The sequence below is a fragment of the Streptomonospora alba genome (assembly GCF_000826685.1).
Taxonomy (GTDB): Bacteria; Actinomycetota; Actinomycetes; order Streptosporangiales; family Streptosporangiaceae; genus Streptomonospora; species Streptomonospora alba.
This window is the reverse complement of sequence record NZ_JROO01000005.1, coordinates 1-57,671: the sequence shown is the minus strand read 5'-3', so window position 1 is coordinate 57,671 and position 57,671 is coordinate 1. Positions and strand designations below refer to the sequence as shown.

47 protein-coding genes and 5 tRNA genes (1 of these 52 running past the window's edge) are annotated in these 57,671 nt (G+C 71.7%); 25 read left to right on the top strand and 27 right to left on the bottom strand.

Annotation, left to right across the window (positions count from 1 at the left end):
• The 10 genes from LP52_RS02500 to LP52_RS26985 form a co-directional block, all read right to left on the bottom strand.
• Positions 1–727, bottom strand: the 5' portion of a protein-coding gene (locus LP52_RS02500; RefSeq protein WP_193789933.1) for a transmembrane-type terpene cyclase. Its footprint begins 50 nt before the window's first position; only the first 727 of its 777 coding nucleotides appear in the window; the start codon lies at positions 725–727; its stop codon lies off the left edge, out of view.
• A gap of 84 nt (positions 728–811) precedes the next feature.
• Positions 812–2,005 (bottom strand): acyl-CoA dehydrogenase family protein, encoded by a 1,194-nt coding sequence (locus LP52_RS02495; protein WP_040270402.1) that lies wholly within the window; start codon positions 2,003–2,005, stop codon positions 812–814.
• A gap of 2 nt (positions 2,006–2,007) precedes the next feature.
• Positions 2,008–2,397 carry a limonene-1,2-epoxide hydrolase family protein gene (locus tag LP52_RS02490; RefSeq protein WP_040270401.1) on the bottom strand — a complete coding sequence of 130 codons (390 nt, stop codon included), beginning with the start codon at positions 2,395–2,397 and terminating at the stop codon, positions 2,008–2,010.
• A gap of 2 nt (positions 2,398–2,399) precedes the next feature.
• Positions 2,400–4,190: an FAD-dependent monooxygenase gene (locus LP52_RS02485; protein ID WP_040270399.1), complete on the bottom strand. Its 1,791-nt coding sequence runs from the start codon at positions 4,188–4,190 to the stop codon at positions 2,400–2,402.
• Between the two features lie 40 nt (positions 4,191–4,230).
• Complete coding sequence (locus tag LP52_RS02480) at positions 4,231–4,446, bottom strand: ferredoxin (RefSeq protein ID WP_040270398.1); 216 nt, start codon at positions 4,444–4,446, stop codon at positions 4,231–4,233.
• A gap of 23 nt (positions 4,447–4,469) precedes the next feature.
• Positions 4,470–5,639, bottom strand: coding sequence for a cytochrome P450 (locus LP52_RS02475; protein ID WP_040270518.1), 1,170 nt, complete (start codon positions 5,637–5,639; stop codon positions 4,470–4,472).
• Positions 5,640–5,798: 159 nt separating this feature from the next.
• Positions 5,799–6,824, bottom strand: a complete 1,026-nt coding sequence (locus tag LP52_RS02470; RefSeq protein WP_052809338.1) for a polyprenyl synthetase family protein — start codon at positions 6,822–6,824, stop codon at positions 5,799–5,801.
• A gap of 118 nt (positions 6,825–6,942) precedes the next feature.
• The gene (locus LP52_RS02465; RefSeq protein ID WP_084722814.1) at positions 6,943–8,946 is read right to left on the bottom strand and encodes a tryptophan 2,3-dioxygenase family protein; all 2,004 of its coding nucleotides are present in this window, start codon (positions 8,944–8,946) and stop codon (positions 6,943–6,945) included.
• A gap of 28 nt (positions 8,947–8,974) precedes the next feature.
• Complete coding sequence (locus LP52_RS02460; RefSeq protein ID WP_040270395.1) at positions 8,975–9,964, bottom strand: polyprenyl synthetase family protein; 990 nt, start codon at positions 9,962–9,964, stop codon at positions 8,975–8,977.
• Positions 9,965–10,078: 114 nt separating this feature from the next.
• Entirely contained in the window at positions 10,079–12,778 is a 2,700-nt protein-coding gene (locus LP52_RS26985) for a helix-turn-helix transcriptional regulator (protein WP_169775332.1), read from the bottom strand.
• Positions 12,779–12,946: 168 nt separating this feature from the next.
• Here LP52_RS26985 and LP52_RS26065 point away from each other — a divergent pair, with 168 nt between their 5' ends.
• The gene (locus tag LP52_RS26065) at positions 12,947–15,721 is read left to right on the top strand and encodes an AAA family ATPase (RefSeq protein WP_040270393.1); all 2,775 of its coding nucleotides are present in this window, start codon (positions 12,947–12,949) and stop codon (positions 15,719–15,721) included.
• Positions 15,722–15,893: 172 nt separating this feature from the next.
• On the opposite strand, the gene LP52_RS02445 is transcribed toward LP52_RS26065, so the two are convergent.
• Positions 15,894–17,381, bottom strand: coding sequence for an MFS transporter (locus LP52_RS02445; RefSeq protein WP_202966031.1), 1,488 nt, complete (start codon positions 17,379–17,381; stop codon positions 15,894–15,896).
• Positions 17,382–17,431: 50 nt separating this feature from the next.
• On the bottom strand, positions 17,432–18,547 hold the full coding sequence (locus LP52_RS02440) for an FAD-dependent monooxygenase (RefSeq protein WP_040270392.1): 1,116 nt from the start codon (positions 18,545–18,547) through the stop codon (positions 17,432–17,434).
• Between the two features lie 235 nt (positions 18,548–18,782).
• On the opposite strand from LP52_RS02440, the gene LP52_RS02435 reads away from it, so the two are divergent.
• The 4 genes from LP52_RS02435 (at position 18,783) to LP52_RS02420 (ending at position 24,162) form a co-directional block, all read left to right on the top strand.
• Positions 18,783–19,391, top strand: a complete 609-nt coding sequence (locus LP52_RS02435; protein WP_040270390.1) for a TetR/AcrR family transcriptional regulator — start codon at positions 18,783–18,785, stop codon at positions 19,389–19,391.
• Positions 19,392–19,910: 519 nt separating this feature from the next.
• Positions 19,911–20,492 carry a hypothetical protein gene (locus LP52_RS02430; protein WP_157036167.1) on the top strand — a complete coding sequence of 194 codons (582 nt, stop codon included), beginning with the start codon at positions 19,911–19,913 and terminating at the stop codon, positions 20,490–20,492.
• The gene (locus LP52_RS02425; RefSeq protein WP_052809336.1) at positions 20,489–22,336 is read left to right on the top strand and encodes an ABC transporter ATP-binding protein; all 1,848 of its coding nucleotides are present in this window, start codon (positions 20,489–20,491) and stop codon (positions 22,334–22,336) included. Before LP52_RS02430 ends, LP52_RS02425 begins: the two co-directional genes overlap by 4 nt.
• 26 nt (positions 22,337–22,362) lie before the next feature.
• On the top strand, positions 22,363–24,162 hold the full coding sequence (locus tag LP52_RS02420) for an ATP-binding cassette domain-containing protein (RefSeq protein ID WP_157036166.1): 1,800 nt from the start codon (positions 22,363–22,365) through the stop codon (positions 24,160–24,162).
• Between the two features lie 301 nt (positions 24,163–24,463).
• Here LP52_RS02420 and LP52_RS02415 read toward each other — a convergent pair whose 3' ends face one another.
• Complete coding sequence (locus LP52_RS02415) at positions 24,464–25,831, bottom strand: MFS transporter (RefSeq protein ID WP_157036170.1); 1,368 nt, start codon at positions 25,829–25,831, stop codon at positions 24,464–24,466.
• Positions 25,832–26,051: 220 nt separating this feature from the next.
• Here LP52_RS02415 and LP52_RS02410 point away from each other — a divergent pair, with 220 nt between their 5' ends.
• From LP52_RS02410 to LP52_RS02385, 6 genes are all read left to right on the top strand, one after another.
• Entirely contained in the window at positions 26,052–27,272 is a 1,221-nt protein-coding gene (locus LP52_RS02410; protein ID WP_040270388.1) for a cytochrome P450, read from the top strand.
• A 4-nt stretch (positions 27,273–27,276) separates the two neighbouring features.
• Complete coding sequence (locus LP52_RS02405) at positions 27,277–28,002, top strand: TetR/AcrR family transcriptional regulator (protein ID WP_238580700.1); 726 nt, start codon at positions 27,277–27,279, stop codon at positions 28,000–28,002.
• Complete coding sequence (locus tag LP52_RS02400) at positions 27,999–28,199, top strand: ferredoxin (RefSeq protein WP_040270387.1); 201 nt, start codon at positions 27,999–28,001, stop codon at positions 28,197–28,199. Before LP52_RS02405 ends, LP52_RS02400 begins: the two co-directional genes overlap by 4 nt.
• Complete coding sequence (locus LP52_RS02395; RefSeq protein ID WP_040270386.1) at positions 28,196–29,374, top strand: NAD(P)/FAD-dependent oxidoreductase; 1,179 nt, start codon at positions 28,196–28,198, stop codon at positions 29,372–29,374. Before LP52_RS02400 ends, LP52_RS02395 begins: the two co-directional genes overlap by 4 nt.
• 102 nt (positions 29,375–29,476) lie before the next feature.
• Positions 29,477–30,706: a cytochrome P450 gene (locus tag LP52_RS02390; RefSeq protein WP_040270385.1), complete on the top strand. Its 1,230-nt coding sequence runs from the start codon at positions 29,477–29,479 to the stop codon at positions 30,704–30,706.
• 64 nt (positions 30,707–30,770) lie between these two features.
• Positions 30,771–30,965 carry a ferredoxin gene (locus LP52_RS02385; RefSeq protein ID WP_040270384.1) on the top strand — a complete coding sequence of 65 codons (195 nt, stop codon included), beginning with the start codon at positions 30,771–30,773 and terminating at the stop codon, positions 30,963–30,965.
• A 295-nt stretch (positions 30,966–31,260) separates the two neighbouring features.
• Here LP52_RS02385 and LP52_RS02380 read toward each other — a convergent pair whose 3' ends face one another.
• Complete coding sequence (locus tag LP52_RS02380) at positions 31,261–32,223, bottom strand: LysR family transcriptional regulator (RefSeq protein WP_084722811.1); 963 nt, start codon at positions 32,221–32,223, stop codon at positions 31,261–31,263.
• Positions 32,224–32,315: 92 nt separating this feature from the next.
• Between LP52_RS02380 and LP52_RS02375 the strand changes: the two genes are divergently transcribed.
• The 9 genes from LP52_RS02375 (at position 32,316) to LP52_RS28155 (ending at position 40,239) form a co-directional block, all read left to right on the top strand.
• On the top strand, positions 32,316–32,828 hold the full coding sequence (locus tag LP52_RS02375) for a DoxX family protein (protein WP_052809334.1): 513 nt from the start codon (positions 32,316–32,318) through the stop codon (positions 32,826–32,828).
• A gap of 362 nt (positions 32,829–33,190) precedes the next feature.
• A complete protein-coding gene (locus LP52_RS27900; protein WP_193789932.1) occupies positions 33,191–33,439 on the top strand; it encodes a hypothetical protein in 249 nt (82 codons plus the stop codon).
• Between the two features lie 1,016 nt (positions 33,440–34,455).
• Positions 34,456–34,626, top strand: a complete 171-nt coding sequence (locus LP52_RS26980) for a hypothetical protein (RefSeq protein WP_157036164.1) — start codon at positions 34,456–34,458, stop codon at positions 34,624–34,626.
• A gap of 160 nt (positions 34,627–34,786) precedes the next feature.
• The gene (locus tag LP52_RS02360) at positions 34,787–35,440 is read left to right on the top strand and encodes a HemK2/MTQ2 family protein methyltransferase (protein WP_238580699.1); all 654 of its coding nucleotides are present in this window, start codon (positions 34,787–34,789) and stop codon (positions 35,438–35,440) included.
• Positions 35,433–35,648: a CDGSH iron-sulfur domain-containing protein gene (locus LP52_RS02355; protein ID WP_040270383.1), complete on the top strand. Its 216-nt coding sequence runs from the start codon at positions 35,433–35,435 to the stop codon at positions 35,646–35,648. The genes LP52_RS02360 and LP52_RS02355 overlap by 8 nt, the downstream gene beginning before the upstream one ends.
• Complete coding sequence (locus LP52_RS02350; protein WP_040270382.1) at positions 35,645–36,646, top strand: iron-containing redox enzyme family protein; 1,002 nt, start codon at positions 35,645–35,647, stop codon at positions 36,644–36,646. Before LP52_RS02355 ends, LP52_RS02350 begins: the two co-directional genes overlap by 4 nt.
• Positions 36,643–37,662, top strand: coding sequence for an L-histidine N(alpha)-methyltransferase (locus LP52_RS02345; protein ID WP_040270381.1), 1,020 nt, complete (start codon positions 36,643–36,645; stop codon positions 37,660–37,662). Before LP52_RS02350 ends, LP52_RS02345 begins: the two co-directional genes overlap by 4 nt.
• A 449-nt stretch (positions 37,663–38,111) precedes the next feature.
• Positions 38,112–39,038: a Rieske 2Fe-2S domain-containing protein gene (locus LP52_RS02340; RefSeq protein ID WP_084722809.1), complete on the top strand. Its 927-nt coding sequence runs from the start codon at positions 38,112–38,114 to the stop codon at positions 39,036–39,038.
• 367 nt (positions 39,039–39,405) lie between these two features.
• Complete coding sequence (locus LP52_RS28155) at positions 39,406–40,239, top strand: site-specific integrase (protein ID WP_052809333.1); 834 nt, start codon at positions 39,406–39,408, stop codon at positions 40,237–40,239.
• A 108-nt stretch (positions 40,240–40,347) separates the two neighbouring features.
• Here the strand turns inward: LP52_RS28155 and LP52_RS02330 are convergent.
• The 5 genes from LP52_RS02330 to LP52_RS02310 form a co-directional block, all read right to left on the bottom strand.
• Positions 40,348–40,424: transfer RNA gene (locus LP52_RS02330), tRNA-Val, on the bottom strand.
• 26 nt (positions 40,425–40,450) lie between these two features.
• Positions 40,451–40,522 (bottom strand) — tRNA-Cys (locus tag LP52_RS02325).
• 46 nt (positions 40,523–40,568) lie between these two features.
• Positions 40,569–40,640: transfer RNA gene (locus LP52_RS02320), tRNA-Gly, on the bottom strand.
• Positions 40,641–40,686: 46 nt separating this feature from the next.
• Positions 40,687–40,758: transfer RNA gene (locus LP52_RS02315), tRNA-Gly, on the bottom strand.
• A 160-nt stretch (positions 40,759–40,918) separates the two neighbouring features.
• Positions 40,919–41,350: a roadblock/LC7 domain-containing protein gene (locus LP52_RS02310; RefSeq protein WP_040270380.1), complete on the bottom strand. Its 432-nt coding sequence runs from the start codon at positions 41,348–41,350 to the stop codon at positions 40,919–40,921.
• 484 nt (positions 41,351–41,834) lie between these two features.
• On the opposite strand from LP52_RS02310, the gene LP52_RS02305 reads away from it, so the two are divergent.
• Positions 41,835–42,677 carry an aminotransferase class IV gene (locus LP52_RS02305; protein WP_040270379.1) on the top strand — a complete coding sequence of 281 codons (843 nt, stop codon included), beginning with the start codon at positions 41,835–41,837 and terminating at the stop codon, positions 42,675–42,677.
• Between the two features lie 228 nt (positions 42,678–42,905).
• Here the strand turns inward: LP52_RS02305 and LP52_RS02300 are convergent, their stop codons facing one another.
• Positions 42,906–43,325 carry an SsgA family sporulation/cell division regulator gene (locus LP52_RS02300; protein WP_040270495.1) on the bottom strand — a complete coding sequence of 140 codons (420 nt, stop codon included), beginning with the start codon at positions 43,323–43,325 and terminating at the stop codon, positions 42,906–42,908.
• A gap of 449 nt (positions 43,326–43,774) precedes the next feature.
• Here LP52_RS02300 and LP52_RS02295 point away from each other — a divergent pair.
• Positions 43,775–43,848, top strand: a tRNA-Val gene (locus LP52_RS02295).
• A gap of 458 nt (positions 43,849–44,306) precedes the next feature.
• Here the strand turns inward: LP52_RS02295 and LP52_RS02290 are convergent.
• Positions 44,307–44,720: a PGPGW domain-containing protein gene (locus LP52_RS02290; RefSeq protein ID WP_238580698.1), complete on the bottom strand. Its 414-nt coding sequence runs from the start codon at positions 44,718–44,720 to the stop codon at positions 44,307–44,309.
• Between the two features lie 120 nt (positions 44,721–44,840).
• Positions 44,841–46,025, bottom strand: a complete 1,185-nt coding sequence (locus LP52_RS02285; protein WP_238580697.1) for an FAD-dependent monooxygenase — start codon at positions 46,023–46,025, stop codon at positions 44,841–44,843.
• Positions 46,026–46,492: 467 nt separating this feature from the next.
• On the opposite strand from LP52_RS02285, the gene thrS reads away from it, so the two are divergent.
• A complete protein-coding gene (gene thrS / locus LP52_RS02280) occupies positions 46,493–48,466 on the top strand; it encodes a threonine--tRNA ligase (protein WP_040270375.1) in 1,974 nt (657 codons plus the stop codon).
• Positions 48,467–48,513: 47 nt separating this feature from the next.
• Here thrS and LP52_RS02275 read toward each other — a convergent pair whose 3' ends face one another.
• The 5 genes from LP52_RS02275 to LP52_RS02255 form a co-directional block, all read right to left on the bottom strand.
• Positions 48,514–49,410 (bottom strand): alpha/beta fold hydrolase, encoded by an 897-nt coding sequence (locus LP52_RS02275; RefSeq protein ID WP_238580696.1) that lies wholly within the window; start codon positions 49,408–49,410, stop codon positions 48,514–48,516.
• Between the two features lie 100 nt (positions 49,411–49,510).
• Positions 49,511–49,981 carry a GbsR/MarR family transcriptional regulator gene (locus LP52_RS02270; protein ID WP_040270372.1) on the bottom strand — a complete coding sequence of 157 codons (471 nt, stop codon included), beginning with the start codon at positions 49,979–49,981 and terminating at the stop codon, positions 49,511–49,513.
• 154 nt (positions 49,982–50,135) lie between these two features.
• Positions 50,136–51,290, bottom strand: coding sequence for an acyl-CoA dehydrogenase family protein (locus LP52_RS02265; RefSeq protein WP_040270371.1), 1,155 nt, complete (start codon positions 51,288–51,290; stop codon positions 50,136–50,138).
• Between the two features lie 2 nt (positions 51,291–51,292).
• Positions 51,293–53,701 (bottom strand): acetyl/propionyl/methylcrotonyl-CoA carboxylase subunit alpha, encoded by a 2,409-nt coding sequence (locus LP52_RS02260; RefSeq protein WP_052809332.1) that lies wholly within the window; start codon positions 53,699–53,701, stop codon positions 51,293–51,295.
• 11 nt (positions 53,702–53,712) lie between these two features.
• The gene (locus tag LP52_RS02255; protein WP_040270370.1) at positions 53,713–55,323 is read right to left on the bottom strand and encodes a carboxyl transferase domain-containing protein; all 1,611 of its coding nucleotides are present in this window, start codon (positions 55,321–55,323) and stop codon (positions 53,713–53,715) included.
• A gap of 134 nt (positions 55,324–55,457) precedes the next feature.
• Here LP52_RS02255 and LP52_RS02250 point away from each other — a divergent pair, with 134 nt between their 5' ends.
• Both LP52_RS02250 and LP52_RS02245 read left to right on the top strand, forming a co-directional pair.
• Positions 55,458–56,033, top strand: a complete 576-nt coding sequence (locus LP52_RS02250) for an SACE_7040 family transcriptional regulator (protein WP_040270369.1) — start codon at positions 55,458–55,460, stop codon at positions 56,031–56,033.
• Positions 56,034–56,223: 190 nt separating this feature from the next.
• Complete coding sequence (locus tag LP52_RS02245) at positions 56,224–57,603, top strand: NAD(P)/FAD-dependent oxidoreductase (protein WP_040270367.1); 1,380 nt, start codon at positions 56,224–56,226, stop codon at positions 57,601–57,603.
• Positions 57,604–57,671 lie beyond the last annotated feature (68 nt).

Genomic DNA, 57,671 nt, shown 5'->3' with positions numbered 1-57,671 from the left:
CCGGTTCCCTGCCCCCGGACCCTGCCGGAGCCTCCGGGGCGGCCGCCGACGGGCGCCAAGCCCACGGCGGCCGCCCCTCCTCGCGCATCATCCTGTACAGCATCACCGCATAGGCGATGTCCAGGACGACATAGGTCGGCACCAGCACCTGGAGCAGATGGTGGGACGGATACAGGACGAAGGCGGTCAGTCCGGCGAAGACGGAGCCCACGAGCTTGGCGAGGGCGATGTACATGGACTGCCCCGCGCTGGATCCGCGCCGTTCGAGCATCAGGATGAACGCGGCGCTCAGCGGTACCTGGATGATCATCCCGGTGTACATTCCGTCCCGGTCGTGGAACTCGTTCGCGCCCACGACGACGATGCACGAAGTCCAGAGCATGAGGCCGGCGAACGTCCACCGGAAGAGGCCCGGAGACAGGCGGGGGTGGTCGCGCTGGCCGATCCGCAGCGCCTGGTACAGCAGGACGGCGTTGAACACGAGCCAGACCGCGTTCATCTGCCGCTGCATCGGGGTCTGCTCCAAGACGAAGGTCAGGCTGAACTCCCAGGCGAAGTTCACCGCCACCATGTAGGCGGGGATGCCCACCCGCCCGTCGACGACGGCCTGCCGGATGGCCAGCACGTAGGTCACGGTCCAGCCGAGCACGGTCAGCCCGGCCAGGGGCAGGAAGATCGCGTCCGGGACCTCGGACGGCCCCACCGTGACCGGTGCGACCTCTGACATCGGGAAGAGGGCTGGCGGCAGCCACATCGTGGCGGTCCTCCGTGTGAGGGGGATGCGGGGGAGGGGCTTGGCGATCGGGGCGGGTCAGAGGCTGGGCACGACGATGTCCAGGCCGAAGAACGCTCCGCCGTACAGCTCCTGGCCGATGCGGGGGTTGAGCATCGCGTGGCGGGCCGCCGTGTTGGCGTCCCGCCAGTACTGCTGCAGCATGTTCGATTCGGCGAAGGCGCCCGCCCCGTGGGCCCACATCAGCTCGTCGAGCGCGACGGTGGTCAGGTTGACCGCCTGGCCGACGTCGCCGCGGATACGCCGGAGCTCGGCGTCCGGGAGCTCGGTGGCCGTGTAGGCGGCTTCGTCCAACACCTCGGCGGCCCGGTTCACGTGCAGCTCGGCGGCGTCGATCGTCAGCGCGGTCTTGCCGAGCGCTGACACGAAGGTCTGCGATTCCGGCTGACTCGTGTACCGGCTGGGCGCGATGCCCCGCTTCGGTGCCTCCTCGATGACAAGGGCTTGGGCGGCCTGGCCGACTCCGACCACCACGGAGGCGCAGACGGTGGCCATCGCCGCGATCGCGGCCGTCCGGAACAGCGGCGGCAGCGCTGTGTCGGTGGCGCTCGCCCGGCTCCGCTGCGCCTCGCCCGAGATCACCCGGTGCTCGGGGACGAACGCCTCCCGGAGCACGGCGGAGTTGCTGCCGGTGGCGCGCATGCCGACGGTGTGCCAGGTGTCCTCGACCGTCAGGTCCGCGACGGGCACCAGCAGTGAGAGCCCGCCGACGACCTCCCCGTCGCCGTCGAGCTCCTTGGCGACCAGGATCGCCCAGTCGTTGTGCAGGATGCCGGTGCCGTACGGCCAGGATCCGGTGAGCAGATAGCCGCCCTCGGTACGCACCGCGGTGCCCGCGGCCGCGAAGATCGAGGCCAGCTTGGCGCCGGGGTCGTTCCCGAACACCTCGTCCAGGGCGGCCTTCGGGAACTTCGCGGCGAGCAGGTTCGACCCGTTGATGTTGTTGACCACCCACGATGTGGAGGGGCAGTAGTGGGACAGGGCCTTGGCGACCCCGCTCAGGGCGCGGACGTCGGCCTCCAGCCCGCCGTAGGCGCTCGCGGTCCAGATCATGCCCAGCTGCGCGTCGTCGATCGCCTGCACCGTGGCCTCGGGCAGCCTTCGTTCCCGCTCCCCCTCGGGGACTCCTTCCGCGAATATCGGGCCGAACTTGTGGACTCTGCCCACCAGTTCTTCCCGCAGTGCTTTCGGGTCCGTCCGTTCGTTCGTCATCGTCACCAGTCCGGGCTCTCGGAGATGAGGCGGGTGGGGTCGTAGTAGTCCCGCCAGGCGCTGATCCGGCCGTTGCGCAGTTCGAACGCCGCCATCACCTTCAGGTTCAGCGCGATCGGTGTGCCGTCGGCGAGGTACATGCTCTCGATCCGTTCGGCGAGGACGGCCTCCCCGGCGGTGGCCATGTGCCGGAACCTGAGCTCCAGCCGTGCGAAGCCGGGCGGCAGGAGCGCGAAGATCTCCTGCTTGCCTCGGCAGACCGGGGATCCGGGGTTCTGCCATACGCAGTCGTCGGTCAGGAAGGCGTCCATGGTCCTCCTGACGTCGGCCGGGGTCGGTCCCATCCGCGTCAGGAAGTCGTGGACGATGTGCTCTCCGTCGGTGGAGGGCATGCTCACCTCCCGGCCGTCGCCGCGTCGGAGCGGCCGAAGAGGCGGCGGAGCGCCGCGTCGAGCTCCAGCTCGGCGGAGGGGCCCGCGTGGGGGCTGCGCCAGGCGACGTGCTGGTCCGGCCGAACGAGCACGGCGCCGTCTTCGCCGATCCCGCACACCTCGGCCCAGGTGCCCTCGGCGTCCCAGTGGCCCGATGCGCTGGGTCTGCTCTCCACGGGGATCACGGTGAGCTCCACCCTGTGGGCATCCGCCGCCTTCTTGGCCGCGATCTCCCAGGTCTCGCTCAGCGGGCCGGTGATCAGCACGAAGCCGGTGCCGGCGCCGACCAGGTCGTGCGTCGACACCCGGTCCCCGCCGTGCCGCAGCCACGCGTGCGGCAGCCGGTGCCCCGGCCGGGTGAGCGGATGGTAGGTCGCGCCCATCGGGTCCCGGGGCGGCGGCGGGGTGCCGTCCGGGAGTACCGCGCCGGTCGCATAGTGGAAGCCGAGCTCGATGTCGTGCGCCTGGTACTCGATGCGCTGGGTCTCGAACACCTCGCGGGCCACGGCCCGTCGGGTCTCCCCGATCGGTGTGTCGGAGAGGAGCTCCTGGAAGCCGGCCCGGGTGGCCTCCGGTCGACCGGGCGCCTGGCCGAGGCTCGCGAACAGGGACCCGTAGTTGCGCAGGCAGGCCATCGACCAGCGCACGTTGCGCGCGGCAGCGGGCAGCCGCTCCGACTCGTAGGTGTCCAGCAGCGCGTCGCCGGCCCGGCCGTCGAGCACGGCTGCGAGCTTCCACGCGAGGTTGTGCGCGTCCTGGATCGCCGTGTTCAGGCCGCCTCCGGCGGCGGGCGGCTGCCGGTGCGCGGCATCGCCGGCGAGGAAGACCCGCCCGCCCCGGAACGACTCGGCCACGACCGCCTCCGGCCGGTATTCGCTGACGTGGTGGATCCGTATGTCCAGGTCCTCCGGCAGTTTCAGCAGATCCCGCACCCGCGCGGTGATGGCCTCGGTGCCGAGGTCGACGGCGGCTTCGGAGTGCACGCGGAAGTGCAGCGCCCATTCGTCGGAGGCCAAGCCCCACCGGGGCCCGGACGCGACGACCACGGACACCTCCCCGTCGGGGCTGATGATGTGGGTCATCAGCACCGCGTCGCCGCCCCACCAGCGCGACAGGTCCGCGCTGAAATGGACCGAGATGATGGTGAAACCGCCGCCGGCGCCGTCCATCGGTACACCGAGCGAACTGCCGATGCCTCGTCCTCCGTCGGCTCCCAGCAGGTACCGGGCGCGGACGACGCCCGTCTCTCCGGTGGACCGGTCGGTGATCCGCGCGGTCACGCCGTCCTCGTCCTGGGTGAACTCCTCCATCTCGTGGTGGAAGAGCAGGCTGGAGGGTGCCCGCTGCTCCGCGTGCCGGCGCAGCAGCGGTTCGAGCCGGTGCTGCGGAAGGTTGGTCGAGGGGCCGGTGCTGTCGGCGGCGTAGGGGCCGGCGGTGCTGCCGCCGCCGAAGGCGTCCATGCGGTGCAGTTCCCGCGCGTCCAGAGGGCCGTCGCCGCCCAGCGAGGTGTACCAGGCGATCTCGCTCATGTTGGCCAGCGGGGCGCCGACCTGGTAGACGTCGTCGGCGATCCCGTGCTGGCGGAAGATCTCCATCGTGCGCTGGTTGAGGTAGTGGGCTCGGGGGAGGACCGACGTCGACTCGCGGCGCTCCACCACGAGGTGGCGTACGCCCGCGTCGGAAAGGAAGGCTGACGCGGCGAGCCCGCAGCCGCCACCGCCGACGACGAGAACGGGCACCTCTGTGTCAAGCATGTGTTCCCCTTGGGGTCGGGCGGATGTAGGGCCGAGCGGGTCACCCGTCGTGAGCGGGTGTTTCCCCGTGCAGGGCGATGGCCGAGGAAGGACAGCGCAGGGCCGCCTCTCTGACCTGCTCGTGCCGGTGGTCCGGTGGGGCCGCGTCGAGCACGACCACCGTGCCGTCCTCGTCGCTCTGGTCGAACACCTCAGGTGCGAGCGCGGCGCAGTTGCCGACGGCGATGCACCGGTTCCGGTGGATTGCGATCTTCACGGTCGTCTCCGCCTCTCCTCGGCTCACCAGGTGACCGGCAGGGAGTCGACACCGAAGACCAGTGCGTTGGTCCGGTAGTCGAGCTCCTCGTGCGGGACGGTGAGCCCCAGCGTGGGGAACCTGTTGAACAGCGCCGGCAGCGCGACGCGCAGCTCCACGCGCGCCAGCTGCTGGCCGAGGCACTGGTGCGGGCCGAAGCCGAAGGTGAGGTGGCGCTGCGGGGGACGGCGCACGTCCAGGCGGTCCAGGTTCTCGTCGTGCGAGCCGAGGTCCCGGTTGGCGGCCAGGACGGACGCCACGACCCGTTCACCCTCCTCGATCTCGCGGTCCCGTACGCAGATGTTCCCGGCCGCCTGGCGCGGCAGGATGGTGGCCGGCGCGCAGATCCGCAGCAGCTCCTCGACGGCACCCTCGGTCGCCGAGGGGTCGTCGCGGACCACCGCGAGCTGGTCGGGATGGCGGAGCAGCAAGGCGATGGCGGCCGAAAGGGTGCTGGCGATCGTCTCGTGTCCGGCGATGAGCAGCATGTTGCCGATGCCCGCCAGCTCGGTGTCGGTCAGCTGGTCGCCGAAGTCGCGCACCACGCGGCCCAGCACGTTGTCGCCGGGGGCCTCACGGTGCTGGGCGACGAGCTCGGCCATGTAGGCCTCCATCTCGGCCGCCTGGCGCATCTGCTCCTCGCGACTGATGTCGAAGTCCAGCGCGACCTGGGTGCGGCGCTGGAACTCCTCCCGGTCGGAGTAGGGCACCCCCAGCAGTTCGCAGATGACCTGGGTCGGAATGGGCGCGCAGAAGAGCTGCACCAGGTCCGCGCCGGGGCCGGCCTTCTCCACCGCGTCCAGAGCAGCCTCCACGGCGCCCTCGATCTGCGGCTTGAGCTCCCGTGCGCGCCTGGCCGTGAACGACCCGGTCAGCATGCGCCGCAGGCGGGTGTGCTCAGGGCCGTCGTAGCTCAGCAGGTTGCCCGCCTGGTAGGGCATGGACCCGCCCATGTGCAGCCCGCCGTCGGCGAGTACGGACTTGACGTCGTCGTACCGGGCGAGGACCACCGCGTCGAACTCGCCCAGCATCGGGCTGGGCACCGTGACCCGGCGCAGTTCCTCGTCCTTCTGCGCTTCGTACAGCTCCGGAACGGGATCGAACGGGCATTCGGCGGCCCGTCCTGCGATGGGGATCGCACCGGACTCGGTCATGAGATCGCCTCTCTGCTCGTCAGGGATGAAGGAGAAAAGGGAGAAGGCCACCCGCGGGGCACACCGGCTCCGCCGGAGCCGGAAGGCCCGCAGCGGTACCGTCGGCCCGCGGCCGCGGCCGCGGGCCGGCTCGGCACCCGGCCGCGCGCGTGGGCCGTGTCAAAGCTTGCGGCCCAAGAGGAACCCGGCGATCTCCAGGAACTCGCCGCGTACGCCGTCGGGCATCTCGGCGGCGGCCAGGCTCTGCTCCGCCGCGGCGGTCTGGCGTGCCGCCTCCTCCTGCGCCCAGCGCCGCCCTCCGGCCTGTTCCACGAGGTCGGCGACGCGCCCGACGGCGTGTTCGGGGAGGGGGCCCGACCCCAGGTACAGGGCGCGGAGCTCGTCCGCCCCCGGCGCGTTCAGCGCCGCCACCACGGGCAGCGACTTCTTACGGACTCGCAGGTCGGCCCCGATCTGCTTCCCGGTGCTTCGCGTATCGCCCCAGATGCCCAGCACGTCGTCGACGAGCTGGAAGGCGAGCCCCAGGTGTTCACCGAAGGCCCTGAGCCCGTCGATCAGGGGTTGTTCGGCGCCCACCAGATCGGCACCGAGCGCGCAGGCGCATCCGAGCAGCGCGCCCGTCTTGCCGCGGGCCATGCGCAGGCACTCGGCCAGGCTCACCTGGTCGCGCCGCTCGAACGCGACGTCGCATGTCTGGCCGTCGATCATCCGCTGGGTGGCGGCCATGAGCGACGCGGCGGCGGAGCCGGCCCCCGGGGCCGGTGAGGCCAGCAGCGCGGAGGTGGCCGCGGTGACCATCGCGTCGCCGGCCAGGATGGCGTTCGGCACGCCGAAGACCGCCCAGGCGGTCTCCCGTCCGCGCCGGGTCTCGTCGCCGTCCATGATGTCGTCGTGCAGCAGCGAGAAGTTGTGTACCAGCTCCACGGCCACCGCCGCCGGCAGGCCGTCCGTGTCCGCGGCGCCCGCCGCCCGCGCCGACAGCAGCGCCAGGTTGGGCCGGATCATCTTCCCGCCCCAGGTGCCGGTCGGCCGGCCCTCGGCGTCCGCCCATCCGAGGTGGTACTGGGCGATCCGGCTCATCTCCGGTCCCAGGTGGGAACGGACCGCATCGCGCAGCGCGGGGCGGAGCAGCCTCCGGCCGGGGTCGAGGGTGGGGGAGAGGCGCTGCGTCGGCGCAGTCGTCACGGGAACCACCGCCCACCCGGGCGGCGGGACTGGGAGCAGGGGGACCGGTCGGCACGGGAACGGGAGGGGTACGTGCGGGCATCTCGCATGGTGCACCTTCGCTGTCGGCTCGTGGCAGTCACGGGGCGGGCAGGTCGCCGGGGGTGGTCGGCACGGGGGTGTTCAACAGGACCCGCCGCAGCACGCGGGGAGAGGTGAGCAGGCTGTGGGGCGGGGACAGCAGGAAGAGGACGTCGCGGTTGGCCGCGCACACGACCGGGTCGCTCGGTACGTGGTCGCGCACGCGGCCGAGGTAGCGGTCGAGCAGCCGGGCGACGGGGCCGCTCTGCACCGCGTTGCCGGTAGCCCCCGGCATGGGGCTGTCCGCGCCCGTCGCCACATCCCACGCGGTGCGGGAAGAGCGCAGCGCCGCCCGCTGCAGAGCGTGCACCGAGGGGGTGCGGCCACCGGCCAGCGCTTCCTTGAGGGCGACCGCGTTCAGCGCCGCCGCGGAAACGCCCTGGCCGTAGACGGGGTTGAGCGCGCACAGGGCGTCCCCGACGACGAGCAGGCCGGCGCGGTCCCGGCCCAGGCGGTCGTAGCGGCGGCGCCGGTTGGCGGTGTGCCGGTAGCCCACGGGCCGGGCGACCGGCTGCGCCGTGCTCAGCCACGCTCGGGGAGCGGGGTGCGGCAGCCGGCCGGTGAAGTCGACGAAGCCCTCCGGGTCGGTGGGCGGCGCCTGGCCGCGCGGACCGGACAGGGTGACGAGCCAGCGGTCGCCCTCGACGGGCAGCACGATCGTGCCGAACGGCTGCTCGGCGTCGGGCACGATGTAGAAGCCCTTGAGGTCCTCGGGCGGGGCGTCGGCGCGGAAGGCGCCCGTGGCGTAGGCCCGCCCGGTCTCCACCACCTCTTCGGCCGGGGGCCGGCCGCCCAGCTCGGTCAGCCACTGGGGGGTGCGACTGGCCCGTCCGGTGGCGTCCACCACGAGGTCTGCCGTGAGCTCTTGCCGGGCGTGGTGGTCGCCGTCGCGGTCGCGGAGCGTGACGCCGGTGATGCGGCCGGGACGGCCGAGCAGGCCCGTCGCCTCGGCGCCCGTCCGGACGTGGATACGGGGGTCGGCCACGACCCGTCGGCGGATGCCGTATTCCACGAGGGGACGCGAAGGGGCCATGACCGGCGCGGACGGATTCCGGCGGGATATCCACTGCCCCGCCTGCCACACCCCGAGGTCCCCCGGTACCGCCAGGCGCGGAGCGCCCGCATCCGCCAGTTCGGGCAGCAGCTCGGGCAGCAGCTCGGCCAGGGCGTTCATCCCGCTGGTCAGCAGGACATGGGTGTGCCGTGACTGCGGCACACCCGCACGGGGCGCGGGACCGTCCTCGTAGCGGTCCCGTTCGAGCACCGTCACCCGGTCCGCGTGGTCCGCGAGGACGTGCGCGGTCAGCAGCCCCGCCACGCTGCCGCCCATCACGACCACATGTCCCAGCGGGGAACGCCCGGACGGCGCACGCCGCGCTCGGTCGGCGGAGGCGTTCGCGCGGTCCGGCCGCGGAGGGGGTACGGCCGGCTTCGCGTCTGCCGGCGGGTCGTCCAACCGTCCCGCCAGGAAGCCGACGCCGGCGGTCTCGCCGGTGCCCGGCAGGTCGCCGAGCATGTGCCCGACCAGCTCCAGGTGCGTGTTCCGCCAGCGCCGCACGGCGCCCTTCAGCTCCTCGAGCCGCCGGTGCGTCTCCGTCGAGCCGTCGCCACCGGCCTCCGGCGCCAGGTCCCCGACACGGGAGAACAGCTCCTTGAACTGCTCCGACTCCACTCCGCTCGCCGTGCCCAACCGGTCCCGGAACCGCAGGAAGTCCTCCCGCCCCAGCGTGCCGTGGAGCAGCGTGAGCTGCCCCGTCATGCTGTCCACCAGCCGCGTCGCCCGTTCCGCCCGGTAGGAGATGCGCTGCTGCCCGCACCGGCCGGATCCGATGTGCCGCAGGTCGGCGAGCACCTGGCTGAGTAGAATCTCCGAGGCCTGGTGCACGACGATGAAGAGCCGCTCGCTGTCGTGCAGGTCCGGCTGCTCCGCCGGTGTGAGCGGATGCTGCAACGAGAGCAGTTCGTCCAGGTTCAGGTAGGTCGCATACGTCGGGGTGCTCATCAGGCCAGCTCCTCGGGGTCGATCCGCACTACACGAGGCGGCCGAGCACGGTGAGGTCCTCCAGCGCGTCCCTGTGGACGCCGGCCGGCAGGGCCTCCAGCGCCTTGGCGGCCATCCGCACGTGGCGGTGCGACACCTCGCGCGCCTCGTCCGCCCCGCCATAGGTGTGGACCAGCTCCGCCATGGCCTCGTAGCGCGCCTCTACCGGCGCGGAGGTGTCGGTGAGCAGGTGCTCGATGCGCCGCCGCTGCCGCTCGGGGGCGCGCTCGTGGGCGATCAGCACCGGCAGGGTGGGCCGGCCGTTTCGGACGTCGGAGACGTTCGGCTTGCCCGCCCTGGTCCCGTCATAGGCCATCAGGTCGTCGCGGATCTGGTAAGCGGTGCCCAGCAGGTCGCTGTACTCGCTGAGCGCCTTCAGGGACATCTCGTCGGCGCCGCCGAGAGTGGCGCCGACGCCGCAGGCCATCCACAGCAGGCCGCCGCTCTTGTCCCTGATCATGTCGAGGTAGGCGTCGACCGAGCAGATGCTGCGACCCATCCGGATCTCCCGGACGGCCGCGTCCCCGATGCGCAGTCCCGACTCGGAGAGGACCGCCATGGCCCGCGTGACCCGTGCCGCCGGGGCGCCGGCCTCCTGGCACTCGGCCAGAGCGGAGAAGCCGTGGAAGAACAGCCCGTCCCCACCGACGATCGCGGTGGGCTGGTCGAACACCGTGTGCGCGGCGGGCTTGCTGCGCCGCTCCCCGTCGGCGTCGATGATGTCGTCGTGCATCATCGCGCCGACCTGCACGCACTCCAGAGCCACGGCCGCCGGGAGGACGGCCGCCATGTCGCCCCCCACCGCGAGGCTGGACCGGATCACCAGCCAGGGGCCCATCATCTTCCCGAAGGGAACCAGTCCGTAGCGCACCACTTCGTCGAGACCCGAGACATCGTGCGGCCACCGGGCCTCGACCTCGGCTCGCACGGCCGCCGCCACTTCGGAATCGGCGACCTGAGGAACGTCGCTTTTGGTCATGCGGCTTACGTTAGGGAGGCCGCGGCGGAGCTGTCGTCACCGGCGGCGGACCTCGGCCCGAGTGGGCCCGAGGATGGCATCTTCGGCCCGGAGCCGGAGGGAAGCGCCCTCGGGTCAATCCCGCGTCAGCCGGCCTCCCAGGCTGACCGCGGCCAGCTCGACGCGCGAACGGCAGCCGGTACGAGCGAACAGGCGGGTCAGGTGGTTCTCCACGGTCTTCTCGCTGAGCTGGAGGCGGAGAGCGATCTGCCCGTTGGTCAGGCCCTCGCCGACCAGCTCGACGATGCGCTGCTCGGTGACGGCCTGCGCCCCTCGGCCGCGGACCCGTGGGGCGGGGACCCCGCGTTCGCGGGCCACCGCGCGGATGTGCTCCAGGAGCACCGACGCGCCGCACCGGGTGGCGAGTTCGTGGGCCTCGCGCAGCCAGGGGCGTGGATCCTCGGCGAACCGCGCGATGGCCAGGCATGAGTCCAGCAGGGACGGCAGGTCTTCCCGCTCGCGGGTCAGCTCGGTCGCGGATTCGGCCAGCTCGACGTCGCGGTGTACCAGGCCGCGTGCCAGCAGCAGAGCCTCCTGCGTGTCGGTTCCCGTCTCGCGGCACAGGAGCTCGGTCTCCTCCAGCAGCTCCGCCGCGCCGTGCCGGTCGTCGATGGACACGGCGATCTGCACCGCCCGGATCAACAGGAGGAACAGGCCCACGTGCGGCCCGGACCGGCGCAGCCGCCGACCGGCCCGCAGCGCCAGCCGGACGGCCCGCCGGTGGTCGCCGGCGCGGCTGAACAGGCCGATCCTCACCCAGGCGCGCATCGCGACGGGCTGGGGGGACGGAACCACGCGGCCCAGCCACCAGGCCGCCTGCCGCGACTCGCCCCGGGCGGCGCACATGTCCGCGGCGAGCAGGCGGGCCGCTTGGTGCGCCAACGTGTCCGTGGAGTACGACAGCTCCAGCTCCCGCACCGCCGACATGGCCTGCGACCAGTCGGCGCGGTTGTAGCCGCGCACCACCCGGCGGTGCACTCCGGGCACACCGGTCGTGGGGATTCGGTAGTGGTCGCCGAGCACGAGCCGCATCACCGTGGCAGTGTCGACCATCGCGGCCGCATGGTGCAGCCGGTCCAGCCCTCGCCGGGAGGTCGCCGCCCCGCCGGAGCGGTGCCAGGCCCGCTCGCAGGCGGCGAAGTCACCGGAGAGCGCGGCACTCAGCACCTCCATCCGGTCCGCCGGCACCAGCCGGGACCTGTACGGGGTGACGGGGCCGGGCGTCCGAGGGAGGCCGAACCACCACTGCGCGAACCCGATCGGTTCAGCGCCGGTGGGCCCCGCGTCCAGCAACGACCGCACGGCCTCATCCGCGGGCGGCTCACCGGAGTGCAGCGCGGCCATGATCGCGGCGAGACGAACCTCCTCCAGCGAGCCTCGGGCGCACCCCTGCTCCGTGTACTGGGCGAGCACATCGCGCAGGAGTTCGTGGCGGCCGGTACGGACGACCAGGTTCACCAGCCGGGTGAGCGTAGGGGGGTGTTGCGGATCGCTCGGCGGCAGGCGGGGCAGCGCGGCCGCGTACGACGACGCCGCGCGCTCCGGCCGCTCCGGCTCGTCGTCGGCGGCCAGGCCGAGCAGCCAGGACACCTGGGAGGCGTCGAGCACGACGTTGGAACCGCTGCCGGCGATGTGGCCGGCGAGCACCGCGGGGTCGACGGCGTCGGGCTGCCGGGCCAGTATCTGTTCCGCGAGCAGGGTGTGCAGCGAGACGTCGCACCGGTTGGCCGCCCACCCGACGGCGGAGGCCGCCAAAGCGGGGCACCGGCAGCCGACCCGGCCCACCGGATCGGCGATCAGCACCTGCGCCTCGATCATCCGGTCCAGCACGCGTCCGTAGGCGGTGAGGTCGCTCCCGGTCATCTCGGTGAGCAGCGGCAGATCGTCGACACTGATGCCGTCCAACACGGACACGGCGGTCAGCAGGTGCGCAGCCAGATCCCCGAGGGAGGCGACCCGGCGCAGGAGGTGGTGGTCGCCGGGAAGCTCGACCGGCTCAGAGGGGGCGTGGAGGCACAGCCGGCCGCCGAAGGGGGTCAGTCGGCCGCGCTCGCGCAGGTCGGCGAGTGTGGCCAACAGCGTGCCGGGGTTGCCGAACAGCGGCCCCAGCGCCGTACGCAGGATGCCGGGTACGGCCTCGTCCAGTCGCGGCCCCGGCGTGCGGCGCAACAGGGACTCTGCGACGTCGTCGGAGACCGGTCCGAGCGTGACCACCTGGTCGGCGGCGGCCAGCAGTTCGCCGGGGCCCAAGGCGTGCTCCGCGCTCTCGTCACAGGCGGCCAGTACCAGGCACCCGGACCGCCGTGCCGCGGCGATCATGGGCGCGGGCTCGGCGACCGCGTGCGCGTCGTCGGCCAGGACCACGGTGCGTCCCTGCTGAGCGAGCCCGGCGAACAGGGAGTCCAGCGCGGGGACCAAGGACGGCGCCCAGCCGCCGGTTTCCCGCCCCACCGCATCGCTCAGCCGGGCCACGGTGTTGAGCGAGGCGGCCAGACCGGCCGCCTGGAACTGCTCGAACCGGTCGCGCACGGCGCGTACCAGCGGTCCGAGGCCGAACGCGTCGTCGCGGCCGCCCGGCCCGGAACCCATCCGCACCGGCAGGACGCGTGTCCCGGCAGCCCGCAGCGTACGCTCCGTCTCGTCCAGCAGCGCCGTCTTGCCGATGCCGACCGGCCCCTTGAGGACGATCAGGCGACCGCCTTCAGCCGCAAGCGCGGCGCGGAGCGCGGCCAGCTCCTCTTCTCTTCCGCGTACCATGGCACGCGCACGGGCCACTGCCGGATTCCTCCCGTCAACACCTGGTGCGGCGACGAGCCGCGAGAGCCACGGCCCGTTCCGACGCGGCGGCGGGGGCGACCGCGGGTCGGCTTCGTGCTGGAGCCGTGTTGTGATCTTAACCTTCGATACCTCCGCCGGTCGGGTGTGCTTGGGCACACTGGGCGGGTGATCGATCGCTGGTGCAGTGAGAACGGTCCTGCTCAGTCGGCGCGGGAGCCCTTCGGCCGTTCGGCCCCTGCCGACCGCGTCGCCGACATCGCCACCTCGCCGGAAGCGGCGTCACTGGCGCTGGTCACAGGGCCGATGGGGATCGGGCGCAGCACGGTACTGGCCAAGGTCGAGAGCGAGCTCGCCGCGCGTGGCGTCGCCGCCCTGTCCCTGCGGGTTCCGCGCAGCGAGCGCGACCGCCCCTACTCCCTGGCCCTGCGACTGCACGCCGAGCTCGGTGCCCTGAACCGGGACCGCGGCGCCGGGTACCCGGCGAAGGCCGCCGTTCCGACGCCGGGCCCGGACGCCGGCCGCCGCATGGTCTCCGAGCTGCGATCGGCCATCGGCGCGAGCGGAAGGCTCACCATCCTCATCGACGATGCGCAATGGGCCGACCCCGGTTCCCGCGCCGTGCTGCTGCAGACGGCCCGCGCGCTGGCAGGGGGTCCTGCCACGCTCGTCTGCGCGTTCCGCCCGTCGCCGGCCGATCCGGCGGAGGAGCGGGGCGTGCTGGACCGGCTGCGCGCGGCCGGCCTCGCCGAGGAGGTGCCGGTACCTCCGCTGCGCCAGTCGCAGGTCCGCGCGCTGGTCGCACGGCAGCTTCAGGCCGATCCGTCGGAGGCGCTGATGGCGTACCTGCGTCGGGAGTGCCGCGGAAGGCCCGCCGCGGTGCTCGCCGCCGTGGCGGGGTACCAGCGGAGCGGCGCGGTGCGCGTCTTCGACCGGAACGCCTATCTCGTCTCGCCGGACCAGCCGCCCCTACTGCCCGCCGAGCTGCCGTCGGTCACGTACCTGCGGCAGCTGGGCACACCGGTCTGGCCGGTGGCCAAGGCCATGGCGGTGCTGCACCCCCTGGGCCCCGCCGCGATCGGGTTGGTCGCGGTGGCCGCGGACCTGGACGAGGACCAGGTCCGCGACGCACTGTCCGAGCTGTACGCCGAGGGGGTGCTGCGGTACGGGCCCGGAGCGGACCGGTGGCGGTTCCGCCTGCCGCTGCTCGCATCCGCGCTGAGCGCCTGCCTCGGCCCCTACGAGCGACGAAGGTCCGCCCAGGTGGCGGTCTCTGCTGTCTGGGCGGACGAGGCGGTGGCGGATTCCGGATACCTGGCCGAGCAACTGGTCGCCGCGGGCCGGTTCGTGGACTCCCGCCGAGCCTCGGACGAGCTGCTGGCCACGGGCGCCGCCGCCATGCTGGACGACGGGTACCGATCGGAGCGCTGGCTGCGCGCGGCCGTCGAGCTGGCCGGCGAGCCGGAGCAGCGCGCCCGCGCCCTGCTCGCACACGCCGCCGCCTGCTGCATCCATCTGCGGTACGCCGACGCGGTGAACAGCGCCCGGACCGTGCTGTCCGACTACGCCGACGCGGTTCCCCCGGAGGCCCTGATCGAGATCGAGATGATCTACGTCATCTCCCTCGGCGGAACCTTCGACACCGAGGCGCTCACCGAGATCTGCGACGGCGGCTGGCGCTCGTTGCCGGGAGGGGAAGGGCACAGGCTCGTCGCCCGGTGCGCCGCCCTGTGCCACCTGGACCGCTGGCGGGACGCGCACGAACTGGTGGAGGCCGGGCGGGACGTCTGGAGCCGGGACATCGATATGGTCGCGGCGCTGGGCCAACTCGTCAGCGAGTCCACCGGGGCGTACCTCGGCAGGACGGAGGCGTTCGACCGGGCCGTCGCGGCCCCCTCCCGCTGGCCCCTGTGGGAGAAGGGGATGCGGCACCGCTTCGAACGGCTGGCGCATCTGGCCCGGACGCTGCTGCTCTTCGGCGAGCGGGACCGGACGGACCGGATGCTGGCGGCGCACGAACCGCCCACCGGGTACTGGCCCGTCCCCGACCGGGTGGTGCTGAACAGCCAGGCCGGGCACTGGGCCCCTGCGCTGGACCTGGTGCGGCTGAGCTTGGCCACCGGCCTCACCGTGGGCGACCTGCCGAGCCACACCTTGATGTGGCGGGAGACGAGCATCATACTCGGCGCGCGCGGCCAGCTGACCCGGGCCCGGGAAGCGATCGAGAGGGCCCAGAGCGCGCAGTCCCTGATGCTCCATCTCCTGGCCGTGCCGGACGCGTACCTGAGCCGGGCCCTGGGCGCGCCGGAGCGGGTCGGCCGGATCGTCGCGGACGCGCTCGCCTACGCCGACGAGCGCGGCCTGATCGTCGGCACCGACGAGCTGTGGCTGATGACGGCCCTGTCGGAGGCAGACGAGGGCGATCCGGTCGTGGCGCAGCGGTACGTGGAGGAGACGGAGAAGGTCGCCGGACTGCTCGGCACCAGCCGGGCCGAGCTGTGCCACCTGACCGCCACCGCCGTGGTGCACCGCGACCGCGCGGCCGCCGCGGAGGCGGTGCGGTTCGCCCGGCGTCGCGCACTGCCGCTGGAGTCGGCCGACACGATCGGCGTGCTGGTCCGGCACGGGCTGGCCGACGCGTCGCTGCTGCACGAGGCGTACGCGGTCTACGGCGACCTCGGCGCACTGCTGCGCAGGGCGCAGGCGAGGATCCTCATGCGCGAACACGGCGTCGCCATGCCGCGCCGTGCCGAGATCATCGCCGAGAACGAGCGGCTGCTCGCCACGCTGGTGACCGAAGGGCTGACCAACCGCGAACTGGCCGTCGTGCTCGGCGACAGCGAGAAGAGTGTGGAGAGCCGGCTGAGCAGGCTGTTCAAACGCACCGGGTACCGCTCGCGGGCCGAACTCGCCTCCGCGATGCTGGCCGGCGAGTACCTCTGAGGCTCCGGCCCACCTTCGGCGACCGACCGCTCGTGGGACGCGACAGCACCGATACCGCCGAGCGGCCCCGCCGCCGGGTGCGGCTTGACCGCAAGCAGCGTCGGGGCCGCTCGGTCGAGCAGCGAGGACGGGGGGAGGACGGAGGGGGATGCTCCACAGGACAGGGGCGTAGTCAGTGTGTTCTGTCGGGCGCCCCGAAACGCTGCGGTGCCCCGGGCGAGACCGGCGCGGCAGACCGGCTGCGTACCAGCATGATCGCGGGCACCGCAGCGAGGGCGAAGAGCACACCGGCCATCAGCACGTAGAGGTACACGCCGGTCGCCGAGCTCACCGGGGCGCCCTCGACGACGGGCCCACCGGTGATACGGGTGGCCTTGAGGATCTCGCCCCCGGCGAAGCTGAAGACGACCGAGCCGAGGGCGAACATGACCGACACCAGACCCGAGACCGTGCCCTGCCGCTCCGGCGGTGCCAGGTCGGTCGCCAGGTTGTAGCCGGACGCTCCGATCGCGCCGGCGGCCATGCCGACCATGGCCCCGCAGGCGATCGCCAGCGGGAGCACCGACACCCCCGCCAGCATCGTGAATGTCGCCAGGGTCCCGACGGCGACGGCGGCGAATAGGGGCTTCGCGGGCCCGAGCCGCCCCGCGACCCATCCGGCGAGCGTGCCGCCGACGAAGATGCCCAACTGGGCCGTGGCGAGCAGCACCGCTTTCGCCTCACCGTCGCCCATCCCGTAGCCGAGTCCCAGGTCGGCGGGTACATCGGCGATGGTGGCCGTCAGTTGCAGCATGCTCCGGAAGGAGCCGGCGGCCAGCACCAGGGCCAGCAGCGTCAGCAGGATCGGCCGGCTGAGGGCCCGGACGTCGATGATGGGATCGGCGACTCGCAGAGCCAGCACCGCCCACCCGGCCAGCGCGGCGGCGCCGGCCGCCAGCAGCACGAGCATGCCCCCGGACAGCCACCCGGAGTCCGCACCGAGACTGACGTAGGCGAGCACCGCGCCCATCCCGCCGCCGAGCAGCAGCGCCCCGCCCCAGTCGATCCGGCCGGCGCTGCGGTTCGGCGACTCCGGGATGAAGGAACGCACGCACAGTGCGGCCGCCGCGGCGAGCAGGCTCGCCGCGACGAACACGCTCCGGTAGCCGAAGAGGTCGATGATCGGCTGCATCACCAACGGCTCGATGAACCCGACGATCGCCGCGCCCGACGTCACGAGTCCGATCGCGGGCATGGCCACCCGCGGAGCGCAGAGTTGGCGGATGAGGGCGACCGAAATGAAGATCGCGCCCAGGGACGCCCCTTGGAGGAAACGCCCCACCAGGAAGATCCAGACGGTGGGTGCGGCGAGGCAGACCAGCGCGCCTGCGCATGCGGTCAGCAGCGTGATGACGAGCATCCGGCGCTGCCCGAAGATGTCGGAGCTCTTCGCGAGCAGCGGCGACCAGATGGCCCCGGCCAGCATCCCGCTTTGGCTCAGCCATGCGACCTGGTCGGTGTCGAAGTGCGCGAGCAACCGGTTGATGACCAGCATGGGGGAGCCGATGGCCATGTCGGCCAGGACGTTGGCGAGGATGAGAACCGCCACCCAGAGGACGAGCCGCCTGCTCCAGCGGTGCTCCTGAGCGCCGGGAGCGGGCTCTTCCAGCGTGTCTTTCACTATGTATTCTCTCCAGCGCATCAGAGGTCGACGGTCTCTTTGCCGAGTGCTCAGTGCGGGGCGGTGCCCGCTGCTTGCAGGGCCTTGTTGCGGGCGGCGATGTCGGCCCAGCTGGCCGGCAATAGGAGGTCGCGGCCGCCCTCGACGCTGTCTTGGGCGAAGGTGACGTAGGGGCGCTGCCGGGCCTCGTACCGTTCGAACGCGGCGGTGTGGTCGCCGCCGCACCGGTCCAGCTCTTCGGCGAGAATGCGGGCGCCGGTGAGCGCGAGCGACGTACCCCGTCCGGAGAGGAAGGCCGGGCTGTACCCGGCGTCCCCGACGAGGACGACGCGTCCGCGGTGCCACGACGGCAGGTGGATCTGGCTCGCGGAGTCGAAGAAGAAATCGGGGTCGGCGCGGACCGCATCGAGGAGTTCCGGGATTCTCCACGACCGGTAGCCCGCGAAGGCGTCGATGACGATCTTCTTCTGGGCGTCGAGGTCGTGGCGGTCGTGGTCGAGCGGCTCCGAGCGGAACTGGAAGACCGCGACGGCCTTGTCCTTGTACCGGAAGGCGCCTGCCATCCGGCCGGGGACGTTGTGGACCGCGTTGGCGCCCTCGGACCGCGCATCACCGGGAAGGGCGGCGAGCGCGATGTAGACACCGAGATGGCGGAGGTAGTCCTCCTCGGGCCCGAACACCAGCCTGCGTACCGCGGAGTGCTGGCCGTCGGCACCGAGCACGAGGTCGTACCGCCCGGTGCGGCCGGAGGCGAAACGCACGTCGACACCGTCGCCGTCGTCGGTCAGGGCTTCGATCGAGTCGCCGAAGCGGATCGCCGCTGTGCCCGGGAGCGCGCCGGCGAGGATGTGCATGAGGTCCTCGCGCAGGATCTCTATGTCGTCGTCGGAGTCGCCGACCCGGCCAACGGGGAGGCGGACCACCGGCTCGCCGTCGCCGTCGACGAACCAGGTGGACTCCGACATCCGCAGGCGTTGCTCCTGGACCTTCGCGAGCAGACCCATTCTCTCCGCGGTCGCGACGGCGTCACCGCGGATGTCGATGGGTGTGCCTGCAAGGCGGAGGTGCTCGTCGTACTCGACGACGGTGACGTCGTGGCCTCGACCGCCGAGCTCGAGTGCGGCGGCGAGGCCGGCGATGCCGGCTCCGGAGATGAGGATGTTCACGCTGTGCTCCAGGTGTGGCTGGGTGGACGTGCCGGTCGGGACAGCGGCGGCCCGCCGGTGGGCACGGGGGAGGCGCAGAGCAGTGCGGTCGGCGGTCGGGACGCGGCTGCGACCCCCCGACCACTAAAGCGACAATCTGTTGCTTTTATGAGCTTACTTGCGACCGGCTTGCACCGCAACGCCGCACCTGGCGACAATCGGGGCCCGAGCAGGCGAACAGGAGGTGAGTACGGCGATGGCCGACCGGAGCGCAGACCGGCCGCCCGCACGGCGCCCCGGTGGCCGCAACGCGCGGGTGCGGGCGCAGATCCTCGCCGCGACCACCGAGCTCGTCGCGCGCGACGGCATCGCGGGCTTCCGCTACGAGGAGGTCGCCGAGCTCGCCGGCGTGCACAAGACCAGCGTCTACCGCAACTGGCCCGACCGTGAGGAGCTGGTCGTCGAGGCCCTGCTGTGCTACGCCGATGACCTCGCGTCGGTCGAGGACACCGGCGACCTCCACCGGGATCTCGCGGACTTCCTCATGGGAATCGCCGGGGGCCTGGAAACGCCGTTCGGCCGGACGCTCGAACAGGCCATCCAGCCCGCCCGCCAAAGCCCTGCTGTCCGGCAGGCGCTGGCCAGGATCCTCGACCAGCGCGTGGCCGCCCTGCAGCGGCGGGTGGACACCGCCGTCGACCGGGGCGAGCTGCCCCCGGTCGACAGCTTCTTCCTCGGCGAGATGCTCTCCGGACCGGTGCGCCTCATCGTCAACCGCGGCATGCGCCCGTTCACCCGCACGGACGCGGAACGCATCGTCGGCGTGGTGCTCGCCGGAATCCGGGCCACGGCACCGCACGTCTGAACGCTCGCGGCCCGATACCGCGCCGATCCGCCTGGGTGACGATCTGCGACGGGGAGCGAGTACCCATGTCCAGTCCGTTGTGCTGGATCACCACCGCCACCGCCCTGCTGTCGGCCGCCATCGCGGCGGTGGTGCCTCATGCCCGGGAAGTCCGGCGAAATACCGTGAAGTCGGATGAGAACTTCCTTGCTCCTCGCGGTAACCGGATTTCGTGTCGCCTTGTACGGCTCGGCCTGTTCGGCATTTCCGGCCTGATGTGCACGGAGGAGCCCGCTGCCGTGTCAAGACCGTGCCGAGTCACCGAAAGTATCGGTGTGTCAGGGGGTCTCGTCCAGCCGGGTACTCCGAGACAAATCGGTTGACTCCGATTGGCCCCGCTGCGAATATCACAGCTCAGCCACCGAAATCGCCGAAGCTTTCGCGTCCTGGAGAAAACGCTATTCAGGTACTCGACAAGTGCTGGTCCGAGCCGCCTCCGTGCGGCGCTGACATTGGAGTGCTGTGCCAGGCGACGCCATTGTGAACACCGGCGAGGACAACGAGCCGTCAGCCGTGCCCACGCCCGACCCCTGCCCGGCCCACTTCCGAGGCCGCTCGCAGCGTTCCGGAGGAATCGGCTGGGCACAACGGGTTCAGTGGGCGTCGGTCAACGGACTGGCCGAGCGGAACAGCACGAGATACGACATGTTCCGGTACGCGGTACGTGAGGTGTTCCGGAATTCGCTCCACGCCTATCGCCACGCCCAGTCCCTGGGCGCGCTGTTCCTTTCCCGGATCGATTCGGCACCGAATAACACACCGTTCGTCCATTCCAACGACGTGCGCTCGATCGTGCCCATGGACGAGCCGAAAAGAGCGGACCGACCGGTGGTGCCCGCGGCGGCGGACAAGCCCGTGATGACCGAGACCGTGCCGGGGTATGCGACCGGAGCCACCCTCAACCTCGGTGTCGGGGCGATGCAGGGCTCGTCGCGGCACCCGATCCTCAGGGTCGAGACCGACCTCCTGCCTGTCGAGGGCGTCTCGCTGCTCCTGGAGCGCATGAACCGCATCCTCGCCGGGGCCCTCCCCGCGCCCTCCACCGGGTCAAAAGCCCGATGAGGACGGACGACCTCGCCGACCCGCGGTTCACGCTCGGTGCATTCCGTCCGTCCGTGCTGCGCGAGCTGGCCGCCGAGCGGGTCAAGCTGCTGCGACTGCTGCGGCACGCGGGCCCCGGGACGGTCGCGGCGCTCGTCGGCGCGCATGCGGTGGGCGTGGTGACGACCGCCTCGGGCGCCGTCGCGACGGGGTGGCTGGTCGGGGCGGCCACACACAGCGATCGGTTCGCCGAGGTCCTCGGGCCGCTACTGGCGGTCGTGGGGCTCATTCTGATCGACCGCGCAGCTCAGGTGGCGCTGGTCCTGCCGTCCGCGGTCGCTGCGCGGCGCGTGGACGGGGCGGTGCGCCTCATGGTGCGCCGAATGGCTCTGGCACCCGGAGAGATCGCCCATCTCGACGACGCGGAGTTCCGCGCCGACGTCGAGCGCGCCTGCGATCTCGGCGCCGGTTGGCGGGCTCGCTCTCCCGGCGAGGCTGCGGTGGGTCAGCTGACGCTCGTCTTCCGGGTCGTCACCGGAGGGGCCTCGGCCGCGGTCATCGCCGTGTACTTCCCCTGGCTCGCCCTCGGCCTGTTCGCGGTCTCCATGGTGATGCGGATGCTCACCCGCCGCCAGTGGATGTGGCTCGCGGCCATGGACGACTCCCGCATGGACGAGCACCGCAAGGCGCAGTACTTCGCCGGACTGCTCACCGAGGCCGGACCGGCCAAGGACGTTCGGCTGTTCGGACTGGCGGACTGGCTGCTCGCACGGTTCCGAACCGCGAACGTCGCGGCACGCAGCCCGATGTGGAACGCCCGTTCGTCCGTGCTGAAGCGCCAAGGCCTCACATTCGCCCTCGCGGCCGGCGGCGCCGCCGTGACGCTGGTCGTGCTCGGCACCTCCGGGCAGAGCCCGGCGACGGTGGCGCGCTGCCTCGTCGCGGCCTGGGCGGTGATGGCCCTGGCCAATCTCGGCCAGGAGGCCTTCGAGATCGACTACGGTGTGGCGGCCGTGCGCGCCCTCGACCGGATGGCCTCCCGGTACACGCCGTCGGCGGGTGCCGTTCGACCCCTCGTTTCGACCGGCTGTCCGCCGCACGTGCGCTTCGAGAACGTCACGTTCACCTACCCGGGCGCCGACCGGCCGGTGCTTGAGGACCTCTCGTTGGAGATCCGGCCCGGCGAGACGCTGGCCGTCGTCGGCGTCAACGGCGCGGGCAAGACGACGCTGACGAAGCTGCTGGCCGGGCTCCACCGCCCCGACTCCGGGCGCGTCGTGGCCGACGGCATCGACCTGCGTGAACTCGACCTCGGGGCGTGGCGCCCCCGGATGAGTGCGCTGTTCCAGGACTTCGTCCGCTACGGAACGACCGTCGCCGACAACGTCGCCTTCTCAGCGCCCGAACACGTCGGCGACGCCGCCGGTATCGATGCCGCGATCGAGGCGGCCGGTGCCGGCGAGGTCGTCGCCGGGCTTCCCGAGGGGACCGGCACGAGGCTGTGGCGCGGCGGAGAAGGCGGCGTCGACCTGTCCGGCGGGCAGTGGCAGAAGCTCGCGATCGCACGTGCGCTGTTCGCGGCGGCTCACGGACGGGCACTGCTCGTACTCGACGAGCCGACCGCCCATCTGGACGTCGAGGCCGAACAGGAGTTCAACGACCGGGTGGCCGCCGGCGCCGGCGGGGCGTCGATCGTGCTGATCTCCCACCGGCTCTCCAACGTGCGAGGCGCCGATCGGATCGTCGTGCTCGACGGAGGGCGGATCACCGAGTCCGGCTCCCACGAACAGCTCATGGCCGCAGACGGCGGCTACGCCGCGCTGTTCCGGCTGCAGGCGGCGCGGTTCGCGAGGGCGGAGGCATGATGCGCCGGGCGAGGCGGAACATCGCGGTGCTGGCTCATCTGGCCGCATTGTCATGGCGGGTCAGCCGCGCCGGCTCGATCGTGACGGCGGTCGTGTTCCTCGCCGTGTCCTTCGGCAGTGTGGGCGTGGCCCAGAGCCAGCGGTGGCTGATCGACGGGCTGGAGGCCAATGCCGACGACCGCGGCCTGACCTGGCTGATCATTCCCGTGGCCGTCGTCGCGTTCGCACAGGTCGCCTCGACCATCGCCACCCGCGTCGCCGCACACCTGCGGGTGAACCTGGTGCACAAGGTCCAGGCCGAGCTGTCCGAGGAGGTCTACGGCTACGTGGCACGCGTCCCCTCGATCGAGCACCTGGAGCGTTCCGCCTACCTGGACCGCGTCTACCTCGCCGCCAAGGGCAGCGGGGCGCTGGCCTCCTACGGGTGGTCGATCGCCGAGACCGGTGTCTGCACGCTGATGCTCGGCCTCAGCGTCTGGCTACTCGCGCTCGTGCACCCGGCCCTGCTGCTGCTCGGGCTCACCACGCTCCCGCTGATGCTCCTCGCGAGCCGCGGGCAGTCCGCGCTGCGCCGGGTCATCGACGCGCACGCCGAGGCCACCCGCCTGGAGACGCACCTGCACGGCCTGTGCCTGGACGCCGACGCCGCCGAGGAGATCCGGATCAGCGGTTCGGGGCCCGAGCTGTCGGCTCGGGCCGACCGGCTGTGGGGCGAGGTCACCGAGGCCCAGCGCGGGGCGCTGATGCGCGGCACGCTGCTGGAGGCGGGCGGCTGGCTGTGCTACCTGCTCGGCCTGGCCGGCGGGTTGGCGCTGGTCGCGGGCGAGGTGATCGCCGGGCGGATCGGGACGGGCGCGCTGGTGCTCGTCGTCTCCCTGGCCCTCCAGCTGCGCACGCAGCTGTGGATGCTGCGCGACAACTACGCCAGGGCCGCCGAGGCCGGACGCGCCGCACGCCACTATCGCTGGCTGCGCGACTACGCGCAGGGGTTCGACGACACCGAGACGCCCGCGCCCCAACGGCTCGCCGACGGGATCACGCTGGAGAACGTCGCGTTCCGCTACGCCGACGGTGACGCGCCGGTGCTGTCTTCGCTGACCGCGCATCTGCCCGCCGGTTCGGTCGTCGGTCTGGTGGGCGTCAACGGCGCGGGCAAGTCGACGCTGGTGAAGCTGCTGGCCGGCCTCTACCAGCCGAGTTCGGGGCGCGTTCTCGTCGACGGGCAGCCGCTGTCCGCGATCGATCCGCGGTCGTGGGCGGCGGTGTCGTGCGGCGTGTTCCAGGACTTCGCCCGCTTTCAGCTGCCCGTGCGCGAGTCCGTCGGTGTCGGCGACCTTTCGGCGCTCGACGACACGCCCGCGATCACCCGTGCGGTGGCGGCCGCAGGCGCGGCGCGGCTGGTCGGCACGCTACCCGAGGGCCTCGACACCCGGCTCGGTACGATCTTCGGCGGCGTCGACCTGTCCGGCGGACAATGGCAGCGACTCGCCCTCGCCCGCGGGATGATGCGCACCGCACCACTGCTGCTGATCCTGGACGAACCCACGGCGGCACTCGACCCCCAGAGCGAACACGACCTGTTCGAGAACTTCGCCCGCCACGCACGCGAAGCCGCCGCCCGAACCGGCGCTGTCACCGTCCTCGTCTCCCACCGGTTCTCGACCGTGAGCATGGCCGACCACGTCCTCGTGATCGCGGACGGCGGGATCGCCGAATCGGGCAGCCACCAGGACCTGCTCGAGTCCGGTGGCCGCTATGCGCGGCTCTACACGACCCAGGCCCAGGCCTACGAAGTACGGCCGGGAGGGGGCGACCCGTCGACCTAGGTTTCGGTTTCAGGGCGCAGGGTGGTCATCACCGGCGGGGTGACGGCATCGGCCCGGCGATGAGCGTCGGGGTCGGCTGGTCAAGCAGCGAGGACTGCAGGAAGTTTTCGAGCGGACGGTCGCCTGAGTATCGGCCGCTGCTCGCCTTTTTCCTACCGTAGTCTGCGGTGCGGCGAACCTCGCTATGGCCGATCCGATCGCTCAGGTCGAGCCGCGTAGGTCAAGGAACCGGCCCGGTTCGACTGCCCTCGTCGCGTTCTGCCGGAAGGAAACCGCGCCGCCGCGTCCGAGCGATGGGCAGTCATCGCGCCGTCGGAGCGGGCTCCGCGGCATGCTGGCGGGCCAGTTCACCGCCTGAGCGATCGTGCCGCGGCAGGAACGCCGCGATCACCAGGGCGGCGACGGCCGCCGCGGCACCGATCGCCATCACGGTGCGGAACCCGGCCTCGGTGGGCACCATCGTCTCCCCGAGAGGCACCGTCATCTGGGTGAGGACGGCGCCGGCCACCGCGCTGGCGGTCGAAGTTCCGATGGAGCGCATGAGCGTGTTGAGGCTGTTCGCGGCCGCGGTCTCCGACACCGGCACGGCCGCCATCACCAGTGCGGGCATGGCGCCGTAGGCCAGCCCGATGCCGGTCCCGATGACGGCCGAGACCAGCACCGGGTGCCACAGGCTGGACATGAGCACCACGCCCAGCCCGTAACCACAGCCGACGATGACCGCGCCCAGCATCAGCGTCGTCTTGGGTCCGGCGGCCTTGGAGATCCGTGCGGAGACCGGGGCCATGGCCACCATCACCACGCCCGAGGGAGCCATCACCAGGCCGACGGTGACCATGGTCTCGCCCAGGCCGTAGCCGGTGGCGGCGGGGAGTTGCACGAGCTGGGGGAAGACCAGCGACATGGCGAACATCGCGAAGCCGAAGACGGTCGAGGCGGTGTTGGTCAGCAGCACTTGGCGGCGCGCGCTGGTGCGCAGGTTTACCAGCGGCTGCGGGATTCGCAGCTCCCACGCTGCCCACACCAGGAGCACGGCGGCGGAGGCGGTGAACAGGCCGAGGGTCGTGCCGCTGGTCCAGCCCCAGACGCCGCCCTTGGAGATCGCCAGCAGCAGGCACACCAGTGCGGTCGACAGGCCGAGGGCGCCGAAGACGTCGAATCGGCCTCCCGTGCGTATCCGTGACTCGGGCACCAGCGCCACCACCAGGGCGAAGGCCACCACTCCGAGGGCGGCGGAGACCCAGAACAGCATGTGCCAGTCCGCGCGCTGGGCCAGGAAGGCGGCGGCGGGCAGACCCACGGCCCCGCCTACCCCCAGTGAGGCGCTCATCAGCGCGATCGCCGAGCCGAGCCGGTCGCTGGGCAGTTCGTCGCGCATGATGCTGATCCCCAGCGGGATCACGCCGGCCGCCAGGCCCTGCAGGGCCCGGCCGACGACCATCGGCACCAGGGTGTCGCTGACACCGCAGATCAGCGACCCCGCCACCAACAGCGCCACGCTGATCAGCAGCATCCGCCGCTTGCCGTACATGTCTCCCAGCCGGCCGCTGACGGGTGTGGCTACGGCGCTGGCGAGCAGGGTCGCGGTGATCGCCCAGGTGGTATCAGCGGCCGTGGCGCTCAGCAGTCGCGGCAGATCCGGCACCAGGGGGATCACCAGCGTCTGCATCAGCGAGACCACGATCCCGGTGAAGGCGAGCACGCCGACGACGGCACCCGGCCGGGGTGCGGGCCGGGGGCGGGCGGACGCGGCGGTGGATGCGGTCACGGGGAGACCTCCGTCGAACGGTTGGGGAGCGGTGGACCGCCACTTTTAAGTCAGTCGCTTGACTTAATGTATCGCTTCTCGTTTACTGGCTGTGCCGACACCCGCACGAGGAGGATGTGACATGGACCAAAGCCAGGGCGCACCGCCGCTGGACTACCCCATCGCAGCACCGTCGGCGCTGGATCCGCCCGACGAGTGGGCGCGCCTGCGCAGCGAATGCCCGGTCGCGTCGATCCGGCTGCCCAGCGGCGACGGGGCGGCCCTGCTGACGCGCTATGACGACGTGCGCCAGGTGCTCGCCGACCCGCGCTTCACCCGGCAGTTGGACGCCGACGACGCCGCGCGCCTGTCCGACAACGCCTCCGGCGGTGTCTTCAACAGCTCCATGGCCAGTGCTCTGCCCCAAACCGGCGAGGGCCATCGGCGCTGGCGGCTGATGGTCTCCAAGTGGTTCACCGCCAAGCGCATGGCCGCACTGCGGCCCCGCATCGAGGCCATGGCCGACGAGCTGATCGACCGCATGACCGCGAACGGGCAGCCCGCCGACCTCAAAGCCGCCCTGGGCTTCCCTCTTCCGGTGTGGGTGATCTGCGACTTGCTCGGCGTGCCCGACAGCGACCGCGACCGGTTCTCCTACTGGTCGGACGCGCTGCTCAACCTCACCCGCTACAGCGACGACGCGATGCGGACCGCCCAGGCCGAGTTCGTGGAGTACATGTCCGGCCACGTGCGCGATCGCCGCGCCGGCACCGGCGACGACCTGCTCAGCGAACTCGCGCGGGCCACCGACGGCGACGGCGAGCCGATGACCGACCGTGAGCTGGTGGCCACCGGCATGGGGCTGCTGATCGCCGGCCACGAGACCACGGCCAACATGATCGGAAAGATGACCGCGATGCTGCTGGCCGACCGTCGGCGCTGGCAGCGGCTGCTGGAGGACCGCTCGCTGGTGCGCACCGCGGTGGAGGAGGCGCTGCGCTTCGACGCCAACTCCGGATTCGGCATGCCGCGCTACCTCACCGAAGAAGCCGAGGTCGGCGGCGGCACCCTGCAGCGCGGTACCACCGTGGTGTGCAGCATGGCCGCGGCCAACCGCGATGAGGACGCTTTCGACGAGGCATCCGACATGGTCCTGGGCCGCAGCCCCAACACCCACCTGGCCTTCGGTTCCGGGGCGCACTCCTGCCTGGGCCAGTCACTGGCCCGCACCGAGTTGCAGACCGTGCTCGAGGTGCTGCTGCGTCGGCTACCCGGCCTGGAGTTGGACGTCGAGGCCGCCGACTTGGAGCGCGTCGAGGGTCTGATCGTCGGCGGGCTGCGTGAGCTGCCGGTGCGGTGGTGACGACATGATGATGGCGGAACGTCCAGGACACGAACCGCGGGCCGAGGCCACCCGCGAGCGGATCGTCACGGCGGCCGAGCGCCTGTTCGCCGAGCGCGGCGTGGTCGCCGTCTCCAACCGGCAGATCAGCGAGGCCGCGGGCCAGGGCAACAACACCGCGGTCGGCTACCACTTCGGCTCCAAGGAGGAGCTGGTGCGCGCCATCGTGCGCCGCCACGCCGTACCGATCGAGCAGGCGCGCATCGACCGGGTCGCCCGCGTACGCGGTTCGACCCGTGTGCGCGACTGGGTGGCCTGCCTGGTGTATCCGGCCACCGAGCACCTGGCCGGCCTCGGGGTGCCGTCCTGGTTCGCCCGCTTCAGCGCCCAGGTCATGACCGACCCCGGCCTGCGGGAGATCATGGCCGCCGAATCCCTCAGCACCCCGTCGCTGCGCGAGGTCCTCGACGGGCTGAGCGCCTGCGCCGACCTCCCGCTTCCCGTGCACCTGGAGCGCAGCGAGATGGCCGGCCACCTGGTCGTGCACATGTGCGAGCAGCGGGAGCGCCGCCTCGCCCGCGGCACGACCACCGCTAAACACAGCTGGCAGAGCGCCGCCGTGGGACTGGTCGACGCGATCACCGCGATCTGGCTGGCCCCGGTCACCCCCGATGACGCGGGGGAGGCGACCGCCCGCCCACACGCCGCCGGCAGCCGCGGTGACGACGACAAGGGAGGCAACCGCGAATGAGAATCGGCGTCGACGAGGACAGGTGCTGCGGCGCGGGGCAGTGCGCGCTCATAGCGCCGGAGGTCTTCGACCAGCGCGACGAGGACGGCATCGTGGTCGTCCTGGACGATGCGCCGCCCGAGGACGCCCGCGCCGCGGTCCGCGAGGCCGCGAGCGTGTGCCCGGCCGCCGCTATCGGCCTGGACGAGTCCCGATGATCGGCCGCAGAGGCGTCGTGGTCGTGGGGGCCTCGGCCGGCGGGCTGTCCACGGTCGAGGCCCTGCGCCGCCAGGGCCATGCCGGTCCGGTGACGGTGGTGGGCGCCGAGAAGCACCCGCCCTACGACCGGCCGCCCCTGTCCAAGCAGGTGCTCTCCGGCGCGTGGGAACCCGACCGGGCCAGGCTGCGGCCGGATTCCGCACTGGCGGAGTCGGGCGCCGAGTTCGTCTACGGCGACCCCGCCGTCGGCCTCGACGCCGACGCGCTGACCGTGCACACCGCCTCCGGCCGCAGGTTGCACGCCGAGGCCGTCGTTGTGGCCACCGGGCTGCGCCCGCGCACGCTGCCCGGACAGGCCGAGCTGGCCGGTGCCCACGTACTGCGTTCGCTGGAGGACGCGCTGGCCCTGCGCGAGGAATTGGGACACGGCGCCCGGGTGGCGGTCGTCGGCGACGGCGTACTCGGCACGGAGATCGCCGCCACCGCGCGCGGCACAGGCGCCGAGGTCACTCTCGTCGGCCCCCAATCCGCTCCCATGACCGCGCAGCTGGGGCCCCGCGCCGCCGCCCTGCTCGCCGACCTGCACACCGAGCGCGGCATCCGCCTGCGCCTGGGAACCGGGGTCAGCGGGCTCTGCGGCAGCGGCGGCCGCGTCACCGGAGTGCGGCTGGCCGACGGCGAGGTGCTGCCCGCCGACACCGTCGTCGTGGCGATCGGAGCCGACCCGGCGACCGCATGGCTGCAGGGCAGCGGCTTGGCCACCGACGACGGCCTGGTCTGCGACTCCCGCTGCCGCGCCGCCGAGGGAGTCTACGCGGTCGGCGACGTGGCGCGCTGGCACCACGAAGACCTGGGCTCCATACGACTGGAGAACCGCACCAACGCCACGGAGCAGGCCGCGGCCGCCGCGGCCGGGATCCTCGGCGGCGGCGCGGCCTACCGCCCGGTGCCCTACTTCTGGACCGACCAGTTCGACGTGAAGGTACAGATTTACGGGAGGCCCACGGCCGACGCGGATTTCGACGTCGTCGAAGGCGAAATCGGCGGCGGGCGCTTCGTCGCCGAGTACCGCCGGGGCGGCGCCGTGACCGCGGTCCTGGGCTGGCGGATGCCCAAGCAGGCACGCCTACGGGCCGCCGCGGCCCTGAACAACCGCGCCCCTGTCGCGCCGTAGCGGCGGACGCGCTGCCACCGAGTCCTCTTTGTACCGGGCAAGCACGAACCGTCCCGGCGCGCGACGCGCAGGAACGGATACGAACAGGAGAAGCGAGGCGACATGGCCGAAGCGACGAGCAGCGTGGCCGACCCGGACACGTCGGTCCCGGAATACCCGATGGCCCGGTCGGAAGGATGCCCGTTCGACCCGCCGCCGGGGCTCTACGACCTCCAGCGCAGCGGTCCCCTCGAACGCGTGCGGCTCTGGGACGGCACGGCACCGTGGCTGGTGACCCGCTACGCCGACCAGCGCGCCCTACTGGCCGACCCCCGCGTCAGCGCCGACGTCACCCGGCCGGGTTATCCGAGTCCGAGCGCGGTGCCCGAGGACGGCAACAGGGTCGGCTTCATCCTCATGGACGATCCGGAGCACGCCCGTCTGCGGCGCATGGTGACGGCCCCCTTCACCGTCAAGCGCGTCGCGGCGATGCGGCCGGCCGTGCAGCGGATCGTCGACGGCCTGATCGAGGACATGCTGGCCGGACCCAAGCCGGCCGACCTGGTCGAGGCGTTCGCGCTGCCGGTGCCCTCGCTGGTGATCTGCGAACTGCTGGGAGTCCCCTACTCCGACCACGACTTCTTCCAAAGCGAGAGCAGGACCGTCATCAAGCGCGACGCGACGCCCGAGGACCGCGGCGCGGCGCTGCGCCGTCTGGGCGAGTATCTGCACGGCCTGGTGGGTCGGAAACTCGCCGCACCGCAGGACGACCTGCTGTCCGGACTCGCCGAGCGGGTCCAGGCCGAGGAGCTGACCCGGCAGGAGGCCGCCCAGATCGGTGTGCTGCTGCTGATCGCCGGGCACGAGACCACGGCCAACATGATCGCGCTGGGCACACTCACCCTGCTGGAGCACCCCGACCAGTTGGCGCGCCTGCGCGACGAGGACGACCCGGCTCTGGTCTTCCGTGCCGTCGAGGAGCTGCTGCGCTACCTCAACATCACCCACAACGGCCGCCGCCGTGTGGCGCTGGAGGACATCGAGGTGGCCGGGCAGGTCGTACGCGCCGGCGAAGGGCTCATCCTTCCCAACGACATCGCCAACCGCGACGAGGAGGCGTTCCCCGACCCGGACCGGCTCGATCTCGACCGCGACGCCCGCCACCACGTGGCCTTCGGGTTCGGCGTGCACCAGTGCCTGGGCCAGTCGCTGGCGCGAATGGAGCTCAGCGTCGTCTACAGCACGCTGTACCGCCGCATCCCCACCCTGCGGCTCGCCGAGGACGTGCAGCGCCTCCCCTTCAAGCACGACGGTTCGGTCTACGGCGTGCACGAGCTGCCCGTGACCTGGTGAGGCGGCGCGGCCAGGTGCCGCGGGCACAGCAGCGACAGACGTTGGACCCAAAGGAGCAGGCGACATGAAGGTGACAGTCGATCAGGACACGTGCGTGGCGTCGGGGCAGTGCGTGATGGCGGCCGAGGACGTCTTCGACCAGCGTGACGAGGACGGCATCGCGGTCGTTCTCGAGCCGGAGCCGTCGCCGGAGCGGGCGGCGGACGTCCGCCAGGCCGCTGCGGTCTGCCCTGCGCTGGCCATCGCCGTGCAGGAGTGAGACCCGCACGGGACCTATCGGCCGGGCGGTGCGGACGCAGCCGCACTTCCCGGCCCGCGGCGGCCGCTGGGGACCGAACCGCGTTACCGCGGCGGGAGCCGGACGGTTGCGTACGCGGTGGGTGTGCCGTGCCCACGCAGCTGCGAAGGTGGACGCCGTAGCGCAGGGGGCGACGGCCCCGTGGTCATGAGGCGCCCGCCCGGTGGCCGAGGACGTTGAGGAACGATGAGAACGTGCCGGGGCTCGACCAGACCTCGTCGACCGCCCACCCCGCCTGATTCGACGCTTGCGAGCGTCACCACAGCCTCGTCCCCGTCGATCGCGGCAAGGAAGCGGGGTCGGGCGCGATGTCGCAGGGCGGCGGATCAGTAGCGAAGAGGCGTGCCGCGGTGCGCACGAACAATTCGACGGCCGGCCTCGTCGGCCCTTCAGGCCAGGCGAGGGCAGTGTGGTAGGAACTGGCGTCGACCATCGGCACGTAGGTGACGTCCGCGCGGGGGTTGGCTTCGGCGACATGGCGCGGCACGAGGGCGAGTGCCTGTCCCAGTCCGACCACTTCGATGATCTGGGAGATGTCGTGGACGAGCGGGCCTTGGGCCGTGCCCTCGCCGGTGCCACCGGCCTGGTCCTGGCCCGACCAGTACCGTCGGGTCGCTTCGGTGTCTTCGGGCCAGCGCGGGAACGGCTGGCCGAGGAGGTCGAGGCAGCGCAGTGCGGCACTTCTGGCCAGCCGGTGGCCGGCGGGCACCGCCGCCACCCGCTCTTCCGAGTGCAAGGGCTGCACACACAGGCCCTCGACGTCGAAGGGCGTGCTAAGGAGAGCCAGGTCGGCTTCGCCGCTACGCAGGGCCGCCTCCTGGGTGCGGTAGCCGGTGACGGCGATGTGAGAGCGTGTCGCGTCGGGCAGGCCTGCGTAGGCGTCGGTGATGCGCCGCAGCAGTTCGGTACTGCGGCCCGGTGTCGTGGTGACGGTCAGCGGTGAAGCCTCCCGGCCTGCGCGCCGGGTGCGCCGCGTGGCCGCACCTGCCGCCTCAAGCACCTTGCGCGCCTCGCTGAGCAGAGTGGTGCCTGCGGGCGTCAGCCGGATGGTGTTGTGGCGGCGGTGGAACAGCGGTGTGCCGAGGCGCCGCTCCGTCTGCCGGATGGTGCGTGAAAGGGGCGGCTGAGAGATTCCCAGGCGCTCAGCCGCTCGGGAGAGATTCAGTTCCTCGGCGGCCGCGAGGAAGTAGCGCAGCTCCCGCAGGTCAACCTCATGCATACTCTTAGGGTAGCCTACCCTACGCAATCGGTATTTCTCTGGTGATGGTGAGCTCTGTTCGAATGGGCGGCAGCCCTCTCGAAGGAGAACCGATGAAATACCTGATGCGTTCGCATGCGGTGCTGACCGACGCGGTCATGCTTGTGGTGCGGCTCTGTGTCGGCACCGTCTTTCTCGCCCACGGCTGGGACAAGGTCGTCACTCAGGGTGTGGCCGGAGTCGTGCAGAGCAATCGCGATCTCGGGATTCCGCTTCCCGAGTTGAGCGGCGCCTTCTTGGCCTACGGTGAGTTGATCGGCGGCGCACTGCTGTTCGGGGGCCTCTTGACCCGCGTGGGCGCGGCCGCACTGACTGTGAACATGATTGGCGCTTTGGTGTTCGTGCACGGTCCCAGCGGGCTCATGCTCGACAACGGCGGCTTCGAGTATGTGATGGTGTTGGCCGCGGTGAACCTCCTGCTCCTGGCCCATGGGCCGGGTAGGTTCAGCGTCGATTCCGTTCTTGTACGGGCCTTCAGCGGTGGCGGTGAACGCCGGACACCGACGGACCGGCCTACTGGGGGCGGGGAAGAAGTGGCAGGAACGGAGCGTTCCATGTCGTCCTGAGCCTGACACCGTTCTCCGGCTCCTTAGCCGGGCCCCGCTGACCGGAGGCGAGATGGTCGCGGCCTTTGGCCGGAAGCAGCGCTGGGGTCGACAGGCCAAGCAGCGAGGACGCGCTCTCGCCCACTGGGAGCCAGTACCGGGCGGGGTCCTCACCGGGGTGCAGGGCGGGCGGTCCCAGCGGCGACTTCCACGCCCGGCCTTCGACGACGATCCCGACAACGCACGCGCAGGCGTGGCTGAGGTCACCGCTCCTGCCGGGCTTCACGTTCAACGAGGGACGCCACACCCACCCCACGTGGCTGACCGAGGACGGGGTGTCCGAAGTCGCACGGGGCCGCCCGGCTGGGCATCGGATGCGGGGAGTGGACGAGGTCTACGAACACGTGACCCCGGCGATGAAAGGACAGATGCGCACGGTGCTGGACCATCATTGGCGGCAGAGCCTGCAGGTGGTGAAACCGGCCGAGCGCGAGTGGCTCGTGGAGACGGTTCCGCGGCTCGGTGAGTATTACCGCGCAGCCGGTGCGAAGGCGGATTGGTGGGGGAGTGGGAGCGAGATCGTCTCCCGGTCGTCTCCACGCGCCGGGCCCGGAACGGAAAAAGACCGATGAACGGCCTCTGACCTGCGATGTTTCTGGTGGGCGATACTGGATTCGAACCTGTGACCTCTACCGTGTCAAGGTAGTCAGGCCGTTTTTTGTGGCCAACCCGTTTCGGTTTCCGGGCGGGTCAGGTGGGTCTCTTGGGAGCCGTTGGCGGCCGTTGGGAGCGGGTGGGCGCGGTTCTTGTCTCCCACTCGTCTCCCAGTGCGCCGGGCCCACAGTGCCGTCTCCCACGCGGATTCCGGCCTTCGAATCCGCATCACGCGCTGTAGCGCGGCCGCGGGCGGCTTGGCGCGCCGGCCTGTTCCCGCTGTCGGTCGACGGCATGATCGTCGCCGCCTCCATGTCCCTGCTCAGCGACGCCCGCCAGGCCGGCGCGGGGGAGTGCTGCCCTGGATCCTGCTGATCGTCGGCAGCGCCGCGTCCCTTGCGGCCAACGTCGCGGTGGCCGATCCGACGGTGTGGTCGTGGGTGATCCACGCCTGGCCGAGCTTCGCCTTGATGGGCGCCTACGAGTCGCTGATGCGCCACCTCCGTGTCGCCGCCCACGGCGAACGCACGGCGTACGCAGACGATGAGGCGATCGGAATGAGTGAGAGTGACGCTCCGAAGCCGAATAGGGACACCAGCAACGCAGGCGCGCAAGATCGCACCCGTGGAGGATTTCATGTTGTCGGAGACGAGGACGAGGCGGCTCCGGCACTCGGCCCTGTCGAGCCTGGGGGAGTGGTTGTGCCGTCTACCCCGACGGTGGGTGCGGCACAGGCGGCGACGAGCGGACGGACACGGCGCCGCGGATGGTGTCGCCGCTGCCGTCGCTGTATCCAGAGCCCGGACCTCCTCATGCTCTTGGGCAGCCTCGGCTCAGCGATGCCGCCTGGTGTTTGCCCGTGGTGGCGGCCGCCATCAGCAACGTCTCCGTCGCCGAGATGAAGGTGTGGGAGAACCGCGGGCTGATCACCTCGGTGCGGGGACCGGGCGGCAACCGGGGCTAACGCATACCCGACGTCGAACGCGTCCTGGCGGTGACCGAACTCCTTGAGCACGGTCTCGACCTGACGCTGGCCAAGGTGCTGCTCGACGAGGCGGCCATCCGCCCCTCCGCGCCCGGCTCTCCCGCCGGCGGCACCGAGGTGCCCGAGCGGCCACGAAGGCGGTCGGCGGACGCACGGTTTGCATCCGGGCGCGCAGGTTAGCGCCTTCTTGGGGTAGTGAGCGTCGAGGCAAAGGGGGATGGATGCTGATCGCCGCGGTCAAACCCGGCCACGACGGGTCCTCCCGGATTTCGCCCAATGTAGCCCATCGTTACTCGAAAGAATCGATAGGACGGCGCGAGGACCGGGTAGCGGGCTTTCCATGTTGCTGGTGAGGCCACCGGGCGTCTACCGAGTGCAGGAAGACACGTCGTTGCTGCATGCTGTGCTGCGTCGGCGCGGTCGGGTCGCCGGGCGCTCGGTCCTCGATGTCGGTTCGGGCACCGGGGCCCTGGGCATCGAGACCTTCCGCGCCGGTGCGGCCAGCCTCACCGCGATCGACTTGTCGCGGCGCTCGGTCCTGGCGAGCTGGCTCAACAGCCGGTTGCGCGGGATCCCGGCGACGGTCCTGCGCGGTGACCTGTTCGCACCCGTGGCCCCGCGCCGTTTCGACCTCGTGCTCGCCAACCCGCCCTACGTGCCCGCCGACGGCCCGCCGCCGTCCCGCCACCGGATGGCGAGATGCTGGGACGCGGGGCCGGACGGGCGGCTCCTACTGGACCGCATCTGCGCGGGGGCTTCCTCGGTGATCAGTGACGACGGCGCGCTCCTGCTCGTGCAGTCCGAGCTCGCCGACGAGCAGGCGACGTTGGACCAGCTCGCGGTGGTCGGACTGGTGCCTGAGGTCCTCGCGAGGGCCCGCATCCCGTTCGGGCCGGTGCTGCGGGCACGTGCCCCGGCGTTGCGTGCCCGCGGACTACTCGGCCCCGACCAGGTAGAGGAGGAACTCGTGGTCATCGAGGCGCGCCATGGCTGAGGCCCGTCGCCGGGTCATCGTCACCGGCGAGGGCCCGATCCTCGTCTACGGCCCGGTCGACGTGGAGATGCCCGACGGAACGCGCGTGCACAGCGACCGCGTGGTCACCGCGCTGTGCGCGTGCGGCCGCAGTCGGCACCGTCCGTTCTGCGACACCAGCCACCGTCGTCGTGTACGCGACGACGAGGGGAAGGAGCATGGCCCATGACGAGGACGATGTCGGAGGCTCCGACGCTTCCCGCGCCGCGCGGCCCGGTCTCCGAGGCGGTCCTGTCCGTGCTGCGCGGAGACCGCCCCGCACTTCCCGCCGTGGACGGGTCCGCACCTTACGGTGAGGACCTCCAGCTGGCCCTCTACTGCTGCTACGAACTTCATTACCGCGGGTTCCGAGAGGTCGACCCCGACCGCGAGTGGGATCCGGCTGTGCTGAGGATCCGCGCGGAGCTGGAGGGGCTCTTCCTCAGCGCGCTCAGGGACGACGTGCCCGCCGGCGCGGACGTCGGGAGCGAGCTCGACGCACTACTCGTCGAACACGTCGACGCGTTCGGCGTCTCCCACCATCTGCGCCGCCACGGGCAACTGTGGCAACTGCGCGAGTACGTCGCGCACCGCTCGCTCTACCACCTGAAGGAGGCCGACCCGCAGACCTTCGTCATCCCGCGCCTAAACGGCCCGCCGAAGGCCGCCCTCGTGACCGTGCAGCACGACGAGTACGGTGCCGGGGCCCCCGAGCGGGCGCACTCCAAGCTCTTCGCCGACATGATGACCGAGCTCGGCCTCTGCACGGACTACGGCGCCTACCTCGATTCCGCCCCCGCCGAGATACTGGCCGAGGTCAACCTCATGTCGCTGTGCGGGCTCCACCGCGGGTTGCGCGGGGCGCTGATCGGGCAGTTCGCCACCATCGAGCTCACCTCCTCCCCTGGCTCGGACCGGCTGGTCAAGGCCATGCGGAGGCTGGGCTGCAGTCCGGCCGCTCTTCGGTTCTACGCCGAGCACGTCGAGGCCGACGCGGTGCACGAGCAGCTCGTCCGGCGCGGGGTGATCGCGCCGCTGCTGAGCGCCGAACCCGAGTTGGCCCCCGACGTCGTGTTCGGGATCCGCGCCAGCATGTTCTTGGCCGCCCGGTCGGACGATCTGCTGTTGCGCCACTGGAACCGCGGCGAGTCGAGCTTCCGTGACGGGGTGGACGGGAGGAAACCTTGAGACCACCGGGACCGGAGGAACGTGCCCGTGTCATCCCGCTCGCCGACCAGAGGGGTACGGTGCCAGAGGACGTGGTGGTGCGCGACTTTCTCCAGCAGACACCGCCTCGGCTGCCGCCCTGGCTCGGCTACGACGCGGTCGGCTCCGAGCTGTTCGAGCAGATCACCGAACTACCTACGTACTACCTGACCCGCGTGGAACGCGAGCTGCTGGAGCGTCACTCCCCGGAGATAGCCGAGCTGCTCGCCTGCGGGCGGATCGCGGAGCTGGGCAGCGGAAGCGCGAAGAAGACACGACTGTTGCTGGAGAGCTGCGTGCGCTTGCGCCAGACGACCTACCTGCCGATCGACGTCGACCGGAGCATGCTGGCCTCCAGCGGCGCAGCGTTGTGCGCGGAGCTGGAATCCCTAGAGTTCATCGGGTTGTGGGGACGCTACGAGGCTGGTCTCGACTGGCTGCGCACCCACCCCGGCCAGCCGCTGGCGGTCACCCTCCTCGGTAGCAGCTTCGGCAACGCCACGCGCGGGGAACGCAACGCGCTGCTCGGCGAGATCGCCCGGACTCTCAACCCGGGTGAGAGCTTCCTGGTCTCCGCCGACCTGGACAAGGACCGCGAGGTCCTGGAAACCTGCTACAACGACCCCGCAGGGTACTCAGCCTTCGCCGACTTCCGGATCAACTACCTCACCCAGCTCAACCACCGCTACGGCGCCGACTTCGTGCTCGACGACTTTATTCCGGAGGCCCGCTACAACGGGGACACCTCCACCGTGGAGGGACTCCTGCACGCCCGGACCGACCGGACGGTGTCCCTGCCAGGACTGGAACTCACCCTGCGCATACCGCGCGGGGGGTTCTTGAACGTCGGCTACTCGGTGAAGTTCGACGGCCGACAGTTGGCCCGCGAGGTGGAGGCGCACGGTTTCGGCCTGCGGGCCCAGTGGCGGGACTCCGAGGCGCGCTACGGCCTCTTCCTCTTCCGCCGTAGTAGTACCGGATCTCCTGCGCGGTCGTGATGCCGTACCGGCGCTCAGGACCCCCGTACCAGTCGGTGCGATTGCTGTGGTGGTGGTCCAGGTGCCTCTGCAGCAGATCGGGTCCAGTAGGGCGATGCCCTCGGCGGTCAGGTGGTAGTAGCGGACCGCTCATCGCCGTCAGAATCGGGGGCCAGGGTGATGAGTCCGCGATCGCGGGGGTCCTTGCTCCGGGCCGGCCAGGGCTCCGGCAAAGTCCGGGAGGGCGGGGGATTACCGGCTTTGACCTGCACCATCGACACCGGCTCGGGAGTGCGTGGACGCGGGCGCGCTCGTATCCGGGGTAGATCGGAGGTTCCTACACCGTTGGTCCACCACGGAGAGCACGCCCCCCTATGCCATCTTGCCGATCCCCTCCCCGGACGCCAAGCCCGTCTCCCGCCACTTCCCGGCGGTGGTTCGACTCCGCGGTTCGGGGTAGCCGGGCGCCCATGAGACTCGGCAACATCATCCGCCGCCTCGAACAGCAACGCCGGCTGGACTGGATCGTCGACGCGGCACGCCCGCTCGCCGATCGACTGTCCGGTAGCCGGTGGGGAGACATGCTGCACGGCGTGCAACTGGGTCACCCGGCCCACCCGTTGCTGGTGCAGGTCCCGATCGGGGCGTGGACGTCGGCCGCCGCCCTCGACATGCTGCCGAATACCCAGCGTGCGGCACATCGGCTGGTCGACCTGGGGATCGCCGCCTCAGTACCGGCCGTGCTGGCCGGACTCGCCGACTCAGCTCACCAGCATCGACGCCACCAGCGGGTGGCACTTGTGCACGCGGCCAGCAATGGGACGGCTCTGCTGCTTTATGCCGCCTCCTCGGTGGCGCGGTGGCGCGGTCGGCACACTCTGGGGCGAGGGCTTGGCCTGGCCGGGTTCACCGCTGTAGGGATGGGCGGCATGCTGGGAGCGCACATTTCCTATGCCCTGGCGGGTGGTGCCAGCCACGCGGCGCATGCCGTGGACCGGATGCCGGCGGACTGGTGGGAGATCGGCCCCCTGTCGGAACTGCCTGAGGGGCAACCAGTGCGGCGCGACGCGGGCCCGGTGCCGGTGGTGGTAGTGCGCGAGGGCCGTGAGGTGCATGCGCTGGCGGACTCCTGCGGCCATATGGGCGGACCGCTGTCGGAAGGGACGATCGCCAACGGGTGCATCACTTGCCCGTGGCACGGGAGCCGCTACCGGCTGCGTGACGGCACGGTCCTGAACGGTCCGGCAACGGCACCCCAACCGGTCCTGCGGACCCGCGTAGACGGTTCGGGGACGGTGGGCGTGGCCCGCCCGGACGAAGCGGAAGTGGTAGAGCGGCTGCCGTCGGCCGTTACCGACGCGCTGCCTCTCCGACCGCGCATCCTCCGCGGCCCATAACTAGTACCCGCTCGCTACGAGGGCCCGCGTGGCGGTCGGGCACGGCCCCTTCCAGGTGCCCGGAAGGATCCGAGGCCGGGTTCGATACCAAGACGGCCGCGTTGAATCGGGGCCAGGAGCAGGAGGCCCAGGTCCGCGCCGGCACCTGGATCGATCCCAAGGAGCAGGAGATCACCTTCGGCGCCTTCACCGAGCTGTGGTGGGCCCAGGTGCGCCTGGCCGACAACACCCGGGCCAAGTACCGCTCCTACCTGGAGGCCCACATCCTGCCGCAGTGGCGCCACTGGCCGCTGATCGCCGTCTTCAACAATCCCTGCAGATCCAAGGCTGGGCCAACCGCCTGCGCGAAGAGCTATCCGAACCCAGCGTGTCCTCGGTGTTCGCCCTGTTCTCCACGATCTGCCACACGGCGGTGCGCGCCCGCCGCATCCCGGCCAACCCCTGCACCGGCATCCGGGTCTCCTCGGGCGACTATCGGGCCGAGCGGCAGGTGGCCACCCCGGTGCAGGTGCTGCGGGCGGCGCTGCGGCTGCACTACACCCTCGGCCGCGGCGGGTTCGTGCTGTGCCTGCTGGATGCCTACACCGGGGCGCGGTGGTCGGAGCTGGTGGGGCTGCAGCCGCACGAGTACGACGAGGTCAACGGCGCCATCGCGGTGCATCGGCCGCTGCGCGAGAGCGATGGGACGCTGACCAAGGCGCCGCACACCACGACCCCGACCGGCAAGCGGCGGGTGCAGCTCCCGCCATTCTTCGACGGGCTCTACCGCGGGCTGCTATCCGACACGGCAGGCGGGGCGTTCGTGCTCACCGGCCCACACGGCGGGCAATTGCGGCGCGGCGCGTTCCGGGCCCGGTTCTGGCGCCCGGTCTGGGACGGAGTCCCCACCAGCGGGCAGGCGTGGCTGCGCGGGCCGATCCTGCCCGGGTTCACCTTCAACGAGGGGCGCCACACCCACCGCACCTGGCTGGCCGACGACGGGATCCCCGAAGTCGGCCGGGCGGCGCGGCTAGGGTATCGGGTGCCGGGCATGGCCGAGGTCTACGAGCACGTCACACCCGAGACCAAGACCCGGATCCTTCAGGCGCTGACCCGCCGGTGGGAGAACAGTCTCACCGGGATCGATCATGCAGAGCGACGGAAACTGGCGTCCTTCGTCCCCGAGGCGGCCGATGAGCACTACCGGGACGAGGCCGCCTGAGGGTCTCGACGACCCCCCGAAAAAAAGATGATCTCCCAGATGTCTCCCACGGCGGCTTCCGCCATCCGTGGACAGATCTGAGAGACCCATCCTGACCTGCGGTGATGCTGGTGGGCGATACAGGATTCGAACCTGTGACCTCTACCGTGTCAAGGTAGCGCTCTAACCAACTGAGCTAACCGCCCGGGTTCGCACCGGGGTGCGAAGGTTGAGGCGGAGACGGGAATCGAACCCGTGTACAGGGATTTGCAGTCCCTTGCCTAAGCCACTCGGCCACTCCGCCGTGAGCCGTGACCGAGGCGCTTATACGACCCCTTACGGCTACTCCGAGCGGACGACGGGATTCGAACCCGCGACCCTCACCTTGGCAAGGTGATGCTCTACCACTGAGCCACGTCCGCGTGGCCATGAGCGTACCCATGGTCATCCGTGCTTTCGGGCACGTCGAGCGGACGACGGGATTCGAACCCGCGACCCTCACCTTGGCAAGGTGATGCTCTACCACTGAGCCACGTCCGCGCGGAGGAAGGTGTCCCGTTCGGGGGCGGGGCGCCTCCTTCGCTGTGTTTAGGACTCTATCGGATAACCGGCGTGCACACGAAATCGAATCCGCAGGAGGAGGGCAGGCGGCGCGGGTCCCAGGCACCGCCTGTGGGGTCCGGCGAGCGGCGGGGGAGCCTCAGCGTTCGACCTGAGCCGGCGTGGTGGGCATGTCGGGACGGGGCGGGGCGGTGAGGTACTGGCCGACCCGCTCGATCACCTTGTTCATCTCGTAGGCGATCAGGCCGACATCGCAGTCGGTGTCGGAGAGCAGTGCCATGCACGCGCCCTCCCCGGCGGCGGCGACGAACAGGAAGGCGTCGTCCATCTCGATGATGGTCTGGCGGATCTCGCCCGCGCTGAACTGCTTGCCCGCCCCCGCCGCCAAGCTGTGCAGGCCGGAGGTGATCGCCGCCAGGTGCTCGGCGCTGGAGCGGTCCAAGCGGCTGGAGGACGCCATGAGCAGTCCGTCCGTGGACAGGACGATGGCGTGGCGGGCTCCCTGCGCGCGGGTGAGGAGGTCGTCGAGCAGCCAGCTCAACTCGCCTGGGGCGGTGCTCTGTGAGGTCATAGCTCTCTTGATCCGTCGTCGTCTCGGCCGGACCGCGCCGCCCCCGGGGTGAGGGGCGCGCATGCGTCCGCGGGGCCCCCGGGGGTGAGGGTCCTCGTAAGCGTTGCCCAGATGATAGCCATTCGTAACCCACCTAGTCGCTTTGCCGCGGCGTGTCGGACGGGTGGCTACTTAGTGCGATAGGACGGGTACCGGTGCGATTGGCCACGTTACCTGTGGTGGCGTGTACGCATAGGGGGGCGGCCAAAGCTGGTCACTGTCCTTGCGTCCGCGGGCTCGGCACGCATGTGACGTCGGCGGCACCGACGCGGTGTGCCAGCGTCGGTGCCGCCGAAGTGGCAGGATCTAGGGACGCGGACCGGCGCGGTGCGCGTGCGCGGGGGCGGAGCGGCGGCTGTGAAGCGGCCCGGCTCCGCCGCGCCCGGGGCGGGCGGTCGGCCGCGCCGCGGACGCCGCGTCGACCAGCACAAAGGAGGAGTCGAGCATGCGGGTGTGGATCGCCGGCGCGGGATACGGCCGGGGTCGGGTCGTCGACGAGACCGAAGGCCTGATCCCCGTCCTGGACCACGGCATCACCGTGGGGGACGGCGTCTTCGAGACCGTCAAGGGTGTGGGAGGAGAACCCTTCGCACTGACGCGGCACCTCCAGCGGCTCGCCCGCTCCGCGGCCGGGCTCGGACTGCCGGAGCCCGACCTCGACCTCGTCGCCGGGGGCGTGCGCCAGGCGCTGGACGCCAATCCCGGTATCGAGCTGTCGCGGGTGCGCATCACGGTGACCGCCGGCTCGGGGCCGCTGGGCTCGGAGCGCACGCCGGGCGAGCTGACCTGCGTGGTGGCGGTGGGGCCGCTGAGCCGGCCGACGCCCACCGTCGACGTGGCCGTGACACCGTGGACACGCAACGAGAACGGTCCGCTGACCGGGTTGAAGACGACCTCCTACGCGGAGAACGTGCTCTCGCTGGACTACGCGCGCCGGCGCGGAGCCGGCGAGGCGATCCTCGCCAACACGGCCGGGAACCTGTGCGAGGGAACCGGCAGCAACGTCTTTGCGGTCCTGGACGGCGAGCTGCGCACTCCGCCGCTGTCGGCGGGACCGTTGGCGGGCATCACCCGCGAACTGGTCCTGGAGTGGGCCGGAGGGGCCGAGACCGACATCGCGATGACCGACCTCGACCGGGTCTCCGAGGCGTTTCTGACCTCATCGGGGCGCGACGTGCAGCCCATTCGGGCGATCGACGGCAGGGAGCTGCCCGCTGCACCGGGTCCGGTGACGCGCAAGACCATGGACGTGTTCGTCGAGCGCGGTGCCTCCGACATCGATCCCTGAGCCGCAGGGCGCGTTCCGTACTGACCGGGCGCGCCCGCCTGCCTCGTCCCGTCCGTAGGTCGGGAGGTTTGTCCCGATTGCCGGTGACGGGATGGTTTGCCATGGGACGGCGCGGGTAGAGCGGCACCACGGATCCAGGCGCTCGCTCGTCCTCACCGGACACACGCGTCCCGATCTGGGACTCCCGGGGTTCGAACGGGGCCGAAAGCAGCCCGCGCCTCTGCGGCCTTACGGCTGCAGGTGGCGCTCGATCTCGGAGTCGAGGTCGACGTAGTCGCCCTCCTGGCCGGCGGGCACGATCTCGTAGGTGCGGTGGAGGAACTCCGCCAGCGGCGAGACCTCGGCGTCGAACTGTGCCTGCCCGAACGGGGAGGAGAGCGCGATGTTGACGGTGCGCTCGCCGGCGCCCTTCTCCGGCCACACCCGCACGTCGCCGTCGCCCGCCGCACGCACGATCCCCACAGTGAGCAGTTCGCGCGCGAAGATCCACTCGACGGGCTCGTCCTCGCCGGTGTGGAACGCGACCTTGATCGCGTAGGGATCGTCGGCGGTGTAGTCCAGCCGGGCGACCAGAGGGACGGCCGTGCGGTCGGGGACCACGAGCCGAAGACCCAGCTCGGCGCTGGCAGTGATGCCGCTACTGTTCATCTTCGCCAAACCTTTTTCTCATCCGGCCCCGGGTGCGGGCGCGGGTTCGTTGCCGTCTCGACCGCTCCAACGCGGTCGAGCGCGGTCTATGACGCACAACCGGCGGATTTCTTGCCGGTCGGGGTTACTTGGAGTTCGGTTGACGGTCCATAGGCCGCCACCTGGTCCTCCGTCACTGTAATGAGCTGCGGAAACCAGGAATTTCCCGATGATCTGTGCTGCGCATCACGCGGAGTGCCGACGCGGGGGAGCTCAGTGGGGGTCGGGGTGCCCGGATGCCCGCGCCTGTCGGGCTTCTGTCGCTTTGCCCCGTGTTGGATGCCGCAATGACTCCGCTAGATGAGACGTCGGTCACAGTAAGGTCGGCCTCCTGGGATGGACTGCACGATGCACCCTTTCGGATGCGCTAGAGTTTTCAGTGTTCGCCCCGCACGGGGCCGGACGCCTTCGGGCGATTAGCTCAGTTGGCTAGAGCGCGTCGTTCACACCGACGAGGTCACTGGTTCGAGTCCAGTATCGCCCACGAGTCGGCCTGCGCCGGTCGGCGACAAGGGTCGCCTTCCCCGCGGGCCGCTGTATTTTCCGGGGGCCGAGCCCCCGAACCCCCGCGAGTCGGCCTGCGCCGGTCGGCGACGAGAGTCGTCTTCCCCCGCAGGCCGCAGTGCTTTCGGGGACAGTCGGTCCGGTCCCCCCGCGATGCGCCCCGCAAGGTACTCAGGTTACCGCTCGGCTTGCCGAGGCCGGATCCGTTCACACGGAAGCCGACCGTATCCGTCGCTGATGTTCCGAGCAGCCGAAGGTGCCGGCGCCGCGGCACCACCCGGTCCCGGAACCCGACGAGCGACGTACCCGCTGGGCAGTGCGCATTGCGGCGCCGAACCACGGGTCGGAGCCGCTGACGCGGCGCGTGGTCGAAGCCATAGTGGGCGGGACGGACCCAAACCCCGTAACCGGACGCCCGATTCCGATGGGCAGGCCGCGTCAGCGCCGGGCCGAAGCGGGCGGGGGCGAAGCGGCCCTCTTGCGCTCCATGCGCCGCTGCGCCTTCTGCACGGCTTGGACCTTGGCGCGGTGGGCCCACTCGCGCGCGTGCCGCAGAATGCCCCGAGCCCAGCTGAACTCGGTGGCCAGGATCGCCAGCCCCAGGATGATGCCCGCGACCCCGGGGCCGGGAGTGACGCACATGACGACTCCGGCGAGCAGGATCAGCATCCCCACGGTTGCGACCACTACCCGCCAGGTCAGGCTCAGGACAGGATGGGAGTGCATGCGCCTGCGCCAGATGCGCAGCCGGGCGCGGAACTTGCGCCACCGCCGGGAGCGGCGATAAGCACGTGACGTGGGGGATGCCGCCGGGTCCGGGTGGCCAGCGCCGCTCATGGGGCTCGGAGACATGGGTTCTACGATATCCGGCCTATCAAGGCCGAGTAACGGTGCAGGCGGCACAAATCCGAATCTGTTGCGCGGGTGCCTGGTGATCTCATCGCACAATCGCCGGTCGGCCGCGCCCGGCGTTCAGCCCGTCGTGGGATCGGCGCCCACGGGTCGTGCGCCGTCCTCTGCCGGCTCCCGGCCGTAGATCACCTCGGCGTTGGCTTCCTCGGCCTTGGCCACCGCCCGCTCCCAGGCTTCCGGTGTGCGCTCGCCGGACGCCCGCAGCGTGGCCAGGATCTGGCGGGTGACCGCGTGCAGGCGGTCGGTGCGGGCCTTGCGGGTCCGCGCGTAGTCCTCCAGCGCGCCGTCGACCGACAGGGCCGTCGCCTCGCGCAGGCGGCCCGCCAGCGCGACGGCGTCTTCGACGGCCTGGTTGGGCTCCTGGGCGAAGAAGGGCAGCGTGGGGTGGGCGGCGTCGCCCATCAGCGCGACGCGGCCGCGGTGCCACACGGGGACGGGGGAGTGGTCGTGCACGCCTCGGACCCCGACCCATTCGGCGGCCGAGATCAGCCTGGGCACCGCAGGGCTCCAGCCGTCGAAGGCAGCGGTGAGGTCCACGACGCGGTTCCGTGTGGTCCAGTAGCCGGGATCGTCGGCGCCGGCGGGCACCGCCGCCGTGAAGCACACCTTCCTTCCGGCGGCCACGGGAAAGCACAGGATGTAGCGGTCGTGCCCGGCCCAGACGTGGATCCGCGCGCGACCGCACAGTTCGGGCACCCGGGAGGCCGGTGCCAGCCCGCGGTAGAGCAGTCGCCGCGGCGGGCGGTAGCGCTCGGTGTTGAGCAGGCTGCGTATCAGCGAGTTGGCGCCGTCGGCCCCGACGGCGACGTCGCCGTGCACCTGCCGGCCGTCGGAGCAGCGCACGGTGACCCCGTCGCTGTCCTCCAGGAGGTCGGTGACATAGCGCCCGTAGCGCACCGCGTCGGAGGGCACGGCCCCGCTCAGAACCCGGTGCAGGTCGGAGCACAGCAGCGTCAGCGTCGAGGCGCCGTAGCGTTCGGCGAACGCGTCGCCGAGCGGAGCGCTGCCCAGCAGGCGGTCGTCGTCCCAGCGCAGCACATCGCGCGCAGCGGGCCGGACGCCGACGCGTTCCAGGGCCGGCCCCAGCCCCAAGCGCAGCAGCGGGCGCAGGGCGTTGGGAGTGAGCTGGATACCGGCTCCCGCGGGAGCCGGGCCCGGCGCCTGCTCCAGGACCGTGACTCCGACACCGTCGCGGGTGAGCGCGGCCGCCAGCGACATCCCGGCGATACCCGCCCCTACGACCACAACTCGCACAGGAACCCCCGGGCCCGCTCGCTTCTGGCTTACCTGATCCCGGTGGCTTGTATGCCCGTCCGGACGCCTTGCGGCACCCAACGGATCCTAAACGGTCCGACCTGATCCCTAAATGGTCGAATCCGATCCCGGTCGGTCGCTTTCGGTGACGAAACCCCGGTTCGCCGGGCTTTCCCGGGGCTCCGCGCGCGAAGCTCCGGGCGGGAAATTCCTACCCGTTTCTAACGGTTTCCAAAGGAGAGGCCCATCCAGACCCCATCAGGGGTCAAGCGGGACGAACGGGAGCACCCGGCGGCACCGCCGCAGACCCCGGGCCCGCCTCGTGTGCCGCGGCGCCCGTGGAAGGCACGCGGCGCGGGCCGAGCCGATAGCATCGAGGGAAGCGGCGCGGCCCGCCCCTGTGCTCCGCGCCCGCGCAATCCCGCGTGTATTCGCCGACCAACGTGTGAGGAGCCACTGTGTCCGTCGTGCCTGAGTTGCGTATCACCCTCGCCGGAACCGAGCGTGCGGTGGCGGCTCAGACTACGGCCGGCCAGGCGCTGGAGGCCGACGGGCGAACCGTGGTCGCGGCCCGCGTCAACGGCGAACTGCGCGACCTCGCCCACGAGCTCGCCGAGGGCGACGCGGTCGAGCCGGTCGCCGTGCAATCCGAGGACGGCCGCGCCATCCTGCGCCACTCCACCGCCCACGTCATGGCCCAGGCGGTCCAGGAGCTGTTCCCCGAGGCCAAGCTCGGCATCGGTCCGCCCATCGCGAACGGCTTCTACTACGACTTCGACGTCGCCGAGCCCTTCACCCCCGACGACCTCAAGCGCATCGAGAAGCGCATGCAGGAGATCGTCAAGCAGGGCCAGCGCTTCGACCGCCGCGCCGTCTCCGACGACGAGGCCCGCGCCGAACTCTCCGCGGAGCCCTACAAGCTGGAGCTGATCGGCCTCAAGGGCGACGCCGACGACTCCGCCGAGGGCGCCGGAGTCGAGGTCGGCGCCGGCGGCCTCACGGTCTACGACAACGTCCACCCCAAGACCGGCGAGCTGTGCTGGAAGGACCTGTGCCGCGGGCCGCACCTGCCCACCACCAAGTCCATCCCCGCCTTCAAGCTGATGCGCTCGGCCGCCGCCTACTGGCGCGGCAGCGAGGCCAACCCGCAGTTGCAGCGCATCTACGGCACCGCTTGGGAGACCCGCGAGGCGCTCAAGGACTACCTCGCGTTCCTGGAGGAGGCCGAGAAGCGCGACCACCGCAGGCTGGGCGCCGAGCTCGACCTGTTCTCCTTCCCCGAGGAGCTGGGTGCGGGCCTGCCGGTCTTCCACCCCAAGGGCGGTGTGGTCCGCAAGGAGATGGAGGAGTACTCGCGCCGGCGCCACGAAGAGGCCGGCTACGAGTTCGTCAACACCCCGCACATCTCCAAGGCGCAGCTGTTCGAGACCTCGGGGCACCTGCCGAACTACAGCGAGGGCATGTTCCCCCCCATGGAGTTCGAGGGGCAGGACTACTACCTCAAGGCCATGAACTGCCCCATGCACAACCTGATCTACCGGTCGCGGGGGCGGTCCTACCGTGAGCTGCCGCTGCGGCTGTTCGAGTTCGGCACGGTCTACCGCTACGAGAAGTCCGGCGTCGTGCACGGCCTCACCCGCGCCCGCGGCTTCACCCAGGACGACTCCCACATCTACTGCACCCGCGAACAGGCCCCCGACGAGCTGGACAGCCTGCTCACGTTCGTGCTGGACCTGCTGCGCGACTACGGGCTGAGCGACTTCTACCTGGAGCTGTCCACCCGCGGTGAATCCGAGAAGTTCATCGGAGAGGCCGACGAGTGGGAGGAGGCCACCGAACTCCTGCGCCAGGCCGCCCAGAAGCAGGGCCTGGACCTGGTCATGGACCCCGGAGGCGCCGCCTACTACGGCCCCAAGGTCTCGGTCCAGGCCAAGGACGCCATCGGCCGCACCTGGCAGATGGCCACCCTGCAGGTCGACCTGCAGCAGCCCAAGCGCTTCGGGCTGGAGTACACCGCCGCCGACGGCTCCCGCCCGCGCCCGCTGATGATCCACCGCGCGCTGTTCGGCTCGATCGAGCGGTTCTTCGGCGTGCTGCTGGAGCACTACGCCGGCGCGTTCCCCGCCTGGCTGGCACCCGTGCAGGCGGTGGGCATCCCCATCGCCGACGAGCACGCGCCCTACCTGTCGGGCTTCGTCGAGCGGCTGCGCGCCGAGGGAATCCGCGCCGAGGTGGACTCCGGCGACGACCGCATGCAGAAGAAGATCCGCAACGCCCAGAAGCAGAAGATCCCGTTCATGCTGCTGGCCGGTGATGAGGACATCGCCAAGGGCGCCGTGTCCTTCCGCTACCGCGACGGTTCCCAGAACAACGGGGTGCCGCTGGACGAGGCCGCCGACGAGATCGTCCGGGCGGTACGCGAGCGCCGGTAGGGGCGCTTCAGGGGCGCAGGCGCCCCGAGCCCGCTCGACGGTCCGGCTCAGCGGTGCGCGGCGTCCAGGGACTCCTGGGCGCCGCGGCAGGTCCGCAGGATCACCGCCGCAACCGTCCGCGGGTCGTCTGCCATGGGGATGTGCCCGCAGCCGGCCAGCGCGACCCTGCGGGCGTGCGGGATGCGGTGCAGCGCCCGCCGGGCCCCGGCAGGCGGCAGCAGCCGGTCGCGCTCGCCCCAGGCCACGGTCACCGGGCATTCGACGGTGCCGGCGAAGGTGTAGCGGGCGACGTGCGGGACCATCCGCACGAAGGGCGAGCCCGGAGCGATCACCGAGGTGTCGAAGGCGATGTCGCGCGCGGCCGGGGAACCGGGGTCGGCTCGCAGGATGCGCTGCGCCAGCGCACGGGCCGGCGCGGTGTGCGCGGCCGCCCGGACGAGCGCCGGCGGAATGCGGGCGGCGCCGCGGGCGCCCAGGGCCAGGACGCGCGCACCGGCCGTGCGCGCGGCCGAGCCGAACCCGATCGGAGACAGCGCCGTCACCGAGGCCGCCCGGCCGCGCGCGGCCATCTCCAGCGCCACAGCGCCGCCCAGGGAGTTGCCCACCACGTGCGGCCGGTCCAGCCCGAGGTCGGCACACAGTTCCAGCACGGCGTCGACGAGGAACCCCACGTCGTAGACCGAGCGGGGCTCGTAGGGGGCGTCGGGAGCGGGTGCGGGCGAGTCACCGAAGCCGGGCAGGTCCGGGGCCACGACCTGGTAATAGGGCGCGAGGTCGGCCACCAGCGGTTGCCACGCCCGGCGGTGGTGGCCCAGTCCGTGCAGCATCAGCACGGGCTCGCCCGTTCCCCAGCGGTCGTAGACGATGCGCGACGTCTTCATGAACACCAGGTGTACCCGATTCCGGCGGGGGATACGGATCTCCTCCCGCGCGGGATCCGTCATGTCCTCCGGCGGTGATCGCGGGCAGGCCGGTGCAGGGGAGAAGCGGGCCGGCGCCGCGGCCGGTGCGCGCAGCGTGGTCCGCCTCCCGCGGGCGCACGGACTAGCTGCGCTTCGCCTCCCGCCGACGGTGCCAGCGTTCGATCAGCGCGGGGAATTCGTCGAGGACGAACTCGTAGAACTCGCGCATCTCCTCCAGCCGGGGCCGCGCGTAGCCGCCCTGGGCGGTGGTCTCGACGCCGCGCTCGGCCATGCGCATCATCGCGTCCACGACCTCGTTCTGCCTGCTGAACAGGCGGGCCCAGGCGTCGTCGCGCAGCCGGTAGTGGTCGCGCCGGCTGCCGACCGCGGGGACGCGCTCCACCAGGCCCACCGACGTCAGCGTGGTGATCGCTCCCGACACCGACCCCGTGCTGACGGTGAGTTCCTCGGCGAGCTCCCCCTGGGTCAGCGTGGGCTGCTCGGCGAAGATGACGGCGGCCAGCACGCGGGCCGCCATGCGCTGCATCCCGTGTTCACTCAGGATCAGCGCCAGCTGCTCGGCCGTCTCGCGGCGCTCCTCGACTGTGGGCAAGCCGGTGCCTCCTCGGAGTCGCGGTACACGCCGATGCTACCGAAACCTTCGTTGGACCGGAGTTTTCGGAAAACTCCGAGAACCGGGCTCGCGGGCGCGGCGGGAGCGGGAGCCCCGCCGCAGCGCGCGGCGCCCGACGCCGGCCCCGCCGGTGTCAGGCGGGCAGGCCCAGCTCCCGAGCGATCAGCATGCGCTGGATCTCCGACGTTCCCTCGCCGACTTCAAGGATCTTGGCGTCGCGGTAGAACCGGCCCACCGGGTACTCGTTCATGAACCCGTAGCCGCCGAAGATCTGCGTGGCGTCGCGGGCGTTGTCCATGGCGGCGTTGGAGGAGGCCAGCTTCGCGATCGCGGCCTGCTTCTTGAACGGCTCGCCGGCCAGCATGCGCGAGGCGGCGTCGTAGTAGGCCAGGCGGGCGGTGTGGACGCGCGCCTCCATGTCGGCGATCATGAACTGGATCGCCTGGTAGCGCCCGATCGCGTTGCCGAACGCCTCGCGCTCGCCGGCGTAGCGCAGGCTCTCGTCGACGCACCCCCGGGCCAGGCCCACGCCCAGCGCCGCGATGGCGATCCGGCCCTCGTCGAGGATGCGCAGGAACTGGGCGTAGCCCCGGCCGCGTTCGCCCACCAGGTTGGCCTCGGGCACCCGGCAGTCGTCGAACACCAGCTCGTTGGTGTCGGAGGCGTTCCAGCCGACCTTGGAGTAGTGCTGGCCCACCGACATGCCCGGCGTGTCGGAGGGGATCAGGATCGCCGAGATCTCCGGGCGGCCGTCGGGCTTGCGTCCGGTGGCCGCGGTGACGGTGACCAGGGCGGTGATGTCGGTCCCGGAGTTGGTGATGAACGACTTGGTGCCGTCGACGACCCATTCGCCGTCCTCCAGCCGCGCTGTCGTGCGGGGGGAGCCGGCGTCGGACCCGCCGCCGGGCTCGGTCAGGCCGAAGGCGCCCAGCGCCTCGCCCGAGCACAGGCGCGGCAACCAGGTGCGGCGCTGCTCGTCGCTGCCGAAGCGGTGGATCGGCATGGCGCCGAGCGAGACTCCGGCCTCCAGGGTGATCGCCACCGAGGAGTCGGCGCGGGCCAGCTCCTCCAACGCCAGGCACAGCGCGAAGTAGTCGCCGCCCATGCCGCCGTACTCCTCCGGGAAGGGCAGGCCGAACAGGCCCATGCGCCCCATTCCCGCGACGATGTCGTAGGGGAAGGCGCCGCGCTCGTAGTAGTCGCCGATGACCGGTGCCACCTCGGTGCGGGCGAACTCCTCGACGGTGCGGCGCAGCTCCTCGTACTCCTCGGACAGGCCGTGGGCCATGACTACTCCTCGGTTGCGGTGGATGCGGCGTCGGGGGCGCCGGAGCCGGACGGGGCCTGCGCGGGCTCCGGAGTGATGCGGGCCAGCAGGGCGTCCATGGCCACCGGGCGGCCCGAGCGGACGGGCAGCTCGGCGACGATGCCGTCGACGGGCGCGGTGACGGTGTGCTCCATCTTCATCGCCTCGACGACGGCCACGGGCGCACCGGCGCTGACCTGATCGCCTTCGGCGACGGCGACCGAGAGGACGGTGCCGGGCATGGGACTGCGGACCGCCCCGTCGCCGGCGGCGGACGCGCCGCGGGCCGGCGCGAGGACGGGGTCGTCCTTGAAGTGCCAGGCGGTGCCGCCGCGGCCCAGCCACAGCCCGGAGGCCTCGGCGGCGCGGGCATAGCGCAGGGTCCGCGAACGCAGCGCGACGGTCAGGGCGCGGCCGTCGGAGGCTCGGGCGGCGTCGACGGGGACGGCGGGGCCGCCGTCGACGCTGATCTCGTAGCCGACGGTGCGCGAGGCCGCGTCGTCGCCGGGCAGCAGGGAAGGCACGCCCGCGCCCTGCGGATCCGCGGCGTCGGCGGGCTCGGTCGCGGGACGCCGGCGGACGCGCACGGCGACGCCTCCGTGCCGGGTCGAGCGTAGCCGCCACGCTGTCCACGCAGGTGCGCCGATGCGCCAGCCGTCGGGGACGGAGAAGCGGTCGGCGGTGCGCGGGTCCGGCTCCAAGCCGAGCTGGTGGTCGGCGGCCGCCGCCAGCAGTTCGTCGGGTACGGCCGGGGCGGGGGCTTGGGCCGTGCCGTCGGGGGCGCGGGTGTCCGGGGCGGCGTCGGGGCCTGTGGCCGCGGTCAGCTCGGGGGCGAGCCGTTCGGTGAGGTCGGTGCTCAGCGCGCCGGAGCGGACCTGGGGCGTGCCCAGCAGGGCGCGCAGGAAGGAGACGTTGGTGTCGCAGCCGAGCAGGGTGTATTCGGCCAGCGCCGCGTCCATCCGGTCCAGTGCCGCCGGGCGGTCGGGTGCCCACGTGACGACCTTGGCGAGCATGGGGTCATAGGCCGACGTGATCTCGGCGCCTTCGTCCAGCCCGGAGTCGACGCGGACGTCCTCGCCCGCGGGCTCGTGAAGCAGCAGGACGCTGCCGCCGGTGGGCAGGAAGCCGTGGGCGGGGTCCTCGGCGTAGATCCGCGCTTCCACGGCGTGGCCCGACAGCGACACGTCGGCCTGGGTGAAGGGCAGCGGCTCGCCGCGGGCGACGCGGATCTGCAGTTCGACGAGGTCGATGCCGCGCCGGCCGCCGACCGCGGCCACGGCCTCGGTCACCGGGTGCTCGACCTGCAAGCGGGTGTTCATCTCCAGGAAGGAGTAGTCGAGGGCCGCGGCCGTCTGCAGGGGAGCGGCTTGCGGTGGTCCTGGAGGGGCGGGGGAGGGTCGACTGGAAGGCCCCGGCCCCTCCGCGGCGTGCCGCCCCGAGCCGCCTCCGCGGGCCGCACCACTCGCCGCGGTCTCCTCGGCGGCATCCGGCGGCTCGACGATGAACTCCACCGTGCCCGCTCCGACGTACCCGCAGGCTTTGGCCGCCGCCACTGCGGCCTCGCCCATCGCCGCGCGCTGCTCGTCGCTCAGCAGGGGCGAGGGCGACTCCTCGACGATCTTCTGGTGGCGGCGCTGGAGGCTGCACTCCCGTTCGCCGAGGTGCACCACGTTGCCGTGCCCGTCGGCCAGGACCTGCACCTCGATGTGGCGCGGGCGGCGCACCAGCCGCTCCGCCAGCAGCGTCCGGTCGCCGAAGGCCGACTCGGCCTCCCGGCGCGCCGCAGCGGCGGCGGCAGCCAGCTCGCCGGGGCCGTTCACCACGCGCATCCCCTTGCCGCCGCCGCCCGCCGACGGCTTGAGCAGCAGCGGGTAGCCGGTGCGTTCGGCGGCGCGCACCAACTCGTCCTCGTCCATGGTCCGGCCGGGTTCCTCGGCGAAGCCGGGCAGCAGCGGGACACCGGCCTCGGCGACGCGCGCCTTGGCGCGGATCTTGTCGCCCATCGCCTCGACGGCCTCGGGCGGCGGACCGATGAACACCAGCCCCGCCTCGGCGCAGCGCCGTGCGAAGTCGGCGTTCTCGGAGAGGAAGCCGTAGCCGGGGTGCACCATCTGCGCACCGGACTCCACAGCAGCCGCCACGATCGCCTCGGCGTCGAGGTAGCTGTCGGCCAGCGACGCGCCGCCGACGCACACCGCGGCGTCGGCCGCGCGCACGTGCCGGGCGCCGGGGTCGGCGGTGCTGTGCACGGCCACCGAGCGCAGCCCCATGCGCCGCACGGTCCGCATGATGCGCACCGCGATCTCGCCGCGGTTGGCCACCAGCACGGCGGCCGCGCCGCCGGGCGCCGGAGCCCGGCTGGCCCCGCTCGCGCGCTGTTCACGATCGGACATCGTCGTCCACCTCACATCCGGAACACGCCGTAGCCCACCGGCTCCAGCGGCGCATGACGGGCGGCCTCCAGCCCCAGCGCCAGCACGGTGCGGGTGTCGGCCGGGTCGATGACACCGTCGTCCCACAACCGCGCCGTGGAGTAGTAGGGATCGCCCTGCCGTTCGTACTGCTCGCGAATGGGCGCTTTGAACTCCTCTTCCTCACCGGCCGGCCACTCTTGGCCGCGGGCCTCCAGCTGGTCGCGCCGCACCGTGGCCAGGACCGAGGCGGCCTGCTCGCCGCCCATCACCGAGATCCGCGCGTTGGGCCACATCCACAGGAACCGGGGCGAATACGCCCGTCCGCACATGCTGTAGTTGCCTGCGCCGAAGGAGCCCCCGATGACCACGGTGAACTTGGGCACCCGCGCGCAGGCCACCGCCGTGACCATCTTGGCTCCGTGCTTGGCGATACCCCCGGCTTCGTAGTCGCGCCCGACCATGAACCCCGAGATGTTCTGCAGGAACACCAGCGGCGTGCTGCGCCGGTCGCACAGCTCGATGAAGTGCGCGCCCTTGAGCGCCGACTCCCCGAAGAGGATCCCGTTGTTGGCGACGATCCCCACCGGATGGCCGTGGATGCGGGCGAACCCGCACACCAGGGTGGTGCCGTATTCGGCCTTGAACTCGGTGAACTCGCTGCCGTCGACGACGCGGCCGATGATCTCGCGCACGTCGTAGGGGGTCCGGGTGTCGGTGGGCACCGCGCCGTAGATCTCGGCGGGGTCGAGCGCGGGCGGTTTCGGCTCTGCGCGCTCCCAGGCCGGTTCCTCGCGCGGCCCCAGCGTGTCGGCGATCTGGCGGACGAGCGCCAGCGCGTGGCCGTCGTCGTCGGCCAGGTGGTCGACGACGCCCGACGTGCGGGCGTGCACGTCCCCGCCGCCCAGTTCCTCGGCGGTGACGACCTCGCCGGTGGCGGCCTTCACCAGCGGCGGTCCACCCAAAAAGATCGTTCCCTGGTCGCGCACGATCACGGCCTCGTCGCTCATCGCCGGGACGTAGGCGCCGCCGGCCGTGCAGGAGCCCAGCACGGCGGCGATCTGCGGGATGCCCAGCTGCGACATGGTCGCCTGGTTGTAGAAGATGCGGCCGAAGTGCTCGCGGTCGGGGAAGACCTCGTCCTGCATCGGCAGGAACGCGCCGCCGGAGTCGGCCAGGTACACGCACGGAAGCCGGTTGTGCAGCGCCACCTCCTGGGCGCGCAGGTGCTTCTTGACGGTCGCGGGATAGTAGCTGCCGCCCTTGACGGTCGCGTCGTTGGCGACGATCACCGTCTCGCGCCCGCACACCCGCCCGATGCCGGTGATGATCCCGGCGGCGGGGGCGTCGTGGCCGTCGGTGCCGTAGATCCCCCAGCCGGCCAGCGGTGACAGCTCCAGAAACGGCGACCCCGGATCGAGCAGGCGGTCCACGCGCTCGCGCGGCAGCAGCTTGCCGCGCTCGGTATGGCGGATGCGGGTCTTCTCCGGGCCGCCCAGAGCGGTGGTGGCCAGGCGCTCGCGCAGCTCGGCCGCCAGGGCGCGGTTGGCCCGGGCGTTGGCCGCGAATTCGGCGCCCTCGGTGTCGATGGCCGAGCTGAGCACCGGTGCCGTTGGCATCTTCGCCTCCGCGGTTAATGATCGCTAACATCAGGGATGTTAGTGTCCGTTAACGCCGGTGTCCAGAGCGGAGCGCACGCTGTTTCCAGCACGCGCGGGGCGAAGGGAGGGAGGCGCCGATGGCAGGCCGCGCAGGGAGCGACCGCCGCGCCGAGATCCTTCGGGCCGCGGCCGACCTGTTCGCCGCCCGCGGCTTCCACGGCGTCAGCATCGACGACCTGGGGCGCGCGGTGGGTACCAGCGGCCCCGCGCTCTACCGGCACTTCCCGGGCAAGGAGGCGCTGCTTGCGGCGATCCTTCTCGAGGTCAGCGAGCGCCTGGCCGCCGACGGCAAGGAGCGTGCCGAGGCCTGGATCGACGATCCCCGCCGGGCGCTGGAAGAGCTGCTGCGCGGCCACATCCGCTTCGCGCTGACCGAGCCCGCGCTGATCACCGTGCACGACCGCGAGTTGGACAACGTCCCCGAGCCCCACCGCCGCCGCATCCGCCGCCTGCAGCGCGGCTACGTCGAGCAGTGGGTGAGCGTGCTCGCCCGGCTGCGCCCCGAAGCGGACCCGCCGACCCTGCGCGCGGCGGTGCACGCCGCCTTCGGCCTGCTCAACTCGACCCCGCACAGCGCCCAGGAGCTCGCACCCGACCCCATGGCCGAGCTGCTGCTGGCCATGGGCCGTGCGGCGCTGCTGGCCGGCGACTGAGGGCCGCCGTCGGCCGCCGGCCTCCGCCGGTGTGTCGCCCCGCATGCCCGGCGCGACCGGGCCTACGTTTGACGGCAGGGCGCTCGGGCAGCCGAACGACCGACGGGCTCGTGCGCCCGGCGTGCCGCCGGCGCGGCTGCGCCCGGGTGGACCCGTACCGCAAGGCGGTCTAAGGGGGAGTGGAACGACGATGGCACGGCCTCGCATCGTGGTGATCGGCGCAGGATTCGCAGGGCTGCAGACGCTGAAGCGGCTCGAACGGCGCGTACCCAAGAGCGCCGCCGAGATCGTGCTGGTCGCACCCAACGACTACATGCTCTACAGCCCGCTGCTGCCGCAGGTGGCCTCGGGGCTGCTCACGCCGCAGTCGTTGGCGGTGTCGCTGCACCGGTCGCTGCGGCGCACCCGCATCGTGCCGGGATCGGCCGTGGGCGTCGACACCGACGCCAAGGCGGTACTCATCCGCAAGATCTCCGACGAGATGACCGTGGAGCGCTACGACCGGCTCGTCCTCGCTCCGGGCAGCCTCACCCGGGTCTTCGACATCCCCGGACTCACCGAGCACGCCTTCGGCAACAAGAACCTCGCCGAGGCCACCGTGCTGCGCGACCACGTGCTCGCGCAGCTGGAGTTGGCCAACGCCACCACCGACCCCGTGGAGCGCGAGGAGCGCTGCCGGTTCGTGGTGGTCGGCGGCGGCTACACCGGCGTGGAGACCGCGGCCTCACTGCGCCGGCTGACCGAGGAGGCGGCGCAGCTCTACCCGTCGCTGCGCTCGGCCATCAGCTGGCACCTGGTCGACATCGCGCCGCGGCTGCTGCCCGAACTGGGCACCAAGCTGGGTGAAGAGGCGCTGGACCTGCTGCGCTCCATGGGCGTGGAGGTCAAGCTGGAGGTGACCGTCAAGGAGGTCACCGAGCAGAAGGTGGCGCTGACCGACGGCCGCGTCCTGCCGTGCCGCACCCTGATCTGGACCGCCGGCACCTCTCCCAGCCCGCTCATGGACTCGCTGGGCGCCGAGACCAGCCGCGGCAAGCTTGTGGTGGGCTCCGACCTCGCGGTCCCCGAAATGCCCGACGTCTTCGCGATCGGCGACGCGGCCGCGGTGCCCGACCTGAGCAAGGACGACCCCGACGCGCTCTGCCCGCCCACCGCCCAATACGCCGAGCGCCAGGGCACGGTGGCCGCCCAGAACGTGATCTCCTCGCTGACCAACCGGCCCACGCGCACGTTCCTGCACAAGGATCTGGGCCTGGTGGTCGACCTGAGCGGGCGCGACGCCGTGGCGCGGCCGCTGGGCTACGACCTCTCCGGCTTCCCGGCGTTCGCGGTCACCCGCGGCTACCACCTGTGGTCGCTGCCCTCCAACCCCGCTCGCGCGCGGGTGGCGGCCAACTGGATGATCCGCGCGGTCACCGGCGGCGAGGTCGCACGGCTGGGCTTCCACCGCGGCAAGCCCTCGACCTTCGTCGATCTGGAGGCCGCCCACTACCTCGGAGCCGAGGACGCGCGCCGGCAGAGCGCGCAGCTGCTGGAGGCGGCGGACCAGGCCCACACCGGCGGCGGCTGAGCCGATACGGCCCGGCCGCGGCCCCCACGGCCCCGCGGCCGGGCCGGGACATGCAACGGGGCGGCGGC

Excerpts from the sequence above, each read along its gene's own strand:
- LP52_RS02410 (WP_040270388.1), top strand. The coding sequence starts at position 26,052 with ATGGACCAAAGCCAGGGCGCACCGCCGCTGGACTACCCCATCGCAGCA.
- LP52_RS02390 (WP_040270385.1), top strand. The coding sequence starts at position 29,477 with ATGGCCGAAGCGACGAGCAGCGTGGCCGACCCGGACACGTCGGTCCCG.
- LP52_RS02400 (WP_040270387.1), top strand. The coding sequence starts at position 27,999 with ATGAGAATCGGCGTCGACGAGGACAGGTGCTGCGGCGCGGGGCAGTGC.
- LP52_RS02490 (WP_040270401.1), bottom strand. The coding sequence starts at position 2,397 with ATGCCCTCCACCGACGGAGAGCACATCGTCCACGACTTCCTGACGCGG.
- LP52_RS02340 (WP_084722809.1), top strand. The coding sequence starts at position 38,112 with ATGAGACTCGGCAACATCATCCGCCGCCTCGAACAGCAACGCCGGCTG.
- LP52_RS02265 (WP_040270371.1), bottom strand. The coding sequence starts at position 51,290 with ATGGCCCACGGCCTGTCCGAGGAGTACGAGGAGCTGCGCCGCACCGTC.
- LP52_RS02380 (WP_084722811.1), bottom strand. The coding sequence starts at position 32,223 with ATGCATGAGGTTGACCTGCGGGAGCTGCGCTACTTCCTCGCGGCCGCC.
- LP52_RS02360 (WP_238580699.1), top strand. The coding sequence starts at position 34,787 with ATGTTGCTGGTGAGGCCACCGGGCGTCTACCGAGTGCAGGAAGACACG.
- LP52_RS02290 (WP_238580698.1), bottom strand. The coding sequence starts at position 44,720 with ATGTCTCCGAGCCCCATGAGCGGCGCTGGCCACCCGGACCCGGCGGCA.
- LP52_RS02305 (WP_040270379.1), top strand. The coding sequence starts at position 41,835 with ATGCGGGTGTGGATCGCCGGCGCGGGATACGGCCGGGGTCGGGTCGTC.
- LP52_RS02465 (WP_084722814.1), bottom strand. The coding sequence starts at position 8,946 with ATGAGCACCCCGACGTATGCGACCTACCTGAACCTGGACGAACTGCTC.
- LP52_RS02475 (WP_040270518.1), bottom strand. The coding sequence starts at position 5,639 with ATGACCGAGTCCGGTGCGATCCCCATCGCAGGACGGGCCGCCGAATGC.
- LP52_RS02355 (WP_040270383.1), top strand. The coding sequence starts at position 35,433 with ATGGCTGAGGCCCGTCGCCGGGTCATCGTCACCGGCGAGGGCCCGATC.
- LP52_RS02350 (WP_040270382.1), top strand. The coding sequence starts at position 35,645 with ATGACGAGGACGATGTCGGAGGCTCCGACGCTTCCCGCGCCGCGCGGC.
- LP52_RS02495 (WP_040270402.1), bottom strand. The coding sequence starts at position 2,005 with ATGACGAACGAACGGACGGACCCGAAAGCACTGCGGGAAGAACTGGTG.
- LP52_RS02415 (WP_157036170.1), bottom strand. The coding sequence starts at position 25,831 with ATGCAGACGCTGGTGATCCCCCTGGTGCCGGATCTGCCGCGACTGCTG.
- LP52_RS02260 (WP_052809332.1), bottom strand. The coding sequence starts at position 53,701 with ATGTCCGATCGTGAACAGCGCGCGAGCGGGGCCAGCCGGGCTCCGGCG.
- LP52_RS02385 (WP_040270384.1), top strand. The coding sequence starts at position 30,771 with ATGAAGGTGACAGTCGATCAGGACACGTGCGTGGCGTCGGGGCAGTGC.
- LP52_RS02245 (WP_040270367.1), top strand. The coding sequence starts at position 56,224 with ATGGCACGGCCTCGCATCGTGGTGATCGGCGCAGGATTCGCAGGGCTG.
- LP52_RS02275 (WP_238580696.1), bottom strand. The coding sequence starts at position 49,410 with ATGACGGATCCCGCGCGGGAGGAGATCCGTATCCCCCGCCGGAATCGG.
- LP52_RS02250 (WP_040270369.1), top strand. The coding sequence starts at position 55,458 with ATGGCAGGCCGCGCAGGGAGCGACCGCCGCGCCGAGATCCTTCGGGCC.
- LP52_RS02395 (WP_040270386.1), top strand. The coding sequence starts at position 28,196 with ATGATCGGCCGCAGAGGCGTCGTGGTCGTGGGGGCCTCGGCCGGCGGG.
- LP52_RS02375 (WP_052809334.1), top strand. The coding sequence starts at position 32,316 with ATGAAATACCTGATGCGTTCGCATGCGGTGCTGACCGACGCGGTCATG.
- LP52_RS02300 (WP_040270495.1), bottom strand. The coding sequence starts at position 43,325 with ATGAACAGTAGCGGCATCACTGCCAGCGCCGAGCTGGGTCTTCGGCTC.
- LP52_RS02425 (WP_052809336.1), top strand. The coding sequence starts at position 20,489 with ATGAGGACGGACGACCTCGCCGACCCGCGGTTCACGCTCGGTGCATTC.
- LP52_RS02435 (WP_040270390.1), top strand. The coding sequence starts at position 18,783 with ATGGCCGACCGGAGCGCAGACCGGCCGCCCGCACGGCGCCCCGGTGGC.
- LP52_RS02405 (WP_238580700.1), top strand. The coding sequence starts at position 27,277 with ATGATGATGGCGGAACGTCCAGGACACGAACCGCGGGCCGAGGCCACC.
- LP52_RS02485 (WP_040270399.1), bottom strand. The coding sequence starts at position 4,190 with ATGCTTGACACAGAGGTGCCCGTTCTCGTCGTCGGCGGTGGCGGCTGC.
- LP52_RS02310 (WP_040270380.1), bottom strand. The coding sequence starts at position 41,350 with ATGACCTCACAGAGCACCGCCCCAGGCGAGTTGAGCTGGCTGCTCGAC.
- LP52_RS02460 (WP_040270395.1), bottom strand. The coding sequence starts at position 9,964 with ATGACCAAAAGCGACGTTCCTCAGGTCGCCGATTCCGAAGTGGCGGCG.